General features: G+C 59.4%; 42 protein-coding genes. 13 read left to right on the forward strand and 29 right to left on the reverse strand.

Translation table 11 applies throughout. The features are described 5' to 3' along the window. Positions 1-156: 156 nt before the first annotated feature. The 4 genes from HMPREF3135_RS05180 to rfbD form a co-directional block, all read right to left on the reverse strand. Positions 157-525, reverse strand: coding sequence for a WhiB family transcriptional regulator (locus HMPREF3135_RS05180; protein ID WP_005510060.1), 369 nt, complete (start codon positions 523-525; stop codon positions 157-159). 320 nt (positions 526-845) lie between these two features. Continuing rightward, a complete protein-coding gene (locus HMPREF3135_RS05185) occupies positions 846-2003 on the reverse strand; it encodes a mannose-1-phosphate guanylyltransferase (protein ID WP_048731655.1) in 1158 nt (385 codons plus the stop codon). A 41-nt stretch (positions 2004-2044) separates the two neighbouring features. Continuing rightward, entirely contained in the window at positions 2045-2968 is a 924-nt protein-coding gene (locus tag HMPREF3135_RS05190; protein ID WP_070438459.1) for a glycosyltransferase family 2 protein, read from the reverse strand. An 11-nt stretch (positions 2969-2979) separates the two neighbouring features. After that, on the reverse strand, positions 2980-3954 hold the full coding sequence (gene rfbD / locus HMPREF3135_RS05195; protein ID WP_070438462.1) for a dTDP-4-dehydrorhamnose reductase: 975 nt from the start codon (positions 3952-3954) through the stop codon (positions 2980-2982). Positions 3955-4261: 307 nt separating this feature from the next. Between rfbD and HMPREF3135_RS05200 the strand changes: the two genes are divergently transcribed. Next, positions 4262-5758 (forward strand): LCP family protein, encoded by a 1497-nt coding sequence (locus tag HMPREF3135_RS05200; RefSeq protein WP_224433326.1) that lies wholly within the window; start codon positions 4262-4264, stop codon positions 5756-5758. Here HMPREF3135_RS05200 and HMPREF3135_RS05205 read toward each other — a convergent pair. Both HMPREF3135_RS05205 and HMPREF3135_RS05210 read right to left on the reverse strand, forming a co-directional pair. After that, positions 5755-6015, reverse strand: coding sequence for a HypC/HybG/HupF family hydrogenase formation chaperone (locus HMPREF3135_RS05205; RefSeq protein WP_070438465.1), 261 nt, complete (start codon positions 6013-6015; stop codon positions 5755-5757). The genes HMPREF3135_RS05200 and HMPREF3135_RS05205 overlap by 4 nt on opposite strands. 4 nt (positions 6016-6019) lie before the next feature. After that, positions 6020-7375: a nickel-dependent hydrogenase large subunit gene (locus tag HMPREF3135_RS05210; protein WP_070438469.1), complete on the reverse strand. Its 1356-nt coding sequence runs from the start codon at positions 7373-7375 to the stop codon at positions 6020-6022. Between the two features lie 40 nt (positions 7376-7415). Between HMPREF3135_RS05210 and HMPREF3135_RS05215 the strand changes: the two genes are divergently transcribed. Further along, entirely contained in the window at positions 7416-7775 is a 360-nt protein-coding gene (locus tag HMPREF3135_RS05215) for a hydrogenase maturation nickel metallochaperone HypA/HybF (RefSeq protein ID WP_187405189.1), read from the forward strand. Here the strand turns inward: HMPREF3135_RS05215 and HMPREF3135_RS05220 are convergent. From HMPREF3135_RS05220 to HMPREF3135_RS05245, 6 genes are all read right to left on the reverse strand, one after another. Then, on the reverse strand, positions 7772-8356 hold the full coding sequence (locus tag HMPREF3135_RS05220; protein WP_049191165.1) for a hydrogenase maturation protease: 585 nt from the start codon (positions 8354-8356) through the stop codon (positions 7772-7774). The two genes, HMPREF3135_RS05215 and HMPREF3135_RS05220, sit on opposite strands and share 4 nt — an antisense overlap. A gap of 61 nt (positions 8357-8417) precedes the next feature. Further along, the gene (gene cybH, locus HMPREF3135_RS05225; protein WP_083280614.1) at positions 8418-9686 is read right to left on the reverse strand and encodes a Ni/Fe-hydrogenase, b-type cytochrome subunit; all 1269 of its coding nucleotides are present in this window, start codon (positions 9684-9686) and stop codon (positions 8418-8420) included. Further along, positions 9683-11431, reverse strand: a complete 1749-nt coding sequence (locus tag HMPREF3135_RS05230) for a nickel-dependent hydrogenase large subunit (RefSeq protein ID WP_070438472.1) — start codon at positions 11429-11431, stop codon at positions 9683-9685. The genes cybH and HMPREF3135_RS05230 overlap by 4 nt, the downstream gene beginning before the upstream one ends. 13 nt (positions 11432-11444) lie before the next feature. Continuing rightward, entirely contained in the window at positions 11445-12683 is a 1239-nt protein-coding gene (locus HMPREF3135_RS05235; protein WP_016422185.1) for a hydrogenase small subunit, read from the reverse strand. A gap of 330 nt (positions 12684-13013) precedes the next feature. Next, complete coding sequence (hypB, locus tag HMPREF3135_RS05240) at positions 13014-13838, reverse strand: hydrogenase nickel incorporation protein HypB (RefSeq protein WP_070438475.1); 825 nt, start codon at positions 13836-13838, stop codon at positions 13014-13016. 16 nt (positions 13839-13854) lie between these two features. Further along, positions 13855-14172: a hydrogenase maturation nickel metallochaperone HypA gene (locus tag HMPREF3135_RS05245; protein WP_081636710.1), complete on the reverse strand. Its 318-nt coding sequence runs from the start codon at positions 14170-14172 to the stop codon at positions 13855-13857. A gap of 76 nt (positions 14173-14248) precedes the next feature. On the opposite strand from HMPREF3135_RS05245, the gene HMPREF3135_RS05250 reads away from it, so the two are divergent. After that, on the forward strand, positions 14249-16657 hold the full coding sequence (locus HMPREF3135_RS05250) for a carbamoyltransferase HypF (RefSeq protein ID WP_083280615.1): 2409 nt from the start codon (positions 14249-14251) through the stop codon (positions 16655-16657). Here HMPREF3135_RS05250 and hypE read toward each other — a convergent pair. Beyond that, positions 16654-17796, reverse strand: a complete 1143-nt coding sequence (gene hypE / locus HMPREF3135_RS05255; protein WP_070438482.1) for a hydrogenase expression/formation protein HypE — start codon at positions 17794-17796, stop codon at positions 16654-16656. The two genes, HMPREF3135_RS05250 and hypE, sit on opposite strands and share 4 nt — an antisense overlap. A 123-nt stretch (positions 17797-17919) precedes the next feature. On the opposite strand from hypE, the gene HMPREF3135_RS05260 reads away from it, so the two are divergent. Continuing rightward, positions 17920-18189: a HypC/HybG/HupF family hydrogenase formation chaperone gene (locus tag HMPREF3135_RS05260; protein WP_049172773.1), complete on the forward strand. Its 270-nt coding sequence runs from the start codon at positions 17920-17922 to the stop codon at positions 18187-18189. A 16-nt stretch (positions 18190-18205) separates the two neighbouring features. Then, positions 18206-19357: a hydrogenase formation protein HypD gene (gene hypD / locus HMPREF3135_RS05265; RefSeq protein ID WP_070438486.1), complete on the forward strand. Its 1152-nt coding sequence runs from the start codon at positions 18206-18208 to the stop codon at positions 19355-19357. Here hypD and HMPREF3135_RS05270 read toward each other — a convergent pair whose 3' ends face one another. The 14 genes from HMPREF3135_RS05270 to HMPREF3135_RS05335 form a co-directional block, all read right to left on the reverse strand. Next, complete coding sequence (locus tag HMPREF3135_RS05270) at positions 19358-20221, reverse strand: HpcH/HpaI aldolase/citrate lyase family protein (RefSeq protein ID WP_070438489.1); 864 nt, start codon at positions 20219-20221, stop codon at positions 19358-19360. A 133-nt stretch (positions 20222-20354) separates the two neighbouring features. Continuing rightward, positions 20355-21563, reverse strand: coding sequence for an acetyl-CoA C-acetyltransferase (locus tag HMPREF3135_RS05275; RefSeq protein WP_070438492.1), 1209 nt, complete (start codon positions 21561-21563; stop codon positions 20355-20357). A 58-nt stretch (positions 21564-21621) separates the two neighbouring features. Further along, a complete protein-coding gene (locus HMPREF3135_RS05280; RefSeq protein ID WP_005509864.1) occupies positions 21622-22290 on the reverse strand; it encodes a CoA transferase subunit B in 669 nt (222 codons plus the stop codon). Further along, positions 22291-23043 carry a CoA transferase subunit A gene (locus tag HMPREF3135_RS05285; protein ID WP_070438495.1) on the reverse strand — a complete coding sequence of 251 codons (753 nt, stop codon included), beginning with the start codon at positions 23041-23043 and terminating at the stop codon, positions 22291-22293. Between the two features lie 4 nt (positions 23044-23047). Continuing rightward, positions 23048-24802 carry an AMP-binding protein gene (locus HMPREF3135_RS05290; protein WP_070438498.1) on the reverse strand — a complete coding sequence of 585 codons (1755 nt, stop codon included), beginning with the start codon at positions 24800-24802 and terminating at the stop codon, positions 23048-23050. A 102-nt stretch (positions 24803-24904) separates the two neighbouring features. Then, on the reverse strand, positions 24905-25783 hold the full coding sequence (locus HMPREF3135_RS05295) for an HpcH/HpaI aldolase/citrate lyase family protein (RefSeq protein WP_069359444.1): 879 nt from the start codon (positions 25781-25783) through the stop codon (positions 24905-24907). Between the two features lie 7 nt (positions 25784-25790). Continuing rightward, entirely contained in the window at positions 25791-26333 is a 543-nt protein-coding gene (locus tag HMPREF3135_RS05300; protein ID WP_069359443.1) for a MaoC family dehydratase, read from the reverse strand. 2 nt (positions 26334-26335) lie between these two features. After that, entirely contained in the window at positions 26336-27505 is a 1170-nt protein-coding gene (locus tag HMPREF3135_RS05305; RefSeq protein WP_070438501.1) for an acyl-CoA dehydrogenase family protein, read from the reverse strand. A gap of 79 nt (positions 27506-27584) precedes the next feature. Next, positions 27585-29678 carry an acetyl-CoA carboxylase biotin carboxylase subunit gene (locus HMPREF3135_RS05310; protein ID WP_070438505.1) on the reverse strand — a complete coding sequence of 698 codons (2094 nt, stop codon included), beginning with the start codon at positions 29676-29678 and terminating at the stop codon, positions 27585-27587. 53 nt (positions 29679-29731) lie between these two features. Then, entirely contained in the window at positions 29732-31312 is a 1581-nt protein-coding gene (locus tag HMPREF3135_RS05315; protein ID WP_070438508.1) for a carboxyl transferase domain-containing protein, read from the reverse strand. Between the two features lie 307 nt (positions 31313-31619). After that, positions 31620-32213, reverse strand: a complete 594-nt coding sequence (locus HMPREF3135_RS05320) for a TetR/AcrR family transcriptional regulator (protein ID WP_070438511.1) — start codon at positions 32211-32213, stop codon at positions 31620-31622. Between the two features lie 199 nt (positions 32214-32412). Continuing rightward, complete coding sequence (gene purH / locus HMPREF3135_RS05325) at positions 32413-33960, reverse strand: bifunctional phosphoribosylaminoimidazolecarboxamide formyltransferase/IMP cyclohydrolase (protein ID WP_070438514.1); 1548 nt, start codon at positions 33958-33960, stop codon at positions 32413-32415. Next, positions 33957-34610, reverse strand: coding sequence for a phosphoribosylglycinamide formyltransferase (purN, locus tag HMPREF3135_RS05330; RefSeq protein WP_070438550.1), 654 nt, complete (start codon positions 34608-34610; stop codon positions 33957-33959). The genes purH and purN overlap by 4 nt, the downstream gene beginning before the upstream one ends. A 57-nt stretch (positions 34611-34667) precedes the next feature. Continuing rightward, positions 34668-36512: a cell division protein PerM gene (locus HMPREF3135_RS05335; protein ID WP_070438517.1), complete on the reverse strand. Its 1845-nt coding sequence runs from the start codon at positions 36510-36512 to the stop codon at positions 34668-34670. 535 nt (positions 36513-37047) lie between these two features. On the opposite strand from HMPREF3135_RS05335, the gene HMPREF3135_RS05340 reads away from it, so the two are divergent. Together HMPREF3135_RS05340 and HMPREF3135_RS05345 are read left to right on the forward strand one after the other, a co-directional pair. Further along, entirely contained in the window at positions 37048-37755 is a 708-nt protein-coding gene (locus HMPREF3135_RS05340; RefSeq protein ID WP_070438521.1) for a M23 family metallopeptidase, read from the forward strand. Positions 37756-37905: 150 nt separating this feature from the next. After that, a complete protein-coding gene (locus HMPREF3135_RS05345; RefSeq protein WP_070438524.1) occupies positions 37906-38397 on the forward strand; it encodes a hotdog fold domain-containing protein in 492 nt (163 codons plus the stop codon). 21 nt (positions 38398-38418) lie between these two features. Here HMPREF3135_RS05345 and HMPREF3135_RS05350 read toward each other — a convergent pair whose 3' ends face one another. Continuing rightward, positions 38419-41124, reverse strand: a complete 2706-nt coding sequence (locus tag HMPREF3135_RS05350; RefSeq protein WP_070438527.1) for a UvrD-helicase domain-containing protein — start codon at positions 41122-41124, stop codon at positions 38419-38421. 65 nt (positions 41125-41189) lie between these two features. On the opposite strand from HMPREF3135_RS05350, the gene HMPREF3135_RS05355 reads away from it, so the two are divergent. Further along, complete coding sequence (locus HMPREF3135_RS05355; RefSeq protein ID WP_005509925.1) at positions 41190-41564, forward strand: chorismate mutase; 375 nt, start codon at positions 41190-41192, stop codon at positions 41562-41564. 22 nt (positions 41565-41586) lie between these two features. Here the strand turns inward: HMPREF3135_RS05355 and HMPREF3135_RS05360 are convergent, their stop codons facing one another. Continuing rightward, positions 41587-43068, reverse strand: coding sequence for an NAD-dependent succinate-semialdehyde dehydrogenase (locus HMPREF3135_RS05360; RefSeq protein WP_070438530.1), 1482 nt, complete (start codon positions 43066-43068; stop codon positions 41587-41589). A 203-nt stretch (positions 43069-43271) separates the two neighbouring features. Between HMPREF3135_RS05360 and pgi the strand changes: the two genes are divergently transcribed. The 5 genes from pgi to HMPREF3135_RS05385 all read left to right on the forward strand — a co-directional run bounded on the left by pgi (position 43272) and on the right by HMPREF3135_RS05385 (position 47619). Continuing rightward, positions 43272-44909 carry a glucose-6-phosphate isomerase gene (pgi, locus tag HMPREF3135_RS05365; protein WP_070438534.1) on the forward strand — a complete coding sequence of 546 codons (1638 nt, stop codon included), beginning with the start codon at positions 43272-43274 and terminating at the stop codon, positions 44907-44909. Between the two features lie 168 nt (positions 44910-45077). Continuing rightward, on the forward strand, positions 45078-45833 hold the full coding sequence (locus HMPREF3135_RS05370) for a 3'(2'),5'-bisphosphate nucleotidase CysQ (RefSeq protein ID WP_049190299.1): 756 nt from the start codon (positions 45078-45080) through the stop codon (positions 45831-45833). 16 nt (positions 45834-45849) lie between these two features. Continuing rightward, complete coding sequence (locus HMPREF3135_RS05375; protein WP_070438537.1) at positions 45850-46686, forward strand: thymidylate synthase; 837 nt, start codon at positions 45850-45852, stop codon at positions 46684-46686. Positions 46687-46709: 23 nt separating this feature from the next. Then, complete coding sequence (locus HMPREF3135_RS05380; RefSeq protein ID WP_070429818.1) at positions 46710-47240, forward strand: dihydrofolate reductase; 531 nt, start codon at positions 46710-46712, stop codon at positions 47238-47240. Between the two features lie 100 nt (positions 47241-47340). Then, positions 47341-47619 carry a mycoredoxin gene (locus tag HMPREF3135_RS05385; RefSeq protein WP_070438541.1) on the forward strand — a complete coding sequence of 93 codons (279 nt, stop codon included), beginning with the start codon at positions 47341-47343 and terminating at the stop codon, positions 47617-47619. Positions 47620-47706: the final 87 nt, after the last annotated feature.

Here is a 47706-nt window from a genome sequence, read left to right on the forward strand (position 1 = left end):
AGCGGACACACTTTTTGTCACTTAACCCTGAGCGGACATATTTTCGTCTATTAACCCTAGAGAGCAGGAAAAACTCGTTCACCGAAAAATCCCCCAGGGTATTACCCAAGGGGAAACTGTGGCATTGCGTGCACACGAAAAACTAGCCGCGCGATCCTAGCCAATCTGCCGCTTCAAACGGCGGCGCTCACGCTCAGAGAGGCCACCCCAAATACCGAAGCGCTCATCATGCTCGAGAGCAAACTCCAGGCATTCATCTCGCACACCACAAGCACGACAAATACGCTTTGCTTCGCGAGTGGATCCACCCTTCTCAGGGAAGAAAGCTTCTGGATCGGTCTGGGCACACAGAGCTTGCTCCTGCCAGTCCTGATCGACGGCTTCAAACAACCCCGAAAGGTCATCTGCCCACTCTGTCAACGGCCGAGGCTGGTTTTCAGAGGAGCTATCGTTCACAGCGATGTCACCCGCATTCGTCTCACTATCCACAGCAGAGCCGCCATCAAACATGCTGGACTTTTCCATGCCGAGGGCCTCCTGATGGTTGTTGCTGCGGGTCTTTAAATTGGGCTTAGTGTGTGAAACACACATTTGTGATTACACACGTGTAACCCACCATCGGTCAAGCCGAATAGAGAATTTGCCCCAATACTTTTCATTGCCCCTGAAGCCCCTCCCCCCGCGTTGGGGATTAAGTTCAGGTTGAAGGATGGCGCCTGAACCCTAAACCTGTCACCTGAACTCAACCACATTCGCCACATGCCTCTCACCAGCAACTTTGGCGACACTTCGGCAATTCTAATCAGATATTGCCGACAAAAGTCTGACACGCCGAAGGCTGCAGACTAGACATCCGTCGAAAAACGTACTCCGTGATCGGGGATCTGGACGCCCGGCCACACACGGATACCGTTGATCAATTCACAGCGCGCACCAACGACGGCACCCTCGCCGATAATGGCATCACTGATGACCGTCCGCGGGCCAATATCGGCGCCATCGGCAATCACAGAGCGCTCAATCACAGCACCGGCACCGATGCGTGCGCCGTCGAAGATCACCGATTGATCAATCCGAGCTCCCGCACCAATCTCCGCCCCACGTCCGACGACAGAGCCACCGTAGAGAAGAGCGCCGCCACCGACCGACGCTGATTCGTCGACAAGCGCTTCGCCGTGCTTACCCTCTAGTAGCGGTGACGGCGCGATACCGCGGACCAAATCGGAGGAGCCGCGGACGAAGTCGCCCGGAGTCCCCATGTCACGCCAGTAGGCGTAATCAACGTGACCGTAGACGTTCATACCGCGGTCGAGCAGCGCTGGGAAGATTTCACGCTCAACGCTAATAGGACGACCAGCCGGAATCGATTCGATAATCTCGCGGCGGAACACGTAGATACCGGCATTAATCTGATCGGTTGGCGGATCCTGGGTCTTCTCCAGGAACTCCAGGACGCGCCCATCCTCATCGGTCGGAACACAGCCGAACGCGCGTGGATCCGGCACACGGACGAGGTGCATCGTAACGTCCGCATCCTTCTCCGCGTGGGTGCCCAACACCGCGCGCAAGTCGGTACCGCCGAGGACATCGCCATTGAAAATCATTGCGGTGTCATAGCGCAGCTTGTCTAGGACGTTTCGGATACCGCCACCGGTTCCCAGCGGCTCAGCCTCAAAGACGTATTCAATTTCGAGACCCAAATCCGAACCGTCGCCGAAGTGTTCTTCAAATACTTCAGCTCGGTAGGAGGTGCCCAATACCACGTGCTTCATACCTGCTGCACGAATGCGGCCAAGCAGATGCTCCAGGAATGGATGCCCTGCCGTGGGCAGCATCGGCTTCGGCGTATTCACGGTAAGGGGACGCAAACGCGTACCTTGCCCGCCGACCAGAATGACAGCGTCAGTCTGTTCAGCCAACGTGGCTCCCGCCTGCTGTGCAGCATCCGCTCCCGGCTGGAAGGCGGAGCCATGCCCAGCACTCGGACGAACTTCGGTAGTCATGAAATCGGTAACTTTCTTCGATGGATCATTCCAACAGTTAATTAATTCCTACGCTTTTTGACCGCGATTATGACTTTGCCACGCAGGAACAGCCCCAAACGCAATGCCAGTCGCACAGGTGCCAGCGCCGGCCCCGGCAGGCGATCTGACATAAAACGGTATGCCGACTCGTGATGGGCCTTTACGGTAATTTCCGGGTGCTTACTGGCAGAATGTCCCTGCGCGTGACGTATCTCTGCACGGGGACAGAAAACATTGCTCCAACCGGCCTTGCCCAGTCGGTCACCCAAATCCACGTCCTCCATGTACATGAAGTAGCGGGTATCAAAGCCATCAATCTGGTCGAACGCATCCCACCGCAGCAGCAGGCATGCGCCCGACAACCATCCCGCCGATCGCTCACGATCCATATCCGTGTCATCCCGGTAGTGACGTGAGAAAGGGTTAGTAGGCCAGATATCGGCAAGCAGCGCGTGTCCGATACCGCTGACAAGTTTAGGAACCGCGCGTGCCGACGGGTACACGCTGCCATCCGCCTCGCGAATCAGCGGACCAATCGCTCCAGCTTTGGGGTTGCGCTGCGCGCATTCCAACAGAACATCGATTGCGCCAGGGGCAAACACCACGTCAGGGTTGACCAGCATGACGTAATCAGGATTGATTTCACCAGCACGGCGAGCCCGCCCCAGCTCCGCAATGCCACGGTTGGCGGCCGCGCCATAGCCAATGTTGCCGCCGGTACGCAGAAGCTGAACATCCGCTCCGGTCTCCTTGGCCCGAGCTTCTTCCTTCTCCACGGAACCATCCGTCGAGCCGTTGTCGGCCATAATCAGACGCGTGGAGGCACTGGCGGCGGGGCCCAGCGAATCCACCAGCTTGCTCAGGTGCTCACCGGGCGAAAAGGTCACGGTGACCACACCGAGCGGAAGCTGCGAGGGTTGCGGGGAATTCGAGGTTGCATTCACAAACCTAGACCCTAGGTCAGGACAGCACGCAAAGTGTCCTGCCACTCCGGAAGCGCATGTAGACCTACCTCACTCCATGCCGAACCATCCAACACGGACCAGGCCGGCCGCGGGGCCGGACGTGGGAACTCACTGCTGGTACAAGCCGCCACACGCTGCGGATCGTGACCGGTGAGCCGAAACACTTCGCGAGCCACTTCGAACCATGTCGCCTCACCGCTGCCCGTGACATGGAAGGTGCCGGTCGGTGCGCTGCTCGGTTCGGACAACACACGTTCGGACAACTCCCAGACAGCTCCGGCGAGATCACCGACAAATGTGGGGTTTCCGTGCTGATCGTCAACGACCTTAATAATTGCCGGATTGCCTTTGTCGTCAGTCGCCGTCTCTGCCAGACGCATCATCGTGGAAACGAAGTCCTTGGCCTCCGGCTGTGTGGGCCCCGACCAGACCCACGCCGTGCGCAAAATAGCGAAACGCGCACCCGAATCACGCACATGATTCTCCCCCACTAACTTGGTACGTCCATACATAGTCTGAGGCGCGGTGAAATCATCAACTCGCAGCGCTCGGCGCTGCCCCGTCATCTCATCGATTGCTACATCACCGAAGACATAGTCGGTGGAGATGTGAATGAGATACGCGCCTTCTTTTTTCGCCCGAGCCGCCAAGTACTTCGGTCCAAGTGCATTGATAAGGTGCGCCGAACCGGGATCGGATTCTGCGCCATCGACATCGGTCGCCGCTGCCGCGTTAATGATGATGTCGACGTCGTCAAGCAGAGGCGTTGCCTCCACAGCAGCCGAATCAGTGATATCCAACTGTGCCCGAGTGAGAGCGCGCACCTCAACACCGGCGGCAAAAGAATCACACTGAAGCGCAGTACCCAGCTGTCCCGCCGCACCAGTTATGGCGACAATGGGACGCCGCGAGTTGCTGTGGGTTGGTCCATGAGTGGCGAAATGCGAGACTGAAATTTCAGACATATTCTTCTTTATCACTATCGTAGATACGATTGACACTGTGTTGAGGTGTAACCGGATACGGATTGACACTGTGTTGAGGTGCAACCGCACACGGTTGGACGGTTAAGGTTTATGTAGTTTCCGCAGCCGCTTACTGCCCTCCACGATGTGTGGAATGCCCACGCAGACATGCAGCACAAATTATATTTTCGAAAAACGGTTTAAGAGGAGCCCCGGTTTGAGCAGCCACACGCCACGCGCGCGTCACGCACGCGATATTCAAGCGCCACCGTCCTCTGCAGAGAGTACAGCCCAAGCTTGGCCGCCGATGCTGCGCAATGCGCTTGTGCTGCTCTCAGCCATTATCCTGGTTATTTCCGCAGTTGGCTGGTGGACACTTGGTAGGACCACCGACAACTTGGGTTCGGGTGGCGACTTCGGTCTAGGCAGTGAGAAGGACGGTGCAACCGATATTCTGCTCGTCGGCTCCGACTCCCGCACCGATGCCCAGGGCAACCCGCTGACTCCGGAAGAAGTTGAGCTTCTGCGTGCCGGCGACGAAGAAGCCACGAATACAGACACGATTATTGTGATTCGTGTTCCTGCCGATGGTTCTTCAGCGACGGCAATTTCCATTCCGCGCGATACCTATGTCCACACCAATCGTCTAGGCAACACAAAGATTAATGGTGTCTACGGCAACACAAAGCAAATGGTAGAAGAGGAACTCGCAGGAAGCGGGGCCTCGCCGGAAGACATTGAGCGTCGCTCGACCGAGGCCGGACGTAGAGCTCTGATTGAAACCATTAGCGACCTCAGCGGTATCACCGTTGACCACTACGCAGAAGTTGGTCTGCTCGGCTTTGTCCTGCTCACCGATGCCATTGGTGGTGTCGATGTATGTCTGAATGAGGCTGTCTACGACGAGTTCTCGGGTGCAGATTTCCCAGCGGGCTCACAGACGTTGAAGGGCGCCGACGCGCTCTCATTCGTCCGCCAGCGCCACGGCCTGCCCCGCGGTGACCTCGACCGAATTACTCGCCAGCAGGTCTTCATGGCCTCGTTCACCAATAAGCTGCTCGGCGCTGGCACACTGTCTAATCCCGCGAAGCTGTCTGAACTGGGCAATGCTGTCCAGCGCTCGGTGGTGCTCGACGACAACTGGGATGTCACCGGATTTGCCACCCAGATGCAGGGCCTCAGTGGTGGCAACGTGAAGTTTGAAACTATCCCGGTGACCTCGATTGACGGTGTCGGTGACTATGGCGAGTCCGTGGTCACAATCGATAAGGGCCAGGTTCACCAGTACTTCGAGACCCTGCTGGGCACCAAGGAAGAAAAAGCTCCGGCGAAGGAAGAAGACGAAAAGAAGGCTGACCCCAACGCGGCTGAAACTACAGTCAGCGTTTACAACGCCACAGGCATCGAAGGTTTGGCCAGCGGCGTCTCAGGCTTCTTAACGGAAAAGGGCTACACCCAGGGAGAGGTCGGCAACGCTGAGTTCGCCGGCGTTGCCTCCAGCCAGATCAATGCGGCTGACCCAGAGGATCCGGCAGCGCAGGCCATCTCTGAGGCACTCGGTGGCGTACCGATTGTCCACGATCCATACCTCGATCCGCACCACATCTCAGTGACAATTGCCGGTGACTACGAAGGCCCGGGATTGACATCAGAGGGAATGGCCGCTGATTCGGGCGACGGTGCCGAACCCGCGCCTGAAGTCGAAGATGGTTCCAATGGCGATGTCATCGGCCAGGAAGGCGGGGCAATTCCGCAGGAAGATCGCCCCGCTATCGACGCCGCCGGCGTGACCTGCGTGAACTAGGTCCGTCCCTTCGGGGAGACCTCAGCGACATGTTCGATGAGGTTATATTCCTCAATTGCGGCCAAGGACTCCTTGGCCTCCTGTTCGTCCAGCACGTTCATGATGAATCCGTTCTGGACGAACACCCAATCACCTGCCACCAGCTCAGGCACGTACATTGCCGAGCATTGCCGCTTCTGCCCCGCCATATCCACCGTCGCCATCGGCAATGGACCATCGGCGATTGCCAGAACCTGAGCAGGAATTCCAAGACACATCGAGTTACTTCGTCCTCTCCACTACAGTCGGGGCGTCCGCCGAACCACGGCTATCCGTTGTCATATTGTCCGCAGGTGCACCGGCATGTTCCTGCATCGTGAATGTCATCACTCCCGCAGGTGCCGAGCTACACGGTAGGCACGGATCAGCGGCCCAGATGGACTTCTCGACCCCCGCAGTCTCCCCGCCACCGCGCAGCTGCTCGGTGAGCATACGCGTCAGCCAGGGTTCATTCTGCGCAGTTGGCGTCATAATCTGACAATCCGTGATGATGCCGTCAGCTCCTGCCGTATAACGATGCACTAACAGCCCGCGCGGCCCGTCGATCATCCCGACACCGCTGCGAGGTCCTGCAAAGTCAGCATTCTCAATCGCCGCCGCGGCATTCGGATCGCACACATGGTCGCCGAGCAGTTCCCCGTCGGCAAGCACCTGTCTCGCCCAGGCCACGGTGTCGGCGAGAAGCTGGCGTTGGGCGTCGCGTGGGCTGATTCCACGCTTATCGACGACAACCTGCCTGGAGACCGGCCCCACCCGGTAAAAATCTGCCCGCTGACCTTCACAGCCATCCTTGCCCAGCTCCTTCGAGGCATCAAACACCGGCCTGGGAGCGGCATCGCCCGGACGGGACTCCCGAACACGTGTAGGCCAATCAGCAGCCGGGAAAATCTGCGCCGCGGTATCGGTGTCGTGCCGCGCGACTGCCAGATAATTTCCCAGCGGAGCCAGCTCACCGTCAGCATCGACAACTGCGACGTCGAGACCATCAAAAGTATCCGTCCAAGCATCAGAAGCATAGGGGGCGGCAAGAAGCTCCACTTCCTTGATTACCGCCGTCTCAGCCAGCGCCTCTAGGGCACTTTCTGCCTCAGAAACAAGCGTCTTATCCACTGCCGCGCGCACACCGCCGGGGACGGCGACATCCGGGAAGTGCGACGGTGCCCCCGCTGCACGCATCAGAGCTTTTCCGGCACGCTTCATTGCCCGCGCCCCCTCGCGGTCGACGGCCACAAACTTGGTCGCTAGATTATCCAAGGTCGACCCGGCCGCCAGCAGCTCTCGAATCAACTGTGCGGTTCGGGGAATGTCGGAAATCCTGTAGAGGTCCTCCACCGCCCGTACACCTGCAAGATGATGCACAACCGGGCACAGGCCACACAGCCGCTTGGTGATATCTGGCACATCTAATGCCTGCTTGCCCACGAGCATCCCGTCGATACGCGGCAGCCCTGAAAGGTCGAAGGACACCTGTGTGATGGCGCCGTTGTCATCGCGATAGACATCCAGTCGTGCCTCGAATGGGTCAACAAGCTCATCGAGCTGGATGTGCTGGGTAACCGGAACGGATTTGGATGACATGGTCCGCCTGCGCCTCCTTCGCGCTGAGTGCTTCGCCATAATGGTATCTGTGCATGAGCTTGGATTGTTGACCAGCGTGGTGGAAAAGATCGCCGAGGTCTGCCCGGGACGTACCGTGACAAAGGTGTCAATGCGTGTGGGCGACCGCTCCGGAGTCGTCTACGATTCCCTCATCGCCGCGTGGCCTGTGGCCAGTGCCGCGACGCAGTGTGAGGGCGCCGAGTTAGACGCCGAGCTCATTGTCTCGACGGTCTACTGCCCCACCTGCGAGGCCGAGCATGAAATTGATAAATTCTATGCTCTAACCTGCCCTGTCTGTGGCACACCTACTGCGGATTTGCGGCACGGCCGCGAGTTTGAAATCTCCAGTATTGAGGTCAGCGCTGAGGGCGAGGGTTAGACGTCACTGTCGCGCTCGTCGGCAAGCCAGCTGTCGATGAGCTCGCGCGCAACCTCAGTCGCCTCCTCAATGCCGCCAAGTGCCGTGTTGCTGAGCCCCACCACCATGTCGGCAGACTCGTAGACCACTCCCACCACACCGACGCGCTCAGGCTCCTGCCCCAGCAGTCGCGCCGCGGTGAGCAAATCCAGCAAGCCGACCTGATGCGCGGACAGCTTTGCCGCCAATAGTCTAGGGATCTGGTCACCGACGAGCTTGACGACGGTACCGGGATCCCCCGGACCAGCGAGAGCGTCGAGCAACAATAGGTTCTTGGCCTCCTGCACGATGGGCAGCAACTCCATACCGCAGGTGCCACCATCGATGTAGGCAACCGCACCCGTCCATTCGTCCCCTCGCCCGGCGAGGTTCGCAGGATCATCGAGGTTGGAGGGCGACCAGACCAGATGCGCAGAATCCCCGGCCTGCGTTGTCTGCCCCATGCCTGCAGATTCCAGTTCTGGGGCAAGGCGCCTCAGCAGCTCGAGACCAATGCCGTCGTCGCCCATGACGGGGTTGCCGATGCCAAGAACCGTCACCAACGGAGTGCCAGCATCAGCACCGGTGACTGCGTCGGACACCTTATCGTTACCCAATGATCTCCTATCCAATGCGTGGAGAGTCAACCGGTTGCGTGCCGCGCGGTAGCCAGACAGAGCCACCAATCATCGAGGACAGACCACCGTGGTTGTGTACCGCATCAGAGCGGATAACCAGGTAGACGTGAATGATGGCGAAGAGCCAAATCAGGTACATGATGATTGTGTGAATCAGGCGGAAGTAGCCGATGCCAATCCAGTGCGTGGGCATAGCCAACAGCTGGAAGAACCAGTTGGACTGGTCCATCATCGCGTATAGCGACAAACCTGTGAGCATCTGGATGAAACACATCGCGTAAATGCCGGTGTACGCCAGCTGCTGCAGCGGATTGTGTGCGAAGTAGAACGGCCCTTCCTTGCGCAGGAAGAGGTAGTACTGCATCGTGTGCCAGAGGCCTTTAACATCCTGCTTGTTATAAATCGGCCATAGCGCACGCCATCGTGTTTGTCGGTCGTGGGTAACAAACAGCAGAATGACACGCCATAGCCCCACCGCGATCCATAGGAATCCGGCTAAGAAGTGCGCGAAACGGACATATCCCATCGCGAATCCCGCGGCCGAGCCGTCATAGGTGCGCTCAGTCAAATAGGGCTGCATGATGTACCAGCCAGTAAAGGTCATCACCAACATCAGCGCCAGGTTCAACCAATGTTGAACGCGCAGCGCCCATCCCCACAGGTGAACCTCGACCCACGAACCGGAGCCCTTCTTGTTCTCCGCAATGGCCTCGTCGAGTTTCCGCAGCCCCATTGCCACGAATCCTTCGAAGATGAACTCTCCGATGATATTTCCGTCTTTGTCAATGGGCGCAAGCGCGACGCCCATGCTGCGGTGCCCGCGACCATGATGCATGTTCGCGTTACGACGAAGTAGAACGCCTTCCTCACGGGACATCGTGGATGCCTCAACGACCGCATTCAATTCACCGCGCATGATGGCGACATCGACCGTTTGATCCGCAATGTTGAGGCCGTGCACCTTGGCAATGGAGTAACGGCGGTCAGGCGTCGCCGGGTCGTAGGAATCCGGGGTCAGTTTCATCAGTGGCGTGCCGTCGAGGTGGAAAAGATCGTCACGACGACGACGCAAGCTGACCTTTAGCGCAAGGTCGACAGGATCGCGGGAGTCGTCCGGGACAATTGCTGCGGCCTGAATGACCTCGGATGGCGACAACCAGTGGCTGGTGTGTGCGTCAATAACCGCAATAACCAGGGGGTTGCCCTTGGAATCTTTTAGTCGCAGTTCCGGATTTTCACTCACTGGGGGTGTCATGCCGTCGTCACCTTAAACATTTCCTGACCAGCCGGATCCAAAATGTGGACTGCGCAGGCCATACATGGATCGAAGGAATGAATCGTGCGAAGTGGTTCAAGCGGCTGCTCGGGATCAACCAGCGGATGCGTGCCATCGCCAGCCAGCGCGTGCTCGTATGGGCCAAGCTGCCCCTTCGGGTCACGGCCACCGGCCAGCCACGTGGTCGGAACCACGGCTTGGTAGTTGGTCACCTTGCCATTTTCAATTTTGACCCAGTGGCTGAGCATGCCACGAGCGACCTCGAGGAAACCCACGCCCTGGCACTTTTCCGGCCACGTGGTCGGCTCCCAACGGCTGTTGTCGAAGACATCGATGTCGCCGTTCTTCAGAGCCTCAACGAACTCCGGGAAAATGTGATCTGCCAAGTAATTGGCGGTGGTCACAGACTCCACAGCACGTGCGTAGGTGCGTCCCGCAGTGGAGTTCATCTGCTCAATGCGCAGGTCGAGCTTATCCATGACCTCGTCGACCAGGCGCATTGTCTCCGGCTCCTTCTGCAGGTACGCCAACAGCACACGAGCAACCGGGCCAACTTGAACAGCGCGACCGTCGTAACGCGGCGCCTTCGACCAGGTGTACTTTTCATTGTCCGACAGCCACTCATACGGCGGCTTCGGGCCGGTGTAGTTCACAGTTGTCTCGCCGTCGTACGGCTTCAGGCCGACATCATCGCCGGCTTCCTGCGTATACCAGGCGGAGTTGATGAATTCCTCGATCTTTTCCGGCTGGAATGGGTGGAGCTTGGTGTAGTCACCGTCGAGAATGACACCGGGCTTGATGTTTGGATGCACGGTCTGGACACGGGACTTAGCCGGGTCGCCGGAGTAAGTGGCGCCGGCCATGCCTACCGCCAGGAAGCTGTCGGAGGAGCGACCGATGTCGAAGTAGTCCTTGTAAACGCTCATGATGGCGACTGCATCTGGGTAGAAGCAGTCATTGACGAACTCCACGATCTCGTCGATCCAGGACTTGATCTGATCAATGCCGACTTGGTTGACCGTCTCAGAGCGTTCCGGGTCGATGGAGCACGCCATGCCTCCGACCAGGAAGTTCGGGTGTGGATTCTTACCGCCGAAGACGGTGTTAATGCGGATGATAGAGCGCTGGAAAGCCAAGGCGTCGAGGTAGTGCGACACTGCCATCAGGTTGGCCTCAGGTGGCAAGCGGTAGTCCTCATGTCCCCAGTAGCCGCCGGTGAAGATGGACAGCTGGCCGGAGTCCACAATGCCCTGCACGGTCTCCTTGACCCGGGCGAAGGTTTCTTCGTTATTGCCCTTCCACGTCGAACCGATCGACTGCGCGAACTCAACGGTCTTCTTCGGATCGGCCTCGAGAGCCTTCGTGACATCAATCCAGTCCAGACCGTGAAGATGGTAGAAGTGCACGACGTGGTCGTGAATCTCCTGCGAGCCAATCACCAGGTCGCGAATACGACGTGCCTGCGGGGGCGGTGTCGAGCCAATGGCATCTTCGACAGCGGCAATGGACGCCACCGAGTGAGTACCCGTGCACACACCACAGATACGACCAACGAATGCCCAGACATCGCGAGGATCGCGGTTTTTCACAATGGTTTCGATACCGCGGAACTGAGTAGTCTCACTCCACGCGGTTTTGATCTGGTCTCCCTCGCGTTCCAGCTCAATGCGAAGGTGTCCCTCGATTCGGGTAATCGGGTCGATTACAACTTTTTCCGTAGCCATGTCCTATGCCCCCTTAGTTGTCCTTCGAATCGGATGCTGTCTCGCTCTGCGTGCCTGGTGCGTTTGAAGGAAGGTCGACCATCGGTGGCTTCCGGCCTTCCACACCACCAAACGCAGCCAACACCTTTTCTTCGCCGTTGGAGCGCCTTATCTTCAGTTCCTTCACCAGTGTGAGTCCGCCATGGACCGCGGCACCTGCGGCAGTGGCAGCCAGCAGTCCAACGCCGACCGTGTTCACGCTGGACTCCACTCCAATACCCGGGATTCCCGGCAGCTTGTCGTAGAACGGAGTGAACTGGTCGAAGAAGTCCTTCTCAGTACAGCCAATACATGGGTGACCAGCACCAATTGGCCAACCGGACTTAAGGTTCCACTGCACGATTGGGCATGGGCTAAACGTGGATGGCCCCTTACAGCCGACCTCGTAAAGGCACCAGCCGTTTCGTGCGCCTTCGTCGTCGAAGGTTTTCACGAACTGACCGGCATCGTAATGCGCGCGACGCGGGCAGGAGTCGTGAATACGCTGGTCATAGGCAAACTTTGGCCGCCCCTCAGCGTCGACCTCCGGTGTCTTGCCATAAGTGAGTACGTACGTCAGGGTGGCCGTAATCACCTCACCAATCGGCGGACAACCAGAGACGTTAATCACCGGCTTGTCCTTGATAATCTCATCGACACCCTTGGCACCGGTCGGATTCGGCTTAGCAGCCTGGACAGAACCCCAGACTGCGCAGGCACCAACGGCCAGGATTGCCGTGGCCTTCTCAGCAGCCTCGAGCAGCACCTGTTCTGCCGACTTACCGCCAATGGTGCAGTACGCACCGTTCTCGCCGGTCGGAATCGAGCCATTGACCACCAGAATGTGATCCTCGGCATTCATGTCGTCCAAAGCCTTTTCAGCCGCATGCCCGGACGGTGCCATGAGCAGCTCGTTGTAGTCCATCGAAACCAGGTTCAGCACCACATCTTCAGCAGTGGTGCCTCCGGAACGCAATACGGATTCCATACATCCGGTACATTCCTGCAACTGCAGCCAAGCCACCTTCGGCTTCTTTACAGCCGAGAGCTTATCTGCGATTTCCTCCGCCGAGGGAGTCAGTGACTGCGCCGCAGCCTCACCGACATTCGGAGTTCCGGCGGCAAAAATTGCCGCCATAGTGCCACAAAACTTCATGAAACTGCGCCGTGAGACACCAGCTCTAGCGAGGTTTTCGCCGAGGGTCCCTTCCTGCCAATTCGCGCCACTAATCATTTTTTCGCTGCGCCTTCTGCTTAGTTATTAGGAATATTGGTTTCGAGGTTTTACAACTACCAAGGCCCATTGCCTATACATGGCCAAGTATAGCGACCTAAGAACAACCTGAATAATGGCGCTGCGCTGCGGTTATAACAAAATAATATGCAAGATAAATGTTGCGTAAATATAGCTCCAGGTACAGGTAATGAACGTGAAAAACCGCCGCAGATTACAGCGGGATATCACCTATCCCCCACTAAGGTGGAGCGAAGCGAGGGGGTAGCGGGGCCGTCGTCAAGCATGCCGTGACGCCCCCATTGCTTCACGACGGCCCCCGGCGCGCGCTTAATCAACCAGCGCAGGGTTGACCCAACGGAGCCATTCGTCGATGCCCTCCCCGGTCTTAGCGGAGACCTCAATCACCTTCACGCCTGGATTGACCTTTTCCAGGTTGGCGCGGAAGAGCTCCATGTCGAAGTCAAGGTACGGGGCAAGGTCCATCTTGTTGATAACCACTACCTGCACAGAGCGGAACATCACCGGGTACTTGACCGGCTTATCCTCCCCCTCGGTGATGGAGTAGACCATTGCCTTGCGAGTCTCGCCGACCTCAAACTCAGCCGGACAGACAAGGTTTCCCACATTTTCAATCATGACCAGGTCAAGCGTGGCCAAATCCAGCCCCTCGAGCGCGCGGGAGACCATCGGGGCGTCCAAGTGGCATTCACCACCGAATCCGTTGCCCGTGTTCAGCAGCGAAATCTGTGCCCCGTAACCCTCCAAGCGGTCGGCATCGAGAGCCGTCTCAATATCGCCCTCGATAATGCCGACGCGCAGCTTTCCCTGCGCAGCCGCCAGTGTCTTCTCCAACAGCGCAGTCTTGCCTGAGCCCGGGGAGCTCATCAGGTTGATGGCTTCCACGCCATGTTCAGCAAGCAGCTCGCGATTATGCTCCGCGCGATGGTCGTTTTCGCTGAAGATGTCCTCGAGGATGGTCACGCGTTCCACGCCGGTTTCATAACCCGAGTGGTCGCCGTGGCTAGTGTCATCGGGATCGGCGAGATGAACGTGGTCATGGCCGTGATGGTGGTCATGGTCATGGTCGTGGTCATGATGATGGTGGTGATGGTGGTGTGCGTCATCGCCGTCATGCCGGTGGAAACGTCCCATGATAAAACCGTCTTTCCTACTTGTGCGTGTCGACGTCGATGTCGACGATTGTGAACTCTTCCCCCGAGATTACGCGTCCTGGCTTTCCGCACGTGGGGCACAGCAGGCCGTCGAGTGGCCCCACCTGTTCGCGATGCCCGTGCGCGCATTCGACAACCGCAGGTACCCAGTCAATATCCAATTTCGCGTCCCCCAAACCGGTATCGCGACTGACGAAATCCCACGCGTATGAAAGGGTTTCTGGCACAACCTGCCGTAGAGCGCCTATCCGCAGGTGCACAGTGCGTACAGTTCGACCTTCGGCTGCTCTCGTGACAACCTTCGCTAACTGCATGCTCAACGCTACTTCGTGCACAATCTCCAAACTAGCAGTGCGAACGGACCCGAGCCGCTTACGTAAAGTTGAATGCATGGAAAAGGCAGGCGCGACCGGGGCGGGGATGGGTACGAGCATTCAACGCATTCGCTGGCGTATCGAAGGTATCGTCCAGGGGGTCGGATTCCGCCCTTTTGTCGCCACCATCGCCCGACGCGCGGGTCTCGTCGGCTTCTGTGGCAACGATGAGCAGGGCGTATTCATCGAGGTAGAAGGCACGTCGGACGCCCTCGCTGCCTTCCGCAGCCAGCTTTTCACCGAACTGCCGGCGCTTGCCCGCATCATCAATCACTCCGCCGAGCACATCGCGACACTGGGCCATGAGCGCGAGTTCACCATCGTGCCCTCTCGCCACAGCTACTCCGGCCGCGCACTGCTTCCGCCCGACACTGCACTGTGCCCGGACTGCCGCCGTGAGTTTTTCGACCCTACCAACCCGCGCTACCTCTACCCTTTCATCTCCTGCACCAACTGCGGACCGCGCCTGTCCATCATCACTGAACTGCCCTACGACCGCCCGCGCACCACTATGGCGGCCTTTCCGATGTGCACCCCGTGCGAGCGCGAGTACACCGACCCCACCGACCGCCGCTATCACGCTCAGCCAATCAGCTGCTTCGACTGTGGCCCGCGTCTGAGCTGGCACGATGCAGGCGGCACCACCACCGCCACCTCCCGCGAGGAGGTTCTCGCGCTCTTTCGTCGCGCACACGCACTGCTTGACGACGGCGCCCTGCTCGCCGTCAAAGGTATTGGTGGTTTTCACCTGGTCTGCGATGCCACCAATGACGCTGCCTGCGAGAAACTACGGATGCGCAAGCGTCGACCTGACAAACCGTTGGCGGTAATGGCTCCCACCGTTGACACCGCTGCCCAACTGGTTGAGTTAACTGAACAGGAGAAGCGTTTCCTCGACTCCCCTGAGGCACCGATTGTGATCGCACCGAAGCAGCGGTCAGGGCCGCTTTCCAATCTCATCGCACCGGGCCTCGACAGCTTCGGCATTATGCTTCCGTACTCAGGCATTCACCTGTTGCTTTGCGATCGCCCGCTCGTGGTCACCAGCGGCAACCTCAGTGGCGAGCCCGTGTGTACCGACAATGCCGACGCGCTGAAGAAGCTCGATCACATCGCCGACGCTTTCATCCTCCACGACCGCGAAATCCACGTACCCGTTGAAGATTCGGTTTTCATCGGCACCGCCCCATCGCGCCGGTCCCGCGGCTTCGCTCCCGTCCCCGTTTCAATCACGCCCACCGATTCTCGTAGCCACACTGGCCCTGACCCTGGCACTGACACTGGCCCTGGCATCAGCGCCCGGAGCACGTCCCAACCCACCATTTTCGCGACCGGCGGAGAGCTGAAGAACACTTTCGCTATCGCGCATGGGGACCTCGCTCACGTCTCCGCGCACATTGGCGACATGGGTTCGTGGGCCAGCCAGAAGGCCTACCAGAGAGCAGTTGACCAGCTCCTTTCCATGCGCGATGCGACCCCGGACCTTGTCGTCTGCGATCTTCATCCGGGCTACGCCACGACCGCCTTCGCCGAACGCTTCGCCGCCGAGCACGACATCGACCTTTTCTCGGTTCAACACCACTTCGCGCACGCACTCTCCCTACTCGCCGAACACCGCCTCCTCTCCCCCAATGCGGGTCGCGCCGTCGTCGCCACCCTCGACGGCACCGGCTATGGCACCGATGGGTCCATCTGGGGCGGCGAGGTTCTCACGCTCAGTCGCAGTTCCGCAAACTGGGAACGCACCTGGCACTGCCCCACTTTCCCGTTGGTCGGTGGAGATCGCGCCGTCACGCACCCGTGGCGGCTCGCCCTCGGTCTCACTCACGCATGGGAGCTTCACGACGACCACCTTGTGCGCAACCTCTCCAACGAGCGCGAAGTAGCCCTGGTTAAAAGCCAGTTGGCGACGGGAGTTGGCACAGTGCAAACTTCATCTCTCGGCCGCATATTCGATGCCGCCGCAGCTCTGCTGCTTCCTCGCTGGCGCGGTGGCGGGGCCATCAGCTACGAGGCGCAAGCGGCCATGGAGTTGGAGGCAGCGGCGACTCGCTACGTGAGGTCACATGCGGAAGCGCTTGGAGCGGTCAGTTCAGAGACCAAGCCAGTGCCCTTCCAGGACGTCATTCGGGAGGCGGTAGCATCGCCTGACGTTGAGCAGGCCGCATTTGTGTTTCACGGTGGGGTCGCGGGTGTCGTCGCCAAGCGATTGGTGCAGGCTGCGGAGGAAGCCGGCACCGATGTTGTCGGCATCAGCGGGGGTTGCGCGAATAATGCGCTGTTGATGGAGCTGCTGCGGCGTGAGGTGGCAGAGCAGGGATTCACTTTGCTGCAGCACCAGATCGTGCCACCGGGCGATGGCGGCTTGAGTCTTGGCCAGGCAGTGGCCGGGCGCCTGCTGGCGGCAACCGGCACGTGCGTCTAGCAGATGCGCGGCAGCGGGTCGCCGACCAACATGTCCACCATGCGGGTGCCGCCGAATCCGGTGACCAGCACCACGGAAGCGGCGGGCTCGTCCTCGATGGAGCCGATATCACGAGCCTCGGAAGCTCCGGCTGCGTGGAGCGCACTGAGCGCTGCCTCGGCTTGCTCGGCGGGGACAACGGCGACGAAGGTGCCTTCATTGGCGACGTAGAGCGGATCGATGCCGAGCATGTCGCAGGCACCACGGGTCATTTCACGGACCGCAATGGATTCGTCGTCAAGTACGACACCAAGTCCGGTGCCGCGGGCGAGCTCGTTGGCAACGGTCCCGAGGCCGCCGCGGGTGGCATCGCGCATCCAGCGAGTACCGGGGGCAGCTTCAAGTAGCGCTTCGACCAGACCGTTAACTGCGCGGGTATCGGACTCGATAGGCGCGGCCAGCGCCAAGTCGCCGCGGGCGAGCATGACGGCCATGCCGTGATCGGCGATTGGACCGGAGACGAGGATGCGGTCTCTGGCCTCGATGTTTTCGTAGACAGATCCTTCCGTAGCGGCACCGGCGTAGGCGCCGCGGACCACGCCCACCCCGGCCGTGGTGATGTAGACCTGGTCACCTGCGCCCTTCGGCACAACCTTGGTGTCGCCGGCGACGATGCTCACCCCTGCGGCATCGGCAGCGACGCGCATACTCGCCACAATGCGGCGCAGAGTCGCAATCTCCAGCCCCTCTTCCAGAATGAACGATGCGGTCAGCGCCAGGGGCCTGGCTCCAGCTACTGCTAGATCGTTAATCGTGCCGTTGACGGCCAAATCCCCGATGTTGCCGCCCGGGAACTCGATGGGATTGACCACATAGGAGTCGGTGGACATTGCCAACCGCGCCCCACCATGTGCAGAAGCTGCCGCAGCCTCGACGACGGCTTCGGCAGCGAACAGCCCGGAGTCGCCACCCTGCCCTAAAATTTCATTGCCATAGGCGTCGAAAAAGACCTGTTCAACCAGAGCTGCGGAGGCCTTTCCACCGGAGCCGTGTTGCAAGGTGACGTAGTCGTCGAGAAGCCGGAACGGACGTGCCCGAACGCGACCAATATTGGTGTTTACCTTGGCTTCGTTGGTGTTCAGACGATTCTTCGGCTGCATGCTCACTATCCCTAACTTCACAGCTGGTGGCGGACAAAACTGCTTGCGTCACTCGTCCTTCGAAAACGAGGCTCGCTGCCTCTGATGGTAGTCTCGATAAGTATTGCAAACGAGGAGAAGCGTATGTGTCTTGGTGTCCCTGCCGTCATCACAGAAGTCCACGATGCTGCCCGTGCAACAGTGGAAATTGGTGGCGTCGCACGCATGATTTCCACCGATTTACTTGTTGACGAGAACCTCACCGCCGGTGACTGGGTTCTCGTACATGTCGGTTTCGCCATGAGCAAGATCGACGAGGAAGAAGCCAGACTTTCGCTCCAGCAAATCAAACAGCTAGGCGGCGACACTTACGAGGATGAGCTGGAATCCTTCTCATCGTCACAGATCAACTGAGGGGCTGGACGGCACCATGAAATACGTTGACGAATTCCGCGACCCCGCCGCTGCGAAGAAGCTGCTCGCACGCATTGAACGCGAGGCCACCAAGCTGGAAAAGCCCATCGCGCTGATGGAAGTCTGTGGCGGGCACACGCACACCATTTACCGTTACGGCTTGGAAAACCTCCTTCCCGAGAACATCGAGCTGATCCACGGGCCCGGCTGCCCCGTCTGCGTCATCCCCATGGGCCGCGTCGACGATGCCATTTGGCTGGCACAGCAAGAAGACGTCATTTTCACGACCTTCGGCGACATGATGCGTGTTCCGGGGTCCGAAACGTCGCTGATGCAGGCACGTGCGCGCGGCGCCAATGTGCGCTTTGTCTACTCGCCTCTCGACGCGCTGAAGATTGCCACCGATAACCCCGATAAGCAGGTCGTTTTCTTCGCCGTCGGGTTTGAGACAACCGCCCCGTCGACTGCCGTGACCATTGAGGCCGCGCGCCGTCAGGGAGTGGAAAACTTCTCCGTATTTTCCAACCACGTACTCATCGAGCCGCCACTGCGCGCCATCGTCAACGGCGGCGAAACCAAGGTCGATGGTTTCATCGGCCCAGGTCACGTGGCTACAACCACCGGCACGGACGCCTTTGAGTTCCTGCCGCGCGAGTTTAATCTGCCAGTGGCGGTCACCGGTTTTGAGCCATTGGATGTGCTCCAGGCCGTCGTCATGCTGCTGGATCAATTCGTCAGCGGCGACGTTGCTGCCGGTAAGTCGCGGGTGGACAACCAGTACGCGCGCGTCGTTCGCTCCTCCGGCAACACCACCGCGCAGAAACTTATGGACCGCGTCTTTTCCCTCCGCGACACCTTCGAGTGGCGTGGCCTCGGCTGGATTGAAAACTCCGGCCTCGGCATCTCTGAGGAATACGCGGTATTCGACGCCGAGCGCCGTTTCCAGGTGCCGGGGCGCCGTATCCCAGATCCCGTGACCTGCGAATGCGGCTCTGTGCTCACCGGCCACATCAAGCCCTGGCAGTGCGCGGTCTTCGGCACCGCCTGCACCCCGGCGACCCCCATCGGCACCTGCATGGTCTCCCCCGAAGGCGCGTGTGCGGCGTACTACAACTTCGGCCGCATCGATCGGAAGGTCACCGAGAACCTGGCGAAATCCCGCCGCTAGTTACTCCGTCATTCCCGCACGCGCGAGCGCTGCCACCGCCTGCTTTACGACGGGCGCGTCAATCATCTCGCCATCGAGCTGGAAGGCGCCAGTGTGCGTACCTGCGTGATCGACAATCTTCCGGGCGCGGGCGAGCGTTGCTTCCGACGACTTGTATGCCTTGCGCACCGGCGGCACCATCGCCGGATGGATGCAGGCCGTAGCCAGGAAACCACAGCCCACGGCATCGAGAGCCTCTAGGTACTGGCCGCGCTCATCGCGAAAGTCAGTATGAACGGCATCAATGGCGGCAATACCCGCCGCAGCTGCATGCACCTGAACGAGTGCACGAGCCAATCGCTGCGGATCGCGGTAGTGGCGACGAGGGTTTTCATCCACACTCTGGCGCGAGGACACGCCACCGAGTTCGGCGGTCAGGTCTTCGGCGCCCCAGAACAGACCCACAACGTCCGGGTGCGTGGCAATCTGCTGGATATTAATCATGGCCTGTGGGGTTTCAATCATCGCGATGATCTTCAGCCCCTCGAGCTCTGCGGAGATGGAGTCTCGAATCTTGGGCACCATGACGATGTCGTAATCACATGCACGGGCAAAGGCGACATCCTCTGCGAAGGTCGGAGTCCCGGGACCGGTAATCCGAAGAATAGTCGTCTCCGGGTCGAGCGGATTGTTGATGATGTTCGCACGTGCCTGCTCGTGATTGTCAACGGCAGCGCCGTCTTCCAGGTCAATGATGACCATGTCCGATCGTTCAGCAGCTTTCTGGAAACGTTCCGGACGGTCAGCCGGGGCGAAGAGTAGCGCCGGGCCAGAGGGAAGCCAAGGGAAGGTCTGTTCACCATCGAGGGAGCTAAAGCCTGTCATAGCTCCTAACCTAATTGAAAACTCGAATCACCTTCGCGCAGGGGCTCCCCCAAGAGACAACAAAACCCGCGTTGTGGCATCCATAGAGTGGAAACCACAACGCGGGCTTGCTGAGTTTTTCAGCCTTTTGCGATTAGTCGCGGTACAGCAGCAGCGCATCGCCCTGACCGCCGCCACCGCACAAGGACACACCAGCTCGCCCCGAACCGCGACGGGTCAGCTCCATCGCAGCGGTCAGAGTCAGGCGGGCACCAGAGCAGCCAATCGGATGGCCGAGGGCAATCGCGCCACCGTGGATGTTGGTCTTCTCCAGCGGGTAGTCCAGCTCACGCAGGGACTTGACGGCCACCGCACCAAATGCCTCGTTGATCTCGATGAAGTCGAGCTCCTGCGCATCCCACTCAGCGCGACGCAGGGCCTCCTTCAAAGAGTCCGCAGGCTGAGCGTGCAGGGAGTTATCCGGACCTGCGGTCTGGCCAGCCTTGCCCACAACTGCGAGGTAGTCCAGGCCGTGCTTTTCTGCGTAGGCACGCGATGCCAGCACAACTGCTGCGGCACCGTCGGAAATCGGCGAGGAGTTACCGGCAGTGATGGTGCCGTTTTCCTTCAGGAAGACCGGGCGCAGCTTAGCCAGGGTCTCCACCGTGGTCTCCGGGCGAATGCCTTGGTCGGTGTCGACAACTACCGGGTCACCCTTGCGCTGCGGAATCTCGATTGGAGCGATTTCCTGCGCGAAAATACCGTCTTCCTGCGCCTTAGCCGCACGCTGGTGAGAAGCGGCCGCAACCTCGTCCTGCTGCTCGCGGCTAATGCCGAGGTCGCTGTTCGGACCGTCGGTAAGCGTACCCATGGACACACCATCGAAGGAGTCGACCAGACCGTCGCGCTCCAAGGTGTCCTCCAGCTTCAGCGCACCGAAGGACTTGCCCTGACGAACACCGCGTGCAACGTGCGGAGCGTGCGTCATGGACTCCTGACCACCTGCAACAACGACGTCTGCATCACCGAGACGAATCAGGCGAGCGGCGTGAATGACAGCGTTTAGACCCGAGAGACAGACCTTGTTAACGATCTCAGCAGTCGTATTCCATGGCAGACCTGCCTTAATGGCGACCTGTCGAGCCGGGTTCTGGCCAGCACCTGCGAGAATCACCTGGCCCATTACGACGTGCTGAACCTCTTCCGGGGCAACGCCGGAACGCTGGACAGCGTGCTTGACAGCATGTGCGCCGAGTTCGACGGAAGTAAGCGGTGCCAGCTGACCGAGCAGCTTGCCCTGCGGGGTGCGGGCACCAGCGAGGATAACGACATCATTCGGGCTGGGAGCTGGAAGGTTACTCATGGATGGATTCTCCTAAGTCAAAACTGATGAGTGTGGACTGACCATGATTGCTGCGTATTTAATTCTCGAGGTCAACCACGTATGCGGCTTCGGTGTTGGCCTCGATATCTGCCAGCGTCACCCCAGGTGCCAGCCTGCGTAGCACCAGGTGATCATCAGCGACATCGAAGCTTCCCAGGTTGCTAATAATCCTTTTCACTACTTTTGCACCTGTGAGGGGCAGTTCGCAGGCTTTTACCAATTTTGGTTTGCCATCTTTGGAAACATGATCGGTCAAAACCACCACTCGAGGGGTACCGGCGACCAAGTCCATCGCGCCGCCCATGCCCTTGACCATCTTTCCCGGAATCATCCAATTGGCCAGGTCACCGCACTGGCTCACCTCCATCGCACCCAACACAGCCATTTTCACGGCACCGCCGCGAATCATGCCGAAACTGGTGGCGGAGTCGAAGATTGCCGCGCCCGGCACCAATGTCACGGTCTGCTTCCCCGCATTGATGAGGTCAGCATCCTCTTCGCCTTCATATGGGAAGGCACCCATTCCCAGAATTCCGTTTTCACTCTGCAGCAGAACGCGCACGCCTTCGGGAATATGGTTTGCCACCAGTGTCGGAATGCCGATGCCCAGATTCACATAGTCGCCATCGCGCAGCTCTTCAGCGGCCTGCTGTGCCATCTCGTCACGGCTCCAGCCCTTGTCCATAATTGTCTTCGCAGGTGCCATTTAAATCTCCTCCCCTGCTGCCGCGTCACCGGCATCGTGGCTGGAATCGGTATTGCGTGGCCGAGTTGTGCGCTTTTCAATGAGCTTCTCGCGTCCGTCACCGCGAACGATGTGCTGGATATGCACACCCGGAGTCATCACCAGATCTGGGTCGATCTCGCCGCGGCCAAGCAAGTGCTCCACCTCTGCAACGGTCACGTTGCCGGATGCTGCGCACAGCGGGTTGAAGTTCTGCGCGGTCCGGCGATATACAAGGTTGCCGTCAATATCGCCGTGGTAGGCGTGCACCAGGCCGATGTCGGCAACGATGCCACGCTCCTGCACGTAGGTCTGTCCGTCGAAGTCGGCGTGGGGCTTGCCCTCTGCAACGAGCGTGCCGACGCCGGTTGCGGTGTAGAATGCGGGAATACCTGCGCCACCTGCGCGAAGCCGCTCTGCCAGCGTTCCCTGAGGGGTGAACTCCACCTCGATTTCTCCTTCGAGGTACTGGCGAGCAAACTCCTTGTTCTCGCCGACGTAGGAGGCCACTACCTTTGCCACCTGCTTGTTCTCCAGCAGAATGCCGAGCCCAGTGCCGTCAATGCCCATGTTGTTGGACACGATGGTGAGGTCTTTTGCCCCGGAGTCGCGCACGCCCTCGATGAGGGGATATGGCACACCGCAAAGGCCGAAACCGCCGACTGCCAGGGTCATTCCATCAGTGACGAGGCCTGCGACAAGCTCGCGACCGGTCTGATCAGTTGTTTTTGACATTGTTCTACACCCAGCCCAGGATTCGCGGAGCCATCTCACGCATCTCAACCTTGCGAACCTTGCCCGACGCGGTCATCGGGAACTCCTCGACGACGTGGACGTAGCGCGGAATCTTGTGACGCGACAGCTTGCCGTGGGCAAACGCCGCCACATCCTCGGCGGTGAGGTCTTCCACATCGTCGTGCAGAATTACCCATGCCATGATTTCTTCGCCATACTTGTCATCCGGCACGCCGATGACCTGTGCATCGACAACAGCCGGGTGTGTGAACAGGAACTCTTCAATCTCGCGCGGGTAGATGTTCTCACCACCGCGGATGAGCATGTCCTTGATACGTCCGGTGATGGACAGGTAGCCCTCGTCGTCAAGCACGCCCAGGTCGCCGGTGTGCATCCAGCCGTCGGCGTCGATGGCCTCGGCGGTCTTTTCCGGGTGCTCCCAGTACTCCTTCATCACGGAGTATCCACGGACGACGACCTCGCCCTGTTCGCCTCGTGGTAGGGTCTCGCCGGTTTCTTCACAGATGATGCGGGCTTCCAGGTGCGGCATGATCTGCCCGACGGTGTTGACGCGCTTTTCCAGCGGGGAATCCGCGCGGGTCTGGAAGGACACCGGCGAAGTCTCGGTCATGCCGTAACAGATGGCAATCTCACGCATATTGAGCTTGTCCATCACATCACGCATGGTCTTCGACGGGCACGAGGTACCTGCCATCACACCTATGCGCAGCAGCGACAGGTCGTAAGGGGAGCCGTATTCCTCCTGGTCGTGGGCTTCTTCAAGCTCATTGATGAACATCGTCGGCACGCCGTAGAGGCTGGTGGCCTTAGCCGAGTGCACAGCCTTGAGCGTTTCACGCGCCTTAAACGACGGAGCCGGAATGACAATAGCGGCACCGTGGGTGAAGGCGGCGAAGGTGCCAATCACCATGCCGAAGGTGTGGAAGAACGGCACCGGCACACAGATGCGGTCGGCCTCGGTGTAGCCCAACAGCTCACCGATGAAGTAACCATTGTTCAGCAGGTTGCGGTGCGTCAGCGTAGCGCCCTTGGGAAAGCCTGTCGTGCCCGAGGTGAACTGGATGTTGATCGGATCGTCCGGCTTCAGCTGGGAGGTGTACTCGCTCAGGTCGTCGATTTCGCTGTGCATGTGCTCGTACCACTCGGAGGAGCCAAAGCAGATGACCTTGTCCAGGCGCACACCGCGCTGCTTGGAGGCCTCGATCAGCATGGTTCGGTAATCGGAGTCCTTGTAGCGGCGGGCGGCAAACACCATACGCACACCTGCCTTTTCCAACACGTAGTTCAGCTCGTGCTGGCGGTAAGCCGGGTTGATGTTAACCAACACCAGGCCGATGTGGTGGCAGGCGTACTGCACCACGGTCCACTCCCAGCGGTTGGTGGACCAAATGCCGATACGGTCTCCTGGACGGTAGCCCTCGCGGATGAAAGCGCTGGCCAGACGCAGAACTCGGTTGTAGAAACGCTCAAAGGTAAAGGAGACATCCGCGTAGACGTCAACGACGGCGTCGCGGGACGGGAATTTCTCCACAATCGCACGCAGGTTCTCACCGAGAGTTTCATCGCGAAGTGGAGCGGCTCCTTGCTCGACACCGGCGCCGAACACGTGGCTCATCTTGTTGCCATCAGCATCGACAACATCCTTGCCGTATGGTGCCGGCACAGTGGTGAAGCCCTCCGGCAGCTTCGAAGGATCAGCAGTGCGCTGTTCTGCGTGGTTCTTCAATGTCGCGGTCATGGGGAGATCTCCTTGGTTTAAGTGACTCCGCATAGTGCGGAGTGTGAGAGGGAATTGTGTTCTTTAGGGGGGATAAATCAGTGGTAGTTACCGGCTGTGGGACTAACCGGTTACAGCGGCTCGCCGAGCAATGGCTTCTGCTTGACGGAAGAGCGGCGCATCCACCATCTGGCCGTCTAAACTGAAGGCACCGGTGTTCTTTTCCGCTTCCGCCAAGAGCCGACGCGCCCAGTCAATCTCCTCGTCGCTAGGGCGATAAGCCTGGCGGATTGTCGGGACCTGACCTGGGTGAATACAGACGGTGGCAGCGAATCCCAACGCAGCGGCATCGGCTGCCTCCGCAGCTAGCCCATCCGCGTCGGAGATATTGACGTAGATGGAATCCAGACTGGCCTTACCGTGCGCCGCTGCCGCCAGGTGAACGTGGCTGCGGGTATGTACCGCCACACTGCGGTAGCTGCCCGCATAGATACGGCCCGGCGCGAGTGCAGCCTCTGCTTCGCTAAAGCGTGATGACGTTCCCGCCAAGCCCGCCACCAGGTCCTCTGCGCCCCAGAACAGCGCAACGACGCCATCGGCCTGCGCCAGCTCTTCGGCGCGCATGACCCCAAGCGGAGTTTCGATAAGGGCAATGACCTGGGTCTTCTCCCCCAGTGCCGCTACCAACTCATCCACTTGCTGCGCCGAGGAAGCCTTGGGCAGCATCACCTGGCGGAAAGCGGTGCCACGCAGCATGTCAATATCCGCTGCGTAGTCCTCAACCTCCGGTGGATTGACACGCACAATGGTGCGGGCCGGATCGAGGTCACAGGAGACGATAGCCTCGCGGGCAGCCTCACGGTTTTCTGCGCGACAGCCGTCCTCCAGATCCAGAATCACCATGTCGGCGCGGTCAGCAGCTTTGCCGAATCGCTCTGGCCGATCGGCCGGCGCAAACAGAATTGCAGGGCCCAGCGGCTGCCAGGAGTTATGCGTAGACATGAGCCACTCACTTCCCCGCTGAAGCTGCGTTCTCGGAGCCGTCGTCAAGCGAAGTCGGTGCGCATTGGACGAGCGTGGAACGGACTGCGCGGCAGACGACGGTGCCGTCCTGGTTGCGTCCGATGTGCTCGAGCTCGACGATGCCCTGGTTGGGGCGGGACTTGGACAGGCGCTTGTTACGGCAGACGGTCTCTGCGTACAGGGTGTCGCCGTGGAACATCGGTGCGGGAAACGCCACTTCGGTGAAGCCGAGGTTGGCGACGATGGTGCCGAGCGTCAGCTGCCCGACAGACAGCCCGACAACCGTCGACAGCGTCCACATCGAATTGACCAGGCGCTCGCCTCCGAATCCCGGCTGCTGGCTCGACCAGTGCGCATCCAGATGCAGTGGCTGGGTGTTCATGGTCAGCGTCGTGAAGAGGACGTCATCGGTTTCAGTGACGGTTCGCCCCGGACGGTGCAGGTAACGCGCGCCAACCTCGTACTCTTCGAACCACAGTCCGCGCTGGACGACGTCGTGGGTGACTTCGGTTGCGTTGTTGTCAGCCATTTTTACAGCCCCAATCCGCGCGCGATCAGCATGAGCTGCACTTCTGTGGTGCCCTCGCCGATCTCCAGGATCTTGGAGTCGCGGTAGTGGCGTGCCACGCGGTACTCGTTCATGAACCCGTAGCCGCCGAAAATCTGCGTCGCGTCGCGCGCGTTGTCCATCGCAGCCTCCGAGGCAATCATCTTGGCGATGTACGCTTCACGACGGAACTCTGCGCCCGCGGCCATCTTTGCGGCTGCGTCGTACCACGCCATACGTGCGGCATGCGCACGCGCTTCCATTCGTGCGATCTTGAAGGAAACGGCCTGGTACTCACCAATCGCACGGCCCATGGAGTGGCGCTCCTTGGCGTGGCGGACCGACTCATCAACACAACCCTGCGCAGCACCGGTGGCAAGCGCTGCGATTGCGACACGCCCCTCGGCCAAGATGGACAGGAAGTTAGCGAAGCCGCGACCACGGGTGCCCAGCAGGTTCTCCTGCGGGACGCGAACATCGGTGAAGGTCAGTGGGTGGGTGTCGGAGGCATTCCAACCGACCTTGTCGTAAGCCGGTTCCGCGACAAAGCCCTCCGTGCCACTCGGCACGATGATGGTAGAAATCTCCTTCTTGCCATCTTCCTTCTGGCCGGTGACTGCGGTGACAGTAACCAGCGAAGTAATATCCGTGCCGGAGTTGGTGATGAACTGCTTGGCGCCGTTGATGACGAAATCATCGCCGTCTTCACGGGCTGTGGTGCGGGTGGCGCCGGCGTCGGAACCTGCATCCGGCTCGGTGAGACCAAAGCCAGCGAGCTTCTTACCAGCAGTCAGCTCGGGCAGGTAGGTCTCCTTCTGCCTGTCATTGCCGAAGTGGAAGATTGGCATGGCGCCCAAACCAACGCCGGCTTCCAGGGTGATAGCGACCGACTGATCGACTTTAGCCAGCTCCTCCAGGGCGATACCGAAGGACAGGTAGTCACCGCCCATGCCACCGACTTCCTCGGGGAATGGCAGACCGAACAGGCCCATTTCGCCCATCTGCGAGACAACCTCGTACGGGAAAGTGTGGTTGCGGTCGTGCTCGGCGGAAACCGGGTCGACAACTTCGTTGGCAAATTCGCGAACTACTTTCTGCAGTTCCACGTATTCGTCGTCGAGGATGGCGGTTGCAATCTTGGTGCTTTCGGACATGATGAGTGCTCCTTAAAAGATTTTGTAGGTGTGGGACTTGATTGGCGTTAGACCTGGTTGGTGCGTTTCGTGTGGGTTTTTATTCCTCGGCTTCGGCCACAGTGATGACCGCCAGTTGCTGGTCACCGGTGACCTGATCGCCCGGCGCGACGGTGAAGCTGACCTCACCCGCAATTTCAGCGGTGAGAGTGTGCTCCATCTTCATGGCCTCCATGACCAACAGAGCATCACCAACTTCGACGCGGGTTCCCTCCTCCACCGCCAACGCGATAATCGCGCCGGGCATCGGAGCTTGGATGACTCCCGAGCCTCCGGCATCGGCTTCGGCTCCGGTGGTGACTACCTCGGTGCGAGGCAGCACCCACGTGCCGTGAGCGCCGGCGACGACGTATTCTTCATGGTTCGCAGCCCCCGCATTGTCGATGGTCTCGACCAGGAAGTGCTGTGCGACACCGTCGCGGACGATGCGCAGATGTTCCCCATCCCGATAGACCGAAACCTTGTAGTTTCGCGGTTCTGGAACGTCGATCTCTTCGTTCTCCGCCTCAGCGGACAGGCCCGCGACCACATCACCGACGATGACGTCGGCGCTCGACGGCGTGCCCACAATCGAGATCAGACGCGAGTCCTCCCCCGTTCCGAAGCGGATGCGCTGCGCGGCAGGGGTACTGGCGCGCCAGCCGTCCGGGGTCAGCCACGGCGAGTCGGTGGCCTCTTCAAAGCGAGAAGTCAGCCAGTCCATCGCAGCGGCGAGGTAGACATCGTCCGGTGTTTCGGAGGTGGCGAAGCCTTCCGCCACACGGTCGAGCAGACCGGTATCAAGATCGCCGACGCGAACCTCGGGGACGTTCAGCAGGTAGCGACAAAAGTCGATATTGACACCGACACCTGCGACAACGGTGTCTCCGAGCGCCCGGTCCAGCCGCTCGCGCGCCTGCTCACGGTTTTCCCCATGGGAGATGATCTTCATCAACATCGGGTCATAGAGGGATGAGACCTCGGAACCGTCGACAATGCCGGAATCCACCCGGATTCCCGCCCCACTCGGCTCGACGACACGTGTGACCGTGCCACCGGTGGGCAGGAATCCCGCCGCTGGGTCTTCGGCATACACGCGAGCTTCAATCGAGTGACCGGTGAGAGTTACATCTTCCTGAGCAACCGGCAGTGGTCGTCCCGAGGCAATGTCAACCTGCAGTGCCACCAGATCCAGGCCGGTGACCTGCTCAGTTACTGGATGCTCGACCTGGAGGCGCGTGTTCATCTCCATGAAGAAGAACGACGACGGGTCCTTCGCCGGCACAATAAACTCCACCGTGCCCGCGCCGACATAGCCGACCGAGCGGGCCGCGTCGCAGGCCGCTTCACCGATTGCGCTGCGCGTTTCCTCATCCAGCAGGGGGCTCGGCGCTTCCTCGATGACCTTCTGATGGCGTCGTTGCAGCGAGCACTCACGCTCGCCCAGGTGGATCACATTGCCGTGTTTGTCTGCGAGGATCTGTACCTCGATATGCCGCGGGGTGTCGACGAAGTGCTCGATGAACAGGGAGTCATCGCCGAAGGCACCCGCCGCTTCACGACGAGCCGTTGCGAGCGCTGCCGGCAGGTCAGCAGCGTTTTCCACGCGGTGCATACCCTTACCGCCACCGCCTGCCGATGGCTTAATCAGAACTGGGAAGCCAATCGATGGGGCTGCCTCAATGAGGTCCTCGTCGCTAAGCCCTGGGCGAGACAGACCCGGCACGGTGGGAACATCGCGGGCTTCGACGGCAGCGCGGGCGGAGATTTTGTCACCCATGGTGTTGATGGCGCTGGCCGGTGGGCCGATGAATTCAATACCTGCTTCCTCACAGGCGGTCGCGAAGTCAGCGTTTTCAGAGAGAAAGCCGTAACCGGGGTGGATTCCGTCCGCGTCGCAGCGGCGAGCGGCATCGATAATCTTGTCGATGACCAGGTAGGACTCGCGTGCCGGAGATGGGCCAATGTGGATGGCCATATCCGCCATGCGTACGTGAGGGGCGTCGGCATCGGCATCCGAGTAGACCGCGACGGAGCGAATTCCGTTGTCACGAAGGGTTCGGATAATGCGGCAGGCAATCTCCCCACGGTTTGCGACCAATACGGTACTCAGGCTGCCGCCAGCTGCGTGGGGCTGCGTGTTGTGCGCTGTCATGTGCCCTGTGTTTCCTTTCAGAAAATGCGGTGTCGAGAGTTTTTAGCTGGTTACTACATGCGGAAGACGCCGAAGCCCCGTTCATCCAGGGGTGCACCACTTGCCACGTCGAGGGCCATGCCAAGAATTCGGCGGGTATCTGCGGGGTCGATGACACCGTCATCCCACAGGCGAGCCGATGAGTAATAGCAGTGCGACTGACGCTCAAACTGCTCGCGAATCGGAGTTTCAAACTCCTCCTGCTCTTCCTGCGACCAGCTCTCACCTGAGCGTTCAATCTGGTTGCGACGAACCGTCGAAAGCGTCATCGCCGCCTGTGGACCGCCCATGACGGAAATGCGAGCATTCGGCCACATCCAAAGGAAGCGCGGCGAATATGCGCGACCGCACATGGAGTAGTTGCCGGCGCCGAAGGCGCCACCGATGACTACAGTGAACTTGGGCACGCGGGTGGTAGCCACGGCGTTGACCATCTTGGCGCCGTGCTTTGCAATACCGCCGGCCTCGTATTCGCGACCAACCATGAAGCCCGTGGTGTTCTGCAGGAATACCAGTGGGATGCCGCGCTGGTCACACAACTCGATGAAGTGCGCGCCCTTCTGCGCAGATTCCGCGAAGAGAATGCCGTTGTTGGCGATAATGCCGACGCGGTGACCGTGGATGCGGGCGAAAGCAGTGACCAGGGTCGTACCAAATTCGGCCTTGAACTCCTGGTACTGACCGCCATCCACGATGATTTCGATGACCTCGTGGACGTCGTAAGGAACTTTGGCATCGACGGGGACGACATCGTAAAGATCGGTCTGGTTGCGAGTCGGCGCGACGGTGGGTTCTGTGTCCCACGGAACTTCTGGGTCCTTGGGGAGCGTTGCGACGATATCGCGGACACGACGCAGTGCGTCGGCATCGTTAACCGCAAGGTGGTCAGTAACTCCGGAGGTCTTGGAGTGCAGTTCGCCACCACCGAGTTCCTCTGGTGTGACATCTTCACCAGTTGCAGCCTTAACAAGTGGCGGACCTGCCAGGAAGATAGTGCCCTGGTTTTTCACAATGACCGCTTCATCGCTCATTGCCGGAACGTAGGCGCCACCGGCGGTACAGGACCCCATCACGGCGGCAATCTGCGGAATGCCGCGAGCGGAGAGATTGGCCTGGTTGTAGAAAATTCGACCGAAATGATCGCGATCAGGGAAAACTTCATCCTGGTTGAGAAGCATGGCCCCGCCGGAGTCGACCAAGTAAATGCACGGCAGGTGGTTAAGGCCGGCAATCTCCTGTGCGCGCAGGTGCTTCTTGACAGTCAACGGGTAGTACGTACCGCCGGAAACGGTTGCGTCATTGGCGACAACCAGGCAGCGACGACCTTCGATGATGCCAATGCCGGCGATGACGCCAGCAGCCGGAACCTTGCCGCCATACATTTCGTGAGCCGCTAGAGGTGCGACCTCAAGGAAAGGGCTGCCGGGGTCAAGCAGTTGGTTGATGCGCTGACGTGGCAGCAGCTTACCTCGGGAAATATGGCGAGCACGGGCACGTTCGGAACCACCGCGTGCTGTTGTGTTGAGCAGCTCTTTGAGCTCTGCAACGAGTTCTTCGTGGCGCTGTCGGTTGGTCAATGCTGAGGCGTGAGTCATGGGCGAAATACTTTCCGTTAATGACTATTAACTTTCTTGACGGAAAGATTAATGTGACCCCAGTCACCTCACAACAAATTTTGTTTCCTAGACCACACTTCCACCCCCGAGAGCCTTTTAGACGGCTTGAAGTACACACACCTCCCCGAGGTCACGACACGTTTCCAACAGAGATGTAAGTTTCTCCTAGAAATCTGTTTCGGGGGTAAATTCACTCGGATAAGACCGATCGCGCCACACAATAAAACCGCCTGACCCCCACACTGCTGAGCGCAGTGAGACCAGACGGCAGAAGAATGAATGCAGATTATTGGTTGCTAATACCCAGCGCAGCGAGAGCCATCTCAAAGGCATTTTCCCTAGTCGCCTCGGGGCCCGCCCATTTGAGCACGTGCCTGGAAGAGTTAATCAACCCAGCGGTGAGCTGGACTTTAAGCTGCGCCTCATCGGAGGTGAGTTCGGGCTGCAGTTCACGCAGAGCATCCACCCATAAGACCATGTAAAGACGCTGCAAGGAACGCACCTTTGCGCTCTGCTCTGGCGCCAGATTTCCCCCTTCGCGCTCTTGGACGCGAATACGATCGGGCTCCGTGACGGCAAAATGCACGTGATGCGAAAGGAGTCCCCGAAGCGTCTCCTCTGGACCCCAATCATTGCTCTTTGCTCGATCGAGAACTGCTCGCGCACCATCGACAAGCCGGATAGAAATATCGATGAGGATCTGCGCCAACAACTCTTCCTTGCCGCTGAAGTAGCGGTAAAGAGCTGGGCCAGAAATGCCGACAGCGGAGCCAACATCCTCCAACCGAGTCTGATGAAACCCCCGGTCGGCCAGGATCGCAGCAGCAGCGGAGAGAATCTCTGCTTCTCGACGCCGTCGCGCTTCGGTTCTACGTGACATAAGCCCTTATGTTAAACGCATTGGAGCCATTTCGTCTGCATAATTCTCACCAGCGCCAGCCCTCAGCGAGTGTTCACATAGACCACGGCTCGACAACAGACACGCATCCTCGGCTCCATCTCCGCTCACTTCCGATTAGAGAAAAACCGCCGAGGTGACAGTTAGCACCTCGGCGGTTAGCCCTTAACCCAATAAGGAATTAGTGGAAGAAGTGGCGAGTACCAGTCATGTACATGGTGACGCCAGCTTCCTTGGCAGCAGCGATGACCTCTTCATCACGGATGGAGCCACCTGGCTGGACAACTGCCTTCACACCGGCATCAATCAGGACCTGCAGGCCGTCAGCGAACGGGAAGAAGGCATCGGACGCAGCGTAGGCCCCCTGGGTACGGTTTTCTCCGTCGGCAAGCGTATTTGCGCGCTCAACGGCGAGCTTTGCGGAGTCCACACGGTTGACCTGGCCCATGCCGACGCCGACGGTGGCGTTGTTCTTGGACAGCAGGATGGCGTTGGACTTCACAGCGCGGACGGAGCGCCATGCGAATTCGAGCTCAGCCAGCTCTTCGGCATTCAATGCCTCGCCGGTGGCCAGCTCCCAGTTCTCCGGCTTATCGCCCTCTGCCTGGTAAGTATCCGGCTCCTGGGTGAGCAGGCCGCCCGAGATGAACTTGTTCTCTGCGGTCGGTGCTTCGTACTCGGCGACAAGAATGCGCAGGTTCTTCTTGGCCTTCAGTACCTCAACGGCACCGTCTTCGTAGGACGGAGCGACGATAACCTCGGTGAAGATGTCCTTGACCTGCTCGGCCATCTCAACGGAGACCTCGCGGTTGACGGCGATGACACCACCGAATGCGGACATCGGGTCACATGCGTGAGCTGCGCGGTGAGCTGCGGCGATGGACTCATCCGAAACTGCGATACCGCACGGGTTAGCGTGCTTGATGATTGCCACACACGGACGCTCATGATCCCAGGCGGCACGCCATGCGGCGTCGGCATCCTGGTAGTTGTTGTACGACATCTCCTTGCCGTTCAGCTGCTTGGCGTTTGCCAGCCCCTTGGTACCAATGCGGGTCAGAGTTGCCGACTGATGAGAGTTCTCACCGTAGCGCAGCGGGGTCGGAGTGGATCCCTCAGCGCCACCGAGCTGCTCAACAAACCAGTTGGACACAGCTGCGTCGTAATCGGCGGTGTGCAGGAATGCGTCACGAGCGAACTCACGGCGCTGCTCCAGGGTGAAGCCACCTTCCTTCACGGCGGTAGCGACATCGCCGTAACGAGCCGGGTCGACCACGATGGCAACCGACGGGTGATTCTTCGCCGCAGCGCGAACCATCGACGGGCCTCCGATGTCGATCTGCTCCACGCACTCGTCGTAGGAAGCGCCCGAGCAAACGGTCTCACGGAACGGGTACAGGTTAACGACAACGAGCTGGAAAGCCTCCACACCGAGCTCCTTCAGCTGAGCCAGGTGGTCTTCCTTGCGGGTATCAGCCAGAATGCCGGCGTGAACACGCGGGTGCAGGGTCTTCACACGACCCTCGAGGCACTCCGGGAAACCAGTGAGATCATCAACCGGGGTCACCGGCACGCCAGCTGCAGCAATCTTGCCAGCCGTGGAACCGGTGGAAACGATTTCCACGCCAGCCTCGTGCAGGTCACGAGCCAGCTCCTCGAGCCCAGTCTTGTCGTAGACGCTAATCAGAGCGCGCTTGATTGGTTTACGCTGCGTGTTGTCGTTGGTCATTTCAGATAAGCCTTTCGTCCGTCACGCTCAATTCCGTGATCGGCAATCGAGTGCAATACATCAACCAGGAGTCGGCGTTCGACAACCTTGATTCGTTCGTGCAGGGTCTCCACCGTGTCGTCGTCCTCGACGGCCACTGGCTGCTGCGCCAGAATCGGCCCGGTGTCCACTCCATTATCAACGATATGCACGGTCGTGCCGGTGACCTTCACCCCATAGTCAAGTGCATCCGGTACCGCACGCGCCCCTGGGAAGGACGGCAGCAGCGCTGGGTGCGTATTAATGATGCGATTGCTGTAGGCCTCTACAAATGTTGGCCCCAGAATACGCATGAAACCCGCCGAGACAACGATATCCGGCGAAAAACTGTTCACGGCCTCTAAAACACGAATATCCCAACCTTCTCGGTCCTTCTTTGCCTCAGCATCGAAAGGCACCTGAAAAGTTGGGATATTGAGGTTTTGAGCCCTCTCCAGCGCCGGACAATCCTTGTCCGAACCAACCGCGACAATCTGAACCTTTTCAGCGTCGAGCAGTTCCAGCATCGACTGCAAAAGGGAGCCCAGGCCAGAGGCCAGGACTACGATGCGGAGCTGCTTGCTGGAGGAATTATTGTGCGAAATTTCTGCGACGGGCTGTGCTTCAGTCACGGCGTTTAGCTTACCCAGCCCGACAGAGACCCCAAATTCCACTCCCCCTAAGTTGGCTTAGCTCTTTTGGCTTGACGACGGTTCCCCGTCGCCGCCCTCCTCCGAGTCTTCGGTGTCCTCATCGGATTCGTCCTCGTCGGTCGCATCTACTTCGCTCGGTTCTTCTCCGCCTGCGGCGCTTTCCGAATCCTCTTCAGAGTCGTCTGATTCCTCAGCGCCTTCTGAAGTGTCTTCAGACTCAGCACCGGACTCTGATTCCTCCTCTGTGTCGGACTCGGCTTCGTCTTCGGAGGTCGCTTCATCTTCGGAGGTCGCTACGACTTCCCCGTCGACAATCTCCTCCGCCTCCTCTGACTCCTCCGAGCTGTCCCCGTCATTGTCGGACTTATCGGCGTCGCCGGCATCCTCAGCCTCAGCGTGACCGTCCCCATCTTCTGCAGGCTTCGGCGGGAACTTCTCAGCGACCACTTCCGAGACACCCTTGTCCCTACCAAGTGACGGCACACCGGTCATCGCAACCACCACGATGGCCCCCGGAACAACCAGCCACATCGAGCCGAGCAGGCCAGTCAGCCACCAGGAGGCACCGGCCCACCCAAAGATGCCAACCTCACCGCCGAGCAGCCAAGCCAGCCCCATTAGGAACATGATCGACCACACGGCAGCGAGAACGACGACCAGGTAGGGCTGCTTCGGTGCAGATTTCTTCAGGAATGCCACGACACGCCAAGCTGCAACGGCTGGCGGTAGCACAATCAGCACTCCGAAAGCCCAGTGCGCCAGCGACTGAGGCATGGCAGCCAGAATCGGCAGGGGTGGTAGCTGAGCCGGGTGCACTGCGAACAGCCCAGCCTCCGCAGGCCCAAAGGTCGATTTTCCGCCTACCAGCACACCGACAGCACCGAAGGCCACATTTGGCAGGTACAGCAGCGAGAGACCGCTGACCGCAACACTTTCACCAGCCGTATCCGTGATTGCAAATGTCTCGGCCAGCAATCCTCGATGCCAAATCAGCGAAACGAGGGTCACCACAACACCGACCAGCCACAGCCATGCCACGTAGCTGCCCGCCAGTCGCGCCGACGCGAGCAACCACTCCGGCAGCTTCCGGCGCAGCAGTAGTGCGCGCAGCAACCGCTGCCCCATTCCCAGCACCAAGGCCACGAGATTTACGAGCAGCGCGGCTGCAATCGCAAGGCCGAAACTGGGGGTTTGAATGCGGGGAAACACCTTCGACGCGTCGTAAAGCATGAGCCACGCGATGATGGTGAGCACAATGGGCGTACCCAGATACGCGCCGACCAGCGCGCGCACGTCCTTGATGCTGATGCGGTCAGCAACTTCGCGGCGTACACGCCAGGCGATGAACAACACCATCAGCACCGCAGGCAGTGCTGGTGTGAGCCCCAGCGTTGTGCCGTTAAAGCGGAACGGTGCGAGGTTAAAGATCATCCACATCGATGCGATACTCGCTGGAAGCGGAGACATTCCAGCGCCGCTCACGATGACGCCAATCAGAGCTACCGAGATGATGAACAGCAATACGACGCCGTAAGAACCGGCAACAGACAGCCCAAACCGGCGCGCACGAGGCGAGTTAATGAGGCGACGGAAACCCGAGAACCGCCCCATGCGTGACGACGTCCCGGAGGCCCCCGCCTTCATCTTCGTAGCGGTACCTCGATTTGAGCCAGCCCCTTCGCTGCGCGCGCCCCCTGTTTGACCCGCTTGCGTATTCTGCCATGCGCGGGTGGTGCGTTCGCTGTGCTCGCTGCGGACGCCGCGGGAGCTGCCGCTGCTACCACCGGCACCGGTGCGGCTTCGCCGATTTCGATCGCTACCGGAGGAACCTCTCCGCGAATCCGCGCCTTTCACAGTGGCATCGTCCTTCCTGCGTCTCATCGTTGGCGGCTGACTCCCTACCTATATGGATAAGGTGGCGCGCACGTGTGCGTCACAGCCATGGCCATATAGTGCCATATATACAACGCCTGTTTGCTCAGGCATTGCAGAGTCTCGTTTGAAAGTGTGGATTCTCAGGACGGACGCTATCCGTCGAGTCCGATACCCCTTTTGCCATCCCCCCCAAAGTGGCTTCACCTTTGGTTTCCATTTGTCAACGCCGATGGGTTACCTTTTGTCACCCCCACTGCCACACCCCTAGTTCGTGCGGAGACTCCTTGCCAATTTCCCTACCCACCCCTCGATTAAGGGGCATCCGGCATAAACCCCCTGGCAACAGGCCGGTTGCGCTTCGATGAACCCGCGGTAGAAGACAACAGCACTATGGCCACAGCACGGCTCTGTTGAACTGAAACTGACAAATCAGTGAACAAGTTCTCTAAAAAGAAGTTGCTTGCCCTATATCGAACCGTTATTATCACAGGGGTTAAATAACAGTTGGGTTACAAAGAGTTTCGTTGGCAGGGAGATTGAAGTGACGTTTTTCAATGCTCGTCGCGGAGGCGGAAAGCACCGCAAGGTAGAGGTTTCCGCAACTTCTCGTGCAGCACTGGTCGCACTATCCGCATCGACAATCGCGTCCTCCAACGCGGTCGCCCACGCAGCTGAGACCGAGAATAAGGCTCCAGAAAACTCAGCCTCTACTCAGACCCGCGCTGCTCAGCCGAAGAACAATGCTCCGATGGTGCTGGCGTCCAGCTCCTTCAGCCCGAGCACTAACCTCAGCGACCACCTCGCTACTGCCTTGCAGTACAACCAAGAGCGCGTTGCCCGCGATGAGGCTGCCCGCGCTCCGAAGCTCTCCATCCCGACCGTGGGGCTGCTGACCTCACCGTTCGGTCCACGCTGGGGCACTTTCCACTACGGTGTCGACCTGGCTAACGTCACCAACACCCCAATCATGTCCGTCATGGACGGCACTGTTATCGATGCCGGCCCGGCTCAGGGCTACGGCCAGTGGATTCGCGTTCGCCATGACGACGGCTCTGTTTCCGTCTACGGCCACATCGAGTCCATCTACGTTGCTGTTGGCGAAGCTGTCCGAGCTGGTCAGGTCATTGCCGGTATGGGCAACCGCGGCTTCTCCCCCTGTACGCACCTCCACTTCGAGATCCACCCGGATGGCACCACCCCGGTCGACCCGGTGACCTGGTTCATCCAGCGTGGTCTGAACCTGAACTAATCAGGTATCGACACAGGTACGAGCAGGCCTGGTCGCTCTGCGAAGGCCCTACCTGTGCACCGCCCCTGTTTGACCGCGGCGGCAAGCCTCCCCTGATTAATTTTTCAGAAACCGGCATCGCCGCCGGTACTGGGGCTTTACTCTTGACACATGGCAGAGACTCAAACATTCCGCATGTGGAAGAAGTTGGCTGCGACTCCAGTCGTCGGCAAGCGTCTATTTTCCTTAACCGCCGCATTGACGGCGCCATATTTTCGCACGATCTGCCCCAAGCTAGAGACGATGCAGCCTGGACTGGCGGTAGCGCGCATGCCCGCTTGGTGGGGCGTGCGTAATCACATTAAGTCCGTGCATGCGATTGCTGCGTGTAACCTCGCTGAATTCGCGATGGGCATGCTCTGTGAGGCCAGCGTGCCAACAACGCATCGCTGGGTGCCAAAGGGCATGACGACGAACTACAAGCGCATCTCCGTCGGTGGGCTGACGGCTGTGGCCAAGGCTGAGTTGCCGGACTTCTCCACCATCACACCGGAAACTGGTGGGGTAGATTTTCCCGTCCACATCGTGCTGACCGACGCAGGCGGCACCGAAGTGCAAGATGCCACCATCAACTGCTGGGTGACGGCGAAGAAGCCTAAGTAGCCTCCAGGCGGTGGTGGATTTTTACAGCTTCTCCATTGGCACACCGCCGATAAGCATCATGCGGACCTTACCTGCGGATCCAAAGTCAATCATCGCAGTTGCCCGGGGCGCGACCCCTTGGACTTCAAGCACAGTGCCTAAGCCGTACTTGTCGTGAACAACCTTGTCACCGGGCTCTAGGTGCAAGACCTGATTCTTCTTTCGGGATGACGCACCAGAGCTGGCGGACCCACCCGAGCCCGAGCCGAAGCCCGAGCTGGAACCGAAGCCCGACGAGGCACCATGGCCACGACCGAACGCGCTGCCCGCGCCGTAGCCACCAGAGCCAAAACCACCAGAACCGGCGCCCCAGCTTCGAGCCGGAGCCTCGCGCAGCCAATCAATCAGGTCGCTTGGGACTTCCCCCAGGAAACGTGAGGGAGGATTATTCTGCGGCGAACCCCACGAGGACCGAGTCACAGCTCGCGTGAGATACAGCTGCTTGCGAGCACGGGTAATACCGACATAGGCCAGACGCCGCTCTTCGGCCAGCTCCTTCGGATCGCCCAGGGCGCGCAGGTGCGGGAACAGTCCGTCTTCCCAGCCGATGAGAAATACCACCGGAAACTCCAGGCCCTTGGCCGTATGTAGCGTCATCAACGTCACTACACCGGTGTCATCATCCGGAATCTGGTCCGCATCCGCCACCAGAGAAACTCGCTCGAGGAATGCCTGCAGACTTCCCGGCTCTGCTTCCCCATCGTTGTCGAAGTCGGCCGTGAAATCACGCGCGAGGTCATTCGCGATCTCAGATTCCACCTCGGACTCGCCACTGGTATCAGCACCGCTTTCAGCATCAGCTGCAGCGCCAGAGCCTTCATTTACATCAGCGCTAATATCCACCGACGACATCATCCGCGCCTCTGCAGAGAACTCCCGCGCAACGCTGACGAGCTCATTGAGGTTGTCCAGGCGCGTGGCATCTTGCGGATCATTGGAGCGCTCGAGCTCCGACTTGTATCCACTGCGGTCAATAATCGCGTTGACCAAGTCACCGATATCGGCCAGTTCACCGGATGCCATATCCGCCGCCAGAGCATCAATCATCTCGACGAACGCCGCCATCGCGTTTCGACTCCGCGCCGCCACCGCCGGAACCTTGCCCTCAGCTACGGCACGCAGCGCCGTGCCAAACGAGCACCGCTCGTCTTCGGCATAGAGCGACACATGCGCCACCGCACGGTCACCGATTCCACGCCGCGGCGTATTGATAATGCGACGCAGCGAAACATCATCGTCGAAGTTCTCAATAACGCGCAGGTAGGCGACAATATCGCGTACTTCCTTACGCTCATAAAACCTGGTGCCACCAACCACCGTGTACGGCACGCCCATACGAATGAAGACATCCTCTAGAGCACGGGAGGAATTATTGGTGCGGTAGAAAATCGCCACATCCGAGTACGAGTGCGGCCCGTAATCGACCAATTGCTCAATCTCGTTAGCAATAAACCGGGCCTCATCGTGCTCATTGTCCGCTACGTAGCCCTTGATCTTGCCGCCCTCACCGAGATCGGTCCACAGCTTCTTCTCCCGGCGATTCTCATTGCGCGCGATCAACGCATTGGCCGCCGACAGAATCGTCTGCGTCGAGCGATAGTTTTGCTCCAGCAGAATCGACGTGGCCTCCGGATAGTCCTTCTCAAACTCCTCAATATTGCGAATAGTCGCACCACGGAAGGCATAAATGGACTGGTCCGAATCGCCCACCACACACAGCTCACTCGGAGGCACATCTCCACCGGGCTTGCCGACGAGCGTCGAGACCAAAACATACTGCGCATGGTTGGTGTCCTGGTACTCGTCCACCAACACATGCCGGAAGCGGCGACGGTAATACTCTGCAACCTGCGGGTGACTGGTGAAGATCCGAACGACCTCACCGATTAGATCGTCAAAATCCACGGCATTAGCCGCCCGCAGCCTGGTCTGGTACTCCAGGTAAACCCGTGCAACGACGTCATCAAAAGGATTGCGCGTCGTCGAGGCATCCGCGATGGCCTTCTCCGGGTCAATCAACTCATTCTTGAGATTGGAGATACGCGACGAGAGCACGCGGCCGGTGAACTTCTTGGCATCCAGGTCCATGTCCTTAGCAATCATGGACAGCAAACGCCGGGAGTCGTCCGAATCATAAATAGAGAAATTGGAATTAAGCCCCGGTACTAGCGCATGCTGCATGCGCAGGATGCGCACACACATGGAGTGGAACGTGGACACCCACATACGCTGCGCCTGGTCACCGACCAGACCGGCCACACGCTCGCGCATCTCGGCAGCGGCCTTATTGGTAAAGGTAATAGCCAAAATTTGGCTTGGCAGCACTCCACGCGCACCGATTAGGTATGCAATCCTGCGCGTCAGCACAGACGTCTTTCCCGAACCAGCTCCAGCCACAATCAACAGTGGTGAACCAATGTGCTCCACTGCTTGGCGCTGCTGCGGATTAAGCCCCTCTAGCAGCGACTCTGAATCAAAACTGGGCTCGAAGCCGCCGCCAAAACCGCCGCCAAAGCTGGCAGCGCCACTCGGCGCGCTATTGCTACCAGCGCCGGCGAAGTGGCCGAAACCACCGCGGCCAGGCGTAGCACCGCCCGACTCACCGTGGTTCGAACCAGCATGGCTATCGCCACTGCGGCCATCGTCAGCATTGAAGGACCCGAACAGCATTCCAGTTTCATTTCCCATGATGGCTACTACAGTAGCCGAGCCCCCGGATTGGACTGTTCGAATCCTTTGGCACAATAAGAACTATGAGCGAAAACCCTGCGGACACTCCCGCCGCACACACCGATAACACCGACGGCGCTGAGCACAGCCAGCAAGCTGCGGCAGTATCCCCTTTTGAAGTCCGCACCCCCACCGGCACCGATGACCCGTTGAGCTCCGCGGAGATCGAACAGTACCGCAAGGAAATCAACCGCCTTGACGGGCTGATTATCGATGCCATTCAACGCCGCACCGCAATCAGTAAGGCCGTCGGCAAAACCCGCCTGGGATCTGGCGGCACACGTCTCGTGCACGGCCGAGAGGTGCAGATCATCAACGAGTTCCGCGACGCACTTGGCCCAGAGGGCCCGGCGATCGCGTCGGCGCTGCTGCGCATGGGACGCGGTCGCCTGGGCTAACCCTCGCCAGCTACTCGCCCGTCTAGCCTTCCAGGGAAATCAGCTTTTCCTCTAGGAACTCATCGATACCGGTGAAGCCACCCTCGCGGCCAAGGCCGGACTGCTTGACACCACCGAACGGCGCCGACGGGTCCGACAGCGATCCCTTATTGACCGCAACCATGCCGGACTCCAGCGCCTCTGCCGCACTAAGCGCCTTGGTCAGGTTCTCACTGAACACATACGCAGCCAGGCCAAAGATGGTGTCATTTGCCTGCTCAATCGCACGGTCGTCGTCTGTGAAGGTTGTCACCGCAACCACTGGACCGAAAATCTCTTCGCGGACAATATCCGCATCCTCGGGCACATCGGTCAGAACTGTGGGCTCGAAGAAGTAGCCGTCGGAAAGCGCGCCGCCGAGATCTGGAATCTTGCCGCCGCACTCGACCTTCGCACCGCGCTTGATCGCATCATCAACCAGATCACGAACCTTTTCCTGTTGATCGCGCAGCGCGAGTGGCCCAAGGTCCGTCGCAGGGTCGGTGCCCTCGCCCAACTTCAGCTCCGCAAAACGCTTGACGACGCCTTCGACGAACGCATCCTTCTTGGATTCATGAACAATAAAGCGATTCGGGGCGATACACACCTGGCCGCCATTGCGGAGCTTGGCGTCACTGACTGCCTGCACAGCCTTATCAACATCACCATCAGAGAGAATGACAAACGGAGCATTCCCGCCGAGCTCAAGGGAAACTTTCATCGAAGTTTCCGCGGCCTTCGCAGCGAGCATCTGGCCAACTTCGGTGGAACCGGTGAAGGTGAACTTGCGCAGGCGGTCATCGGAAAGCAGGGCCGAAACGTTGGCTGAGTGTCCTGTTGGCAGCACGGAGATTACGCCTGCGGGGACACCGGCTTCGATAAGCAGTTTGCCCAGGTAGAGCATGGTCAGCGGAGTTTTGGACGCCGGCTTAATAATGACCGGGCAGCCGGCGGCGAGTGCCGGGGCGATCTTGCGGGTACCCATAGCCAGCGGGAAATTCCACGGCGTAATAGCCAAAGCCGGGCCGACCGGCTGCTTAATCACCGCGACGCGCGAGGTTCCGCTCGGAGAAATTCGGTAATCGCCGGAGATACGCACGGCCTCCTCAGCGAACCAACGAAAAAACTCGCCACCGTAGCCGACCTCAGCCTTGGAATCCGGCAACGCACGGCCCATCTCCAGGGACTGCAGCTGGGCCAACTTGTCTGCATCCCGACGGATGAGTTCAAATGCGCGGTAAAGAATCTCGCTGCGCTTGCGGGGCGGGGTTGCCTTCCACTCCTTCTGGGCGGCGACGGCGTCGTCAAGCGCCCGCTTCGCGTCCTCTTCAGTGGCAGAAGCGACCTTGACCAGCGGATTATCTGTGGCGGGATTAATTACGTCGAAGGTCTCGCCATTCGACGCAGGACGGAACTCACCGCCGAGGAGAAGACCCGTGGGGACGTCTTTGAGGATGTTGTCGTAATCGGGAGTGAAATCAGTCATATTTTCCAGGGTAGGTGCCTTTGCTGAAGCGGGCTAGGGGCTCGTAGGTGGCGGATGGGGCGACGCATGAGCACTGCGGACTCGAGTTGCTGGCAGATTGTGGTCACGCCTGGTCGAATCCAGCCGCCCGGCGAGAGCGCCAAAACGCAACTAGTCTGGGGATGTATAAAGTGCATTTCGTCAAAAATTACCTGGGAGCAGGAATGACTGTAGATATCACTGGAACCGAGCAGTGGGCTCAGCTGGCTAAGCGCGTGGACAACGTCCGCGGCACCTCGCTGCGTGAGCTCTTCGCAACTGAAGAAGGCCGCGCTGAGAAGCTGACTTTCGATGCTGGCACTCTCCACGTTGACCTCTCCAAGAACTTGATGTGCCTCGACGGTTTTGCCGAGCTGGTTGAGCTCGCTCGTGCAGCTGGAATCGAAGAAGCACGCGAGAAGATGTTCCGCGGTGACAAGATCAACACCACTGAAAACCGCTCCGTGCTGCACACAGCGCTGCGCCTGCCAGCAGAGGAAAATCTGACCGTCGGCGACCAGGATGTCGCTGCCGACGTGCATGAGGTGCTCGGCCGCATGCGCGATTTCGCTCGCAGCCTCCGCAGTGGAGACTGGCTGGGATACACGGGTCACACTATTAAGACTGTGGTGAACATCGGCATCGGTGGCTCCGACTTGGGCCCGGCAATGGTGACCAAGGCGCTGCGCACCTACGCCACTGCCGGCATTGATGCCCGCTTTGTCTCTAATGTTGACCCATCTGACCTGCAGGCGGTTCTGGATGAGGTCGATCCGGAGTCCACGCTGTTTATTGTCGCTTCCAAGACCTTCACCACGCAGGAGACGCTCTCCAACGCTCACGCAGCTCGCCGCTGGCTTATCCAGCAACTGGGTAGCGAAGAAGCCGTCGCCAAGCACTTCGTTGCCGTTTCCACGAATGCCGAAAAGGTCGCCGAATTCGGCATCGACACTGAGAACATGTTTGGCTTCTGGGACTGGGTCGGCGGCCGCTACTCCGTCGACTCCGCCATCGGCCTGTCCATCATGGCAGTCGTTGGCCCGATGGACTTCATGCGCTTCCTGCAGGGCTTCCGAGCAATGGATGAGCACTTCCTCAACGCTCCGCTGGAGCAGAACGTGCCGGTACTGATGGGCATGCTGAATGTCTGGTACTCAAACTTCCTCGACGCCCAGTCGCATGCCGTACTGCCCTACTCCGAGGATCTCTCTCGCTTCCCGGCGTACCTTCAGCAGCTCACCATGGAATCGAACGGTAAGTCCGTGCGTACCGACGGCAAGAGGGTGGACTACAACACCGGAGAAATCTTCTGGGGTGAGCCGGGAACGAACGGCCAGCACGCTTTCTTCCAGCTTCTTCACCAGGGAACTCGCCTGGTTCCGGCTGACTTCATCGGCTTTGCCCGCCCACGCCAGGATCTGCCGACGGCATCTGGCGAAGGTTCCATGCACGACCTGCTGATGAGTAACTTCTTCGCACAGACCAAGGTGCTGGCCTTCGGTAAGACCGCAGAAGAAATTCGCGCAGAGGGCATTGCAGAGGAGCTCGTGGAGCACAAGGTCATGCCGGGTAACCGTCCGACTACGACCATCATGGCTGAGGAACTGACCCCGGACGCTGTCGGTGCGCTGATTGCACTTTACGAGCACACTACTTTTGTCGAGGGCATTGTCTGGGGCCTGAACTCCTTCGACCAGTGGGGCGTCGAGCTGGGCAAGCAGCAGGCTGGTGACCTGTTGCCTGCAGTTACCGGTGAAGTGGCGCCTGATTCTGGCGACGCTTCTACCGATGCGCTGCTGACGTGGTACCGCGACAAGCGCTAACGTCTTCTGGCCAATTGGCCTAGATAGCTAAGAGTCCGCCTTCGGCTTGAACTGATTCTCGCTGCGGGCGGACTTTTGTTATTTATATGACCATTCGGTTGCGGTGAGGATGGGGCGCGGCATCCCGTCGTAAAGCGGGGTCGGGAAAAAGCGAATAGTATCTAAGTTATGTCTGCCTACATTGAAGATGATGTTCTTGCCTATCGACTTGCCGTGGGCGCCAGTGAAATTCTCAAGGGTGTCCGCAACGTAGGCCTGCTGCGTGGCCGCATTCTGGGAGATGCCGGCGACGCACTGGCACAGGAGTGGATTGCCCGCGTACTAGAGCAGCACCGTCCGGACGACGGACTGCTGTCGGAGGAAGCCGCGGATAACCGTGAGCGCCTGGACTCAAAGCGGGTGTGGATTATTGACCCACTCGATGGCACGCGTGAGTTCGCTTCGGGCCGCCAGGACTGGGCAGTTCATGTCGCTCTGGTAGAGGACGGTCAGCCGACCCACGCTGCTGTTGGTCTGCCGGATCACGGCCAGGTTTTCCACACGGGTGAGGCCAAGGCTGTCCAGGGGCCGCGTGCGGGCAAGATTGTCGTATCGCGTACTCGCCCACCGGCTGTGGCGAAGTACGTCGCTGACAAGCTAGGCATGGAGCTGGTGGAGATGGGCTCCGCTGGTGCGAAGGCAATGCACGTGCTACTCGGTGACTACGACGCCTACATCCACGACGGTGGTCAGTACGAGTGGGACTCGGCAGCGCCGGTTGGTGTCGCTAAGTCCGCAGGACTTTTTGTCAGCCGCCTAGACGGCTCCGCGCCGACCTACAATAATGTCGATACTTTCCTGCCGGATATGCTGTTCTGCCGACCGGACCTGTCGGAGGAAATTCTGGCACTGGTGAAGGAATTCAAGGATCAAGAGCAGAAGTAGGTAAGCTAGGGCGGCTATGACCGACTCCACTGACATCACGACACAGGCTCATCAGGGCATTAAGACTCCGTACGAGGATTTGCTGCGCGAAATTCTCGCTGACGGAGCAGCTAAATCAGACCGCACTGGCACGGGCACTCGCTCAGTGTTCGGCCGCCAGCTGCGCTTTGATCTGAGCGAGGGCTTCCCACTGATCACCACTAAGAAGGTGCACCTGAAGTCCATCGTGTACGAGCTGTTGTGGTTCCTCCGCGGCGATTCGAACGTCCGGTGGCTCCAGGACCGTGGAGTGACTATTTGGAATGAGTGGGCAGACGACAACGGCGACCTCGGCCCAGTCTATGGCGTGCAGTGGCGCTCCTGGCCCACTCCAGATGGGCACCACATCGACCAGATTGCACAGGCGCTGGAGACTCTGAAGTCCAACCCGGATAGCCGCCGCAACATCGTCAGCGCCTGGAATGTCTCCGAGATTTCCAATATGGCGCTGCCGCCGTGCCATCTGCTGTTCCAGTTCTACGTCGCAGATGGCAAGCTCAGCTGCCAGCTCTACCAGCGCAGCGCGGACATGTTCCTAGGCGTGCCGTTTAACATCGCTTCCTATGCACTGTTGACGCACATGATGGCGCAGCAGGCGGGCTTGGATGTTGGAGAGTTCATCTGGACCGGTGGCGATTGCCACATCTACGACAACCACATTGAACAGTGCGAACTGCAGGTCTCCCGTGAGCCACGCCCCTACCCCACGCTGAAGCTTCAGAAGGCCGACAGCATTTTCGACTACGCTTACGAGGACATTGAGGTCATCGGCTACGACCCGCATCCTCTGATTCGCGGTCAGGTGGCTGTCTAAGTCAGCGAAAGGTGAGTGTCGACATGAACGAGTCCACCGCTTCCACCAGCGCAAGGCCCCCATTTGTAGGGATGATTTGGGCGCAGTCTCGGGCCGGCATTATCGGCGACGGTGCGACTATGCCCTGGCATCTGCCTGAAGATCTTCAGCATTTCAAAACAACAACGATGGGCGCACCGGTCATCATGGGGCGTCGCACGTGGGACTCGCTGAATCCCAAGTTCCGACCACTCCCCGGTCGTCGAAACATCGTCCTTTCACGCTCCGTATCCGATTTCCCGGGCGCCGAGTCCGCAACCAGCCTCGAAGCCGCGCTCGCAGCCGTCGCCGACGCGCCCGCGGCTTGGATTATCGGAGGCGGGCGTGTCTATCGCGATGCACTTTCGCTTGCCGACGAATGCGTGGTCACCGACATTGATACTGATGTCAACGTCCCAGTACCGGTCATGGCTCCCGACCTCTACGACTGGGTTCGCGTCGAGGATGGCCCGTGGCAGACGTCAACGACCGGCCTACGCTACCGCTTCTGCACGTGGCGGCGTCTAGAGGATTAGCGCTTGGAAGCCTGTCTCGCAAGGCTCTGAGGCGGGACTACTGCCCGGCGAACGTATTGCGCAATGGAATATCGGCCTTGGTCCGCGCGTTGACCTAAGTATGACTGATGTGAAGACTCCACAGACCACCGAACACGTGACCATTTACGCTGCAGCCTGGTGTCCTTTCTGCCAGAACCTCATTGCTGGCCTGAAGGAAAACGGCACTCCGTTTGAGGCTTGGGACGTCGAAAAGCACGACGACCTCTCGAAGTGGGTTGAGTCCGTCAATGACGGCAACCGCGTTGTGCCGACTGTGCTGTACTCCGATGGCGAGCACGCCACGAATCCGTCTGTGGAGGAAGTCACCGCTAAGTACGCTGAACTCTCCGGCAAGTAATTAACAAGCTAAGTAATTAAAAAGCCGAGCCCCACTTTCGGGGCTCGGCTTGTTTTAAGGGTTAAGTGACAAAAAGTGTGTCTGATT

The organism is Corynebacterium sp. HMSC14H10, assembly GCF_001807105.1.
Lineage (GTDB): Bacteria > Actinomycetota > Actinomycetes > Mycobacteriales > Mycobacteriaceae > Corynebacterium > Corynebacterium jeikeium_D.

Bases quoted from the DNA above. Each gene is read 5' to 3' on its own strand.
- HMPREF3135_RS05180 (WP_005510060.1), bottom strand. From the start codon at position 525: ATGGAAAAGTCCAGCATGTTTGATGGCGGCTCTGCTGTGGATAGTGAG.
- HMPREF3135_RS05185 (WP_048731655.1), bottom strand. From the start codon at position 2,003: ATGACTACCGAAGTTCGTCCGAGTGCTGGGCATGGCTCCGCCTTCCAG.
- rfbD (WP_070438462.1), bottom strand. From the start codon at position 3,954: ATGTCTGAAATTTCAGTCTCGCATTTCGCCACTCATGGACCAACCCAC.
- HMPREF3135_RS05200 (WP_224433326.1), top strand. From the start codon at position 4,262: ATGCTGCGCAATGCGCTTGTGCTGCTCTCAGCCATTATCCTGGTTATT.
- HMPREF3135_RS05205 (WP_070438465.1), bottom strand. From the start codon at position 6,015: ATGTGTCTTGGAATTCCTGCTCAGGTTCTGGCAATCGCCGATGGTCCA.
- HMPREF3135_RS05210 (WP_070438469.1), bottom strand. From the start codon at position 7,375: ATGTCATCCAAATCCGTTCCGGTTACCCAGCACATCCAGCTCGATGAG.
- HMPREF3135_RS05215 (WP_187405189.1), top strand. From the start codon at position 7,416: ATGGTATCTGTGCATGAGCTTGGATTGTTGACCAGCGTGGTGGAAAAG.
- cybH (WP_083280614.1), bottom strand. From the start codon at position 9,686: ATGACACCCCCAGTGAGTGAAAATCCGGAACTGCGACTAAAAGATTCC.
- HMPREF3135_RS05230 (WP_070438472.1), bottom strand. From the start codon at position 11,431: ATGGCTACGGAAAAAGTTGTAATCGACCCGATTACCCGAATCGAGGGA.
- HMPREF3135_RS05235 (WP_016422185.1), bottom strand. From the start codon at position 12,683: ATGATTAGTGGCGCGAATTGGCAGGAAGGGACCCTCGGCGAAAACCTC.
- hypB (WP_070438475.1), bottom strand. From the start codon at position 13,838: ATGGGACGTTTCCACCGGCATGACGGCGATGACGCACACCACCATCAC.
- HMPREF3135_RS05245 (WP_081636710.1), bottom strand. From the start codon at position 14,172: ATGCAGTTAGCGAAGGTTGTCACGAGAGCAGCCGAAGGTCGAACTGTA.
- HMPREF3135_RS05250 (WP_083280615.1), top strand. From the start codon at position 14,249: ATGGAAAAGGCAGGCGCGACCGGGGCGGGGATGGGTACGAGCATTCAA.
- hypE (WP_070438482.1), bottom strand. From the start codon at position 17,796: ATGCAGCCGAAGAATCGTCTGAACACCAACGAAGCCAAGGTAAACACC.
- HMPREF3135_RS05260 (WP_049172773.1), top strand. From the start codon at position 17,920: ATGTGTCTTGGTGTCCCTGCCGTCATCACAGAAGTCCACGATGCTGCC.
- hypD (WP_070438486.1), top strand. From the start codon at position 18,206: ATGAAATACGTTGACGAATTCCGCGACCCCGCCGCTGCGAAGAAGCTG.
- HMPREF3135_RS05270 (WP_070438489.1), bottom strand. From the start codon at position 20,221: ATGACAGGCTTTAGCTCCCTCGATGGTGAACAGACCTTCCCTTGGCTT.
- HMPREF3135_RS05275 (WP_070438492.1), bottom strand. From the start codon at position 21,563: ATGAGTAACCTTCCAGCTCCCAGCCCGAATGATGTCGTTATCCTCGCT.
- HMPREF3135_RS05280 (WP_005509864.1), bottom strand. From the start codon at position 22,290: ATGGCACCTGCGAAGACAATTATGGACAAGGGCTGGAGCCGTGACGAG.
- HMPREF3135_RS05285 (WP_070438495.1), bottom strand. From the start codon at position 23,043: ATGTCAAAAACAACTGATCAGACCGGTCGCGAGCTTGTCGCAGGCCTC.
- HMPREF3135_RS05290 (WP_070438498.1), bottom strand. From the start codon at position 24,802: ATGACCGCGACATTGAAGAACCACGCAGAACAGCGCACTGCTGATCCT.
- HMPREF3135_RS05295 (WP_069359444.1), bottom strand. From the start codon at position 25,783: ATGTCTACGCATAACTCCTGGCAGCCGCTGGGCCCTGCAATTCTGTTT.
- HMPREF3135_RS05300 (WP_069359443.1), bottom strand. From the start codon at position 26,333: ATGGCTGACAACAACGCAACCGAAGTCACCCACGACGTCGTCCAGCGC.
- HMPREF3135_RS05305 (WP_070438501.1), bottom strand. From the start codon at position 27,505: ATGTCCGAAAGCACCAAGATTGCAACCGCCATCCTCGACGACGAATAC.
- HMPREF3135_RS05310 (WP_070438505.1), bottom strand. From the start codon at position 29,678: ATGACAGCGCACAACACGCAGCCCCACGCAGCTGGCGGCAGCCTGAGT.
- HMPREF3135_RS05315 (WP_070438508.1), bottom strand. From the start codon at position 31,312: ATGACTCACGCCTCAGCATTGACCAACCGACAGCGCCACGAAGAACTC.
- HMPREF3135_RS05320 (WP_070438511.1), bottom strand. From the start codon at position 32,213: ATGTCACGTAGAACCGAAGCGCGACGGCGTCGAGAAGCAGAGATTCTC.
- purH (WP_070438514.1), bottom strand. From the start codon at position 33,960: ATGACCAACGACAACACGCAGCGTAAACCAATCAAGCGCGCTCTGATT.
- HMPREF3135_RS05335 (WP_070438517.1), bottom strand. From the start codon at position 36,512: ATGAGACGCAGGAAGGACGATGCCACTGTGAAAGGCGCGGATTCGCGG.
- HMPREF3135_RS05345 (WP_070438524.1), top strand. From the start codon at position 37,906: ATGGCAGAGACTCAAACATTCCGCATGTGGAAGAAGTTGGCTGCGACT.
- HMPREF3135_RS05350 (WP_070438527.1), bottom strand. From the start codon at position 41,124: ATGGGAAATGAAACTGGAATGCTGTTCGGGTCCTTCAATGCTGACGAT.
- HMPREF3135_RS05355 (WP_005509925.1), top strand. From the start codon at position 41,190: ATGAGCGAAAACCCTGCGGACACTCCCGCCGCACACACCGATAACACC.
- HMPREF3135_RS05360 (WP_070438530.1), bottom strand. From the start codon at position 43,068: ATGACTGATTTCACTCCCGATTACGACAACATCCTCAAAGACGTCCCC.
- pgi (WP_070438534.1), top strand. From the start codon at position 43,272: ATGACTGTAGATATCACTGGAACCGAGCAGTGGGCTCAGCTGGCTAAG.
- HMPREF3135_RS05370 (WP_049190299.1), top strand. From the start codon at position 45,078: ATGTCTGCCTACATTGAAGATGATGTTCTTGCCTATCGACTTGCCGTG.
- HMPREF3135_RS05375 (WP_070438537.1), top strand. From the start codon at position 45,850: ATGACCGACTCCACTGACATCACGACACAGGCTCATCAGGGCATTAAG.
- HMPREF3135_RS05380 (WP_070429818.1), top strand. From the start codon at position 46,710: ATGAACGAGTCCACCGCTTCCACCAGCGCAAGGCCCCCATTTGTAGGG.
- HMPREF3135_RS05385 (WP_070438541.1), top strand. From the start codon at position 47,341: ATGACTGATGTGAAGACTCCACAGACCACCGAACACGTGACCATTTAC.